Here is a 57,671-nt window from a genome sequence, read left to right on the forward strand (position 1 = left end):
TTAATAATTCTAATAACCTAAAAAACGTTTATAGAAACATATTGAATTAGTTGGAAAAATTATCATCTCTCAGCCGGCAAATTAGCCTCTGTTGGCCAATATGGATTCTGATAAAGTGTTGAGTTAGCAACATCCTTAGATATTCTGTTTGAATCTGGAGTTGTAGCCATGGTTCTTTTAAGTATTATTGGCAAGAACTTTAGATTAAATGTAGATATTAAAAAGTAAGTTTTTTATGCAAAAAAAAAGAGCTTCCTCAATTGAAGAAGCCCTCTTTATTGGCACTCAAATATATCAGTCGTCCGACTTCTTATCAAAGTCTATATCATTATCGTCATTTTCAGAATTATTATTTATATAATTCATTGGTGACAGTCCATAAAGCTCTTTGAATGCTCTTGAGAATATAGTTATATTGCTGAAACCGGTCATCAAAGCAACCTCAGAGACATTATATTGTTTACTCTCCAGTAACGAAACAGCCTGTTTCAGACGTGTGTTCCTTATAAGGTCTCTTGTGGTCTGATTGGTAAGTTCCTTTAGTTTACGGTGCAGATGTACTCGGCTTATTCCTACCTCGGATGCAATCATATTAACGCTTAGCTCAGGATTACTTATGTTCTTATTTATCACATTCATAATTCTGTCAAGAAGCTTGTTGTCTGTATTCTTAATCTCAAACTTAGGTTGTCTCTCCTCCTGTTCTTGACTTCCAGTGAAGCAGTTTTTCAATACTTCGCGGTTCTTCAGCAGGTTGTCTATGGTATTATGCAATACATCAATGTTGAATGGTTTGGTAATATAAGCATCAGCACCAGCATTAAGTCCTTCTATATTATCTTCATCTCTGCATTTTGCAGTGAGCAATATAACAGGAATATAGTTTATGTTTACATTAAGTTTAATCTTCTTGCATAGTGTAATACCATCCATGTCAGGCATCATCACATCCGAAATGACAAGATCAGGTCTCTTACTAAGAATTAGTGCCAGTGCTTCCTTACCATTACAGCTCTCAATTATATGGTAGTCCTTTGAGAACTCGTTACTGATATAGTTTCTAATATTCTCATCATCTTCAACAATCATTATTCTATAGTGACTCTTAGATCTGTTAAGCTCCTTTTCTGTAATATCCTCATCATCTATGTCTTCTGTATCGGCATCAAAGATTATCTGCTTAGACTCATTCTCTATCACCTCTGGATCATCATGCGCTATTTCGTCACTATTAAGGTGTTTGCATCCATAAGGAATCTCAACAATAAACTGGCATCCACCCTCTTCATTATTCTCAACTCTGATTGACCCGTGATGAAGATTAACAAGCATATTAGTAATATGTAATCCGATTCCAGTTCCCATGCTTGTTGAGTTTATTCTGCTTGATGATTGATAGAATCGTTCGAAGATTTTTTCCATATCCTCTTTCTTTATGCTTTCTCCATTATCCCAGACTATTATCCTGATAACTTCTTCATCATTGTCCTTGGTTATCTTCTCTAAAGAAATATCTATAGCTCCATTATATGGAGTGTATTTAAAGGCATTAGACAATAAGTTGAATATTATCTTATCGAAATTCTTTGGGTCAACCCATACGTTAAGCTTTTCATCTTTATGTAAGAATCTGAATTGAATCTCCTTGCTTACTGCTTTATACTGGAAGAACTTATATATATCATCAATAAACTCTATAATTTCTGTTTCGACAAAATGCATAGGCATCTGACCTTTGTCAATCTTTCTAAGGTCCATCAACTGATTAATAAGTTGAAGTATTCGTCTAGAGTTATTATATATAAGTTTATAAGATTTTTGTCTCTCAACATCTTTATCACTGCTTATCAACTTCTGTAGAGGTCCTATGATAAGCGACATAGGTGTTCTGATCTCGTGAGATATATTTATAAAGAACTGTAGTTTGGTCTCATCTATCTCCTTAGCATGTACGTGCTTAAGTATCTCCTGCTGTACCTTATAATAATGTTTTACCTCATATATTATGAACATTATTATTCCAATAAAAAATAGTGCATACAACACTTTTGCAAAATTAGATAGATACCATGCCGGATGGATGATTATCTTAATACTCTTTATCTCGGAATAGTTATCGTAGTTCTTTGCTCTATATCTTACATCATATTCTCCGGCAGGAATGCCACTGAATGATACTGAGTTTACTCCAGTTTGCAGGCTTACCCAATCTTCATTGTTGACAGAATATTGGTAGCAAATATGCTCATTACTATTAAAATCAAGACTGGAGAATTCTATAGTGAATGAGTTATCATCGTAGTCAAGATTTACCTCGTCTTCATCACTTATTGCCTTGTCAATAATGTCATATCTTCCCGATTTCATGCCTTTCCTTATTGGCTTGTTCTGAAGATATATATCCGATATAAAAGCTTTAACACTGTGTACTGATGTAGTTATATCTCTAGGATTAAAATAGCTAATTCCATTAATACCTCCGAAATAGAGATTTCCCTTATCGTCTTTAGTTGAGGCTGTTCTATTGAACTCATTGCCTTGAAGTCCATTGCTCGAATAGAAGTTTATGAAAGTGTTATTCTTTGTATTGAATTTGTTCAATCCATAATTTGTACTTAACCATAGATTACCATCATTGTCAACTTCAATTCTACTAACTACACTATTTGACAGTCCATCTTCTACATCATAATGGCCTATCAACTTTCTATCTTTACTTAACTTCATTAATCCGATAGAGGTTCCTAGCCACATAGTATTTTGTTTATCTTCGTAAATAGAAAATACAATGATATGAGGAAACTGTTTTTTTATGGAGTTCAACGGCTCATACTCTAATGTTCTCAAATTGAAACACTCAATTCCATCACAAGTGCCTATATATAATTTATTGTCATTGGATGTAAATACTACGTTAATCCATCTGTTTTCAAGTTGGCTTTTGCCGTTTTTACCAATATTGATATTCTTAACGATACCATCTTTTAAATTCAGATAAAAAAGTCCATCTCCTTTTGTTCCTATCCAAAGACGTCCATCGTGATCCTGAGAGAAACTAAATGCTTTCTGAATAAGATTACTGGTATTATCCTTATACTCATTAATCTGTTTGAATGAGTAGTTGGCTGAGCTCATCTTAAATATACCAGACATTAAAGTACCAATCCATATATCGTTATTGCTGTCCTTGAAAGTACTTATTACAGTCGTAGGTGATTGTCCTACTTTATCAAAGCTCTTTATATGTTTTACTTGTTTGTTGTTTGATATTACATATAACCCATCATTATCAGTGCCAACCCATAGTCTGCCATTTTTGTCATGATATATTGAAGATAGGCTGTTCGTTCCTATAATATTCATATTGTTGGAACGAGGGCCGATATACTTGAATTTATTAACTGTATTTGGTACCATCATAAGACCTCTTTGGAAGAAACCAATCCATAAGTTGCCTGCGTGGTCTTTTATCATAGTGTGAACCTTAGAATTATCAAGATAGAAAGATGGTACTTTAATATTACCCTCTTTAATTTTTTTGCTTTCTACATCTAGAATCTTTAGTCCATATCCATTAGTTCCAATATAGATACTCTTTTTATCATATGGGTAGAGTGTCATTACAGTTAGGTTGGGATTACTATATTCGATGGATTCAAAGCTATCCTTTTTTTTGTCATATATGAATATACCTCTTCCCTGAGTACCTATGTAGAGATTCTTCTTACTATCCTCGCACATTGAGGATATGGTGTATAATGTACTCTCGGCGTTAGTGAAGTATCTTTTTATTATTTTGAAGTTTCTAGTCTTCAATAGTTCTCCGTTCTCTGTTGATATCCATAAGTTTTTGTCATGGTCTTCATAGAAATCACCAATGGATTTATTCTTCAAGTCAATATTCTTTATGGCATGGGCCTCAAATTTCCCTTTCCCTTTCTCTTCAATACGATACATACCATCGAATCCGGATGTACCCACTAATATTGATCCATCAGATATTATAGCTATTTTTCTTACACTAGGTTCATGCTTCTGATTGTTCTTTCCGTAAATAGGGACTGGAAAGAATTTGTCGGTTGCGTGATCGAAAAGTTGTATACCTTTACTCGTACCAAAGAAAAGATTTCTCTTTGCATCTTCGCAGATACAGTGTACGCTGTTAGCCATTATGGAAAACTCATCTTTTGATGAATTTTTATAAATAGAGAATTTTGCTCCGTCATATCTATTTAATCCGTCTTCAGTAGCAATCCAGATATTTCCTAACTTATCCTGAAAATTGTTATGAATCAAACTGCTTGATAGTTCTCTGTCAACAGTATAGAACCTTATAGATTGTGAGTAAACCTGAATATTAAGTACACATAAAAAGATGTACAGTAGGTGCTTGTATTTTATCATAGTATGACCTTTGTTAACCACACAAAAGTACTTAAAAAGAGATATTTATCAAATAATAGTAGGATTATTACAATTTAAATTTACATTATGAAAAAAAAATAAAAAAAACTTGTTGCTGTATTAAACATTATTTTATAAAACGATGGGTTAATTATAAAAAATGTTATATTTGCCTAGGTATTTATTAAGTATTAGTTATGAGGTTGAAGTCTGTCGCAAAATTGGGTGTTATCGTATCCCTTAGTCTGTTCTGCATTGCTGCAGGGCTGTACATGCTGTGGGGCTTAAACAACAATAAAGAGACCCAAGAAATTAACTTATACTCACTAGTACCTGAAGATGCAATATGTGTTCTCGAAAGCGATAATATCAATTACTACTTTAATGAAATTTCACATCTCAGCTGTGCAGAGAAATTTGATTCTATTGAAACTTTAGATTTAGCAAAATATGTACTTGGGACTTTGAATGACTACTCTTCTCAAGTAGGGCATGGGCTGAATAGCTATATGGGACATATATTGATAAGTGTTCATGATACTGATACCATAGATAATCAGGTGCTGTATATATATTCCGATGAGAATGGCTCAAATGAGATGGATAATATGCTAAATGAGATCTTTGGTGCAGCTCAGAGTCCTAATATGGAGAAATATAAAGGTAAGAAGATATATCAATATAAGATTAATGCCACAAGGGCTCTGTCAATGTATAAAGATGATGGCTTTAGAATTGTTAGTTTCAATATCAATCTGATAAAGGATGTAATAAAAGGGCAGAAGGAGAGTAAGTCACTTTGGAACAATGAACAGTTTAAAAAGACAAGGGAGAAGAACATTACTCATAACTTCCTTACTCTCTATTGCAAAGAGTCATTGATGAGCTATTTAGATAGCCACAAGGAGGTATGGAGTGCATATAACTTTAAGATAAATAGTGATGTGATATATCTTACCGGCAATACTTCATTCACTGAAGCAGGCTTAGAGTCTAACGATATAGAAAGTAAATTAGTTAATGTGCCTGAAGTAGATCAAGATAGCATAATATTGACATCAAATATTAAATCTATGCGAGATAATATAGATGAGATATATGCTAAGAGGAGTAGAGGTGAAAATACTCTATTTGATGAGTGTGTGGCTAATGTCTCTCAAGATGCCTCTTTCATGATGGTTGTTGATGGAGAAAAACTTAAAACAATAAAGAATGAGTGTAAGCCATATATAATACCTTTCATCCTGAATAATAAAGAAGATTTTTCGGACTTTATTTTATCTGCTCAATTATCTCTTTCACAAGACAATCTTATGCATGTCATAATCCTTACATACAAAGGATGATATTTTAAACGCTGTTATTTGGTGAATAAGATTTTCATTATTATATTCCTAATGACATCCCTTGACGACATAAAGTGTACAGAAGTAGCCTATTATTGGTTGATTAGAATTATTTAGGTTAAAAAAGGAGAAGGTAATCACCTTCTCCTTTTTATATATATGTAATATAATTAATTAGCAGCTTCAAATTCCTTTAGGAATCTTGTGTCATTTTCTGAGAATAGACGAAGGTCGTTAACACGATACTTCAAGTTTGTTATTCTCTCGATACCCATACCAAGTGCATAACCAGAATATACTTTACTATCTATTCCGTTTAGCTCAAGAACATTAGGGTCAACCATACCACAACCTAGAATTTCTACCCATCCTGTACCTTTACAGAAAGGACAACCTTTACCACCACAGATGTTGCAGCTGATATCCATCTCTGCACTAGGCTCTGTAAATGGGAAATATGAAGGACGAAGTCTTATTTTTGTATCAGGGCCGAACATCTCTTTAGCAAAAAGAAGAAGAACTTGTTTAAGGTCTGTGAATGATACATTCTTATCAACGTAAAGAGCTTCTACCTGATGGAAGAAAGCATGAGCACGATAGCTTATAGCCTCATTTCTATAAACACGTCCCGGACAGATAACACGGATAGGTGGTTGGCTAACCTCCATAACGCGGCTCTGTACAGATGATGTATGTGTACGTAATATAATATCAGGATGTGCTTCTATGAAGAATGTATCTTGCATATCACGTGCAGGATGGTCTTCAGCGAAGTTCATAGATGAGAATACATGCCAGTCATCTTCAACCTCTGGTCCGTCTGCGATAGAAAAACCTAAACGATGAAAGATATCTATAATTTCATTTTTTACAATACTCAATGGATGTCTTGTACCTAGCGGAATAGGATATGGAGTACGAGAAAGATCAATCTCGCTAGTTCCGTTGTCTTGAGTTTCAAAAGATTCTTTTAGTGTGGAAATTTTATCTTGTGCTATACTCTTAAGCTCATTTAATTTCATTCCCACTTCCTTCTTCTGATCAGCAGCAACATTACGGAAGTCTGCCATCAGCTCGTTTATTGCTCCTTTTTTGCTTAAGTACTTAATACGTAGCGCTTCAAGTTCCTCTAAATTTGAGGCAGAAATATTGTTAATATCTTGAAGCAACTTTTCTATTTTAGCTAACATACTTTCTTCTTAATTTTTATTGCATGCAAATTTAAGTAATTAAACTGAATTTTTTGTTCAAAAGTAAAAAAACTCTATTTTTGCAACAACTTTTTCCATATAATAAATGAGAAAACTAGTTTATGTAGTTTTTATGCTCCTCTTAGTAAGTGGATGCACCGGTAACAAACAGAAGATGGGTTCTTCTGACGAGTTATCAAAGCAGACAGATTCATTAGACTCTGCTAAGGATTCTATCGTAGATTCAACTGAAATTGCTGAAGGTGATATTATTCCACCATCAGCAGATGAGAGTTTTGCCGACTTCTTTTATAATTTCGCAATTGACAAGAAGTTACAGAAATCTCGTATCGTTTTTCCTCTTGCTTATTACAAGGAGAATAAAAAAGAGAGTATTCAGGAAAAGCAGTGGAAACATGACCCTATGATGAGTAGATTAGCGTCTTATACTGTATTCTATGATGAAGCATCTCAGATGGAGATGGAGAAGGACACATCAATAAACTCTGTGAAAATTGAATGGCGTTTCTTGAAAAATAATAAGATAAAGACATATTATTTTCAAAGAGTAAAAGGGGTATGGAAATTGGAAGCTATAGACTTGAGAAATATGGCTAAGACAGATGATGATAAAGAAGATTTCTATGACTTCTACAAGAAATTTGCTGCTGACTCTCTTTTCCAGGAAGAAAGACTTGCTTCTCCTCTTAAATTTGTAACTGTAGATCCTGATGATGAGTTCCAGATTCTAGAGACTACTTTGGAGCAAGGACAGTGGTTTGCTTTTAAACCGCAATTGCCAACAAATTATCTTACTAATGTCATTTATGGACAATCACTGTCGAATAAGTCCAATAGCCGTGTTATGGAGTTGAAAGGATTTGGAAACGGATTCAATAATACCCTATATTTTGAAAGAAGAAATGGTAAGTGGAAATTGACACAGTTTGAAGACTTAAGTGATTAACAATGATAGTATACGATAACTACTCTTTATTATCTAGAAATACATTTGGAATAGATGTAAAAGCGGACAAGTTCGTGGAATATGAATCTGTAGATGAACTTACGTCTATACTTCAGGAAATAAAAAAAGATAACAATCCATTCTTACATATTGGGGAGGGTAGTAATTTACTCTTTTCTCAGGACTTCCATGGAACTATACTTCATTCACTCATAAAGGATATCACAATAACAGAAGAATCTGATTGTAGTGTCGATTTAAAGGTGGGAGCTGGTGCTAACTGGGATGATTTTGTTCAATATTCCGTATCAAAAGGACTGTATGGTGCTGAAAACCTCTCGTATATTCCAGGAGAAGTTGGTGCTTCGGCTGTGCAGAATATTGGTGCATATGGCAGAGAGGCAAAAGACATCATTTTAAATGTTGAGGCTATAGATGTGTTGAGTGGTGAGAAGCGTATCTTCTCTAATCAGGAGTGCAACTATTCATACAGACACAGCATCTTTAAGAAGGAATTAAAAAACAGATATATTATAACCTATGTAACATATAGGTTGAGTAAGATAGCTGCTTTCGATCTTGATTATGGAAACGTCCGTAGGGAGTTGGACATTGCAGGATGTGATGTTACTCTTGAGAATGTAAGGAATACAATCATTAAGATAAGAAGGGAGAAATTGCCGGATCCAAAGGAACTTGGAAATGCCGGAAGTTTCTTTATGAACCCTGTAGTCGGTAATAATAAGTTCAACGAGCTTATTGAAAAATACCCTTCAATGCCATATTATAAAATGGGAGAAGATGGTATGAAGATTCCAGCTGCATGGCTTATTGACCAGTGTGGGTTCAAGGGATATAAGACAGGTAATGTTGGTGTACATCATATCCAGCCACTTGTTTTAGTGAACTTGGGAGGAGCAGATAGCAGAGAGGTTATGGCTTTGGCTGAGAAAATTGTAGAATCTGTATTCGATAAGTTCGGTATTAAGATAGTACCTGAAGTGAATTATATATAGGAAATGGTAATCAATATTTTAGGAAGCGGAACTTCTACGGGAGTTCCAGAAGTAGGATGTCGTTGTGAGGTATGTACAAGTAGTGATAAGCGTGATGACAGATTGCGCTGTTCGGGACTTGTAGATGTTGATGGTGTTAGAATTCTTCTTGATTGTGGTCCAGATTTCCGCCAGCAGATGATACGTATTGATGATTTCAAGGCTATTGATGGTGTTCTTGTCTCTCATGAACATTATGATCATGTTGGAGGCCTTGATGATTTACGACCATATTGCCGCTTCCGTGATGTACCTGTCTATACTGAGGAGAGTACAGCAAACAGAATACAGAAGAGAATACCATACTGCTTTGCTGAGAACTTATATCCTGGGGTACCAAAGCTGAAACTTATAAAGATTGAAACTGACAGAACCTTTGTTGTATCAAACAATGAAGGTCAAAGTGTTGAAGTTCTCCCTATAAGAGTGATACATGGCAAACTGCCTATATTGGGATATAGAATAGGAAATATGGCTTGGATAACAGATATGTTGACCATGCCTGAAGAGGAAATTGAAAAACTGAAAGGACTTGATTGCCTAATTATGAATGCTCTTAGGATTATGCCACACAACACTCATCAGAACCTTGAACAAGCTATTGAGAGCGCAAAAAGGATAGGAGCAAAACAGACTTACTTTGTACATATGAGCCATCAGATGGGACTTCACTCAGTAATTGATGCTGCTCTACCAGAGGGTATTAACCTTGCTTACGATGGTTTGGTGATTAATATTTAGAAGATATCTACTTCCTTTCCCACTATTTTATCTTAGGCTTAAGTGAAAACTTGCATAGCCCGTTAAGACCGCACTCGCTGCACTTAGGTGAACGTGCTATACAGACATATCTTCCATGTAATATGAGCCAGTGATGTGCTTTCGAGAGAATCTCCTCAGGCATATACTTCATTAGATATTTTTCAGTGGCAAGAGGTGTTGTGCATGAATCAGGTACTAGGCCTATTCGATGACTTACTCTGAATACGTGAGTGTCGACAGCCATGGCTGCTTTATTGAAAGCAACACTCTGCATCACATTGGCAGTTTTTCTACCTACTCCAGGTAGCTTTACAAGTTGTTCAAGTGTATCAGGGACTTCACCGTTAAAATCTTTAATAAGCATCTTTGCCATGCCTACAAGGTGCTTTGCCTTATTGTTAGGATAACTAACAGTCTTTATATATTCAAAAATAATCTCGGGTGTTGCATTTGCCATAGCCTCAGCAGTAGGGTAGTGGGCAAGCAGGATAGGTGTGATCATGTTCACTCTCTTGTCGGTGCATTGCGCACTGAGTATTACAGCTACAAGTAGTTCGAAAGGAGTGTTGTATTGCAGTTCTGTTTCTGCAATGGGCATTGTGGTTTCAAAATAATCTATTACTTTGGAATATATCTCTTTCTTTCTCATCTTCTATTTTGTGATATTAGTACAAATATATAGAGAAATAATCTTTTGGATAATATTATATAAACATTATTATAATTCCTGCGTAATTATCAATGTGATGTTTTATTACTTATTTATATACAATTAAGCTCCATCTGAATCACTCTATAGATGCAATTAGTGAACAGATGGAGCTATAATTTTTTTATCGGATACGATATAAGTAATTATAGATTATTATAATTTCAATCGAATAGATATTATACTTTGAGCGGAGATTGGAACATAGAATTTACTTTCACTCCCTTCTGTTGTAACACTCTTCATGTCTCTCTTTTCGGTTGTCTCCTCTGCTGTTACTGACTTCACACCTGGATAATCTATAGAAAGCATATTTGATTCATTGCCAAAGTTTAATGCTACTATTGTTATTTTGTCACCACTCTTATTGATATAAGCAGTAGCTTTGATATTTGTATCTGAAGTCTGAGCATCAATACGTGTTGTGTTAGCTGCATATTTGGCATAATGAGAAAGAACATAACCATTCTTTGTTATTAAACCTTCAGATACAGGAGAACGGCTGTCATTATCGCCCATCAAACCATAGAAACGCTTAAGATACCAATATACATAGGCACTGCAGTTTCCCTCCATTGTCATATGAATTTCTTTTGCCAGATGGGTTAATACATAATTCCATTTTTGGAATAGCCATTTTGAAGAATCACTCTCTTTTTCGCCGTCATTGAATAGATGTTCTGTCATCCACCATGTCTTTCCTGACAGACGGCTATAAAGAGAGCAAATATAGTCATGGCGGTTCTTAACATAGCTGTAATCTAAATCTATAAATCCTTGGTATATATGTCCCGCTATTATATCTGTCTGAGCCATCGCCTCAGCATCATTTATTATAGGATCTGTATATTGAGGTTGTGTGCCGCATGCTTCCGGTGACATCAAAAGGACTCCGGTATTACGTATTCTTTGACCTTCTGCTTTGACAAAATCAACCACTTCATTAGGATACCAGAATGTAAAATCCATATCAGGCTCGTTTTGTACAGATATGGCATGTAAGTTCACTCCTTGTCCTTTCATGTAGTTAATATAGCGTATCAGGTGGTCGGCATAAGCTGTATAGTTCTCTTTCTTTAGATGTTTTACATCACGACCATTTACACTTATCGTCTCAGCCAGTGCTGTAGTACAATCCCATGGACAGGCAAAAACAATTCCTCCCATTTGCTGAACCGCTTTTGCTGCTTCAACATCAGCACTCCAATCAGCTTCGTTTGGATAAATCATCAGTCTTAGAATATTATATCCTAGTCCATCTTTGCCATACATACTCTGAAGTTGAGAAAGATTTATAAGGTTGTTCCCACACCAAATTTTTGGGTTGTACATACCTCCAAATCCAACTACAGACTGATGTTTTTGAGAAGTGTTAATTGATAAGTTCACTATGCTCATAGCAGCTTCCTGTCTAATTGTAATTTTTGTGGTAGTATTGTTTACTTCATCTGTCAGTATTATTGTTTGTGTACGCTCATTTAATCCGGTATTGGCATTACAAGCCACCTTTATAGTAACAGTTTGTGGCTTGCCATCCAACATACCACCTGTTGTTGGAGTTATGGTTTTTATAATATCACCATCACCTTTGGTGATACTCCATTTGCTATATGCCCAGTCAATAGCTAGTGAATATTCACTAGCACCTGCAGTCGCACTCATCTCAGTTTTCTCGAAATAGGCATAAGCTTTCTTTTTATTACCTGTGTTGTTGGCAATGTCATCTCCTCCTGAGCATGATGAAAGCATTACAATTAAACATATTAGGTAAAATGATAAAAGGTTTTTCTTCATAGTAATAAATTACAAAGTGTTATTAGAAATATTAGTAGTTAAATTTTTGAACAAAGGCTCATGAAAATATTATATAAAAAAGCTTTTAGTGTCATAAAATCTAAATTAATAGATGAATGCATTTTTATATTTATTGAGCAAATGTAAATAAAAATTTATAGAAATAATATTTGTCGCTGCAACTCTTTTATTAATAGTAGTTGAGCTATTTATGATTATTCAATAAATATACTTATATTTGCAGCCGAAATAATAGACATCTGATGCCGTGAATAGCGGTCGTGTATTCTAGATTAACCACGTAAAAAACAAGAAAATGAGTAAAAGTAACAACACTGTTTCTGTATCTTTCATGATACTTGGCATACTATTCTGTGTATGCTTAGTCGCTGCAAACCTCTTAGAGTCTAAAGTGGTCCAGATAGGGCAACTTACCGTAACAGCAGGTCTTGTGGTCTTCCCAATTTCTTATATTATTAATGACTGTATAGCCGAAGTATGGGGCTTTAAGAAGGCACGTCTTATCATATGGATGGGTTTCCTGATGAACTTCCTTGTAGTTTTACTTGGACAGATAGCAATAATTCTTCCTGCTGCTCCTTTCTGGAAAGGTGAGGAGGGTTTCAATTTTGTCTTTGGCATGGCCCCAAGAATAGCAGCTGCAAGTCTGTTGGCTTTCCTTGTTGGCTCATTCCTTAATGCTTTCGTTATGAGTAAGATGAAAAAAGCCAGCAATGGTAAACATTTCTCTATTCGTGCTATTGCCTCTACTCTTGTTGGTGAGAGTGCAGATTCTTTAATCTTCTTCCCGATAGCCTTTGGTGGCCTTATTCCTATGGATGAACTTTTAAAGATGATGCTTATCCAAGCTATTCTAAAGACTCTTTATGAGGTGATTATTCTTCCTGTAACCATAAAAGTGGTGAATTATATCAAGAAGGTTGATGGAAGTGATGTATTCGATGATAATATATCATACAATGTATTGAAAGTAAAGGAGATTTAATTTCATGAAAAATAGTGATGCGCTGGTCGTTTTCAGCGGAGGGCAGGATTCAACAACCTGTCTGTTCTGGGCCAAGAGAAGATTCAGAAAAGTATATGCTATAAGCTTTATCTATGGGCAGAAACATATCAGAGAGATTGAACTGGCAAAAACAATAGCCGATAAGGCCGGTGTAGATTTCCATGTCATCGATCTCTCTTTCATAGGAAACTTAGGAAAGAACTCTCTCACCGATACATCAATAAAGATGGATGAAGAGAAGCCTGATGACACGTTCCCAAATACTTTTGTACCGGGACGTAATCTATTCTTTCTTAGTGCAGCAGCAGTATATGCTCGTGAAAAGGGAGTTAAGCATATAGTAACAGGAGTCTCTCAGACAGATTTCAGTGGATATCCTGATTGCAGAGATAACTTTATAAAGTCGCTGAACGTAACACTCAATCTTGCTATGGACGATCAGTTCGTTATTCATACACCATTAATGTGGATTGATAAAGCTCAGACATGGGCACTCGCTGATAAATTGGGAGTTATTGACCTTGTTCACAAGGAGACGCTGACATGCTATAATGGGATAGAAGGTGACGGATGTGGACATTGCCCTGCATGCAGGTTGCGTAGAGAGGGACTGGAAAGATATCTTGATAATAGAGAAGAGTATTTAAAAGAATATTATACAGAGTAATAATTTATTTATGGAAAGAAGTGAAGAATTGACAATATTGGGTCGCAAGAGTGATTACAAGCAGGATTATGCACCCGAGGTATTGGAAGCTTTTGTTAATAAACATCAGGAAAATGATTATTGGGTAAGATTCAATTGCCCTGAGTTTACTAGTCTTTGCCCTATTACAGGACAGCCTGACTTTGCAGAGATCCGTATCAGTTACCTTCCTGATGTTAAGATGGTTGAGAGCAAGAGTCTCAAACTATATCTTTTCAGCTTCCGTAACCATGGAGACTTTCATGAAGATTGTATAAACATAATTATGAAAGATCTTATAAAACTTATGGATCCAAAATATATTGAGGTGACAGGAATATTCACCCCTCGTGGAGGTATATCAATCTATCCATATAGTAATTATGGCCGTCCAGGTACAAAGTATGAAGAACTGGCCATATATAGATTAAAAAATCACGATCTTTAAGAGAGCTCAAGGCCGAATGCCTCTTTCATCTTAAGAAGGCTAGGGTTCTTTTGGCTCATAAGTTGGAAACGTTCTTTGTGGGAGTATGCACGGATAATCTCTTTATTCTCGCTTACTCTCACTTTCATTGTTATATAGCGGTTATGAAGTTTCTCACAGAGATGTTTCTCTATCAAAGGACGTAGTTCATTCATATACTTCTCAACCATCTCATTGTCTACAACAACTTCGAACAGGGTATCATCAAGAAGTTTAGGAGATATGTTCATCATTCTTGAGGCATTGGCTTTCTCTTCATCAGGAAGAGAGGTAGCAAAGTCTCTCCAATAGTAACTCAAATCTTTCTCGTTGAATATATAGTCTTTATAATCTTCTTCAACGACATTATCCTTCAAGGTCTCTTCGTTATCTTTCTCTGTGCTCTTAAGCAAACTCCTTTTTAAAGAGAAACGGATGTCGCTCTCCTTCATAACAGGAATATTGCTCTTTGCCTCTTTCTTAGGCAGTGGAGATTTTGGTATATTTAGAGACTTTTTGTCTCTATTTTCAGATACAGTGGAAGAGGAAGAGGTTGATTCTGATTTATCGTTATCTACCTCTCTCTCCTGAGCAGAGCCGTTGTTCTTAACAGCAGCTTGCTTAAATATTGGTTTTAATATATGCTTAGGGCGACGCCCATGACCTATGCCATCCTCATCAGGCAAGGTTGCCTGGGCACACTCTATCAGAGTAAGCTCAACAAGAAGGCGTTTATTTTTACTTGTCTTATAATTGATGTCGCAGTTATTGCATAGCTTCATCGTCTTATATAGGAACTTTGTATCACATCTTGAAGCTTGCTCTGTATATTTCCCTTTTACAGAGTCGCTCACCTCAAGCAGCTCGACAGTTGCTTTGTCCTTACTCACAAGCAGATCACGTAGGTGAGATGCTAAGCCGTTGATGAAATTATTACCATCAAATCCTTTATTGACGATCTCATTCATGAGAAGCATGGCAGCTGTAACGTCATTTTTTAGGAATATATCTACTAGTCGGAAGTAGTAATCGTAATCTAAAACATTGAGATTCTCGATGACACTCTTATAAGTAACATTTGCATTAGTAAAACTTACAATCTGATCGAATATTGAGAGTGCATCACGCATACCACCATCAGCCTTCTGAGCAATAACCATTAACGCTTCCAGTTCAACTACTATACTCTCTTTCGAAGCTACATACTTAAGATGCTCAACAGTCTCGTTTATTCCTATTCTGTTGAAATCATAGATCTGACAGCGGCTAAGTATGGTAGGAAGTATCTTATGTTTCTCGGTAGTGGCGAGAATAAAAATAGCATGATGAGGTGGCTCTTCCAATGTCTTTAGGAAAGCATTGAAAGCAGAGCTTGATAGCATATGAACCTCATCAATTATATATACTTTATATTTACCTATCTGAGGCGGTATTCGAACCTGTTCAATCAATGTCCTTATATCATCAACTGAGTTGTTTGATGCAGCATCAAGTTCATGTATGTTGTATGATCGCTGCTCGTTGAAAGCTTTGCAGGACTCGCATTCGTTACATGCCTCGCCATCTGCAAGAGGATTCAAACAATTTATTGTTTTTGCAAAAATACGTGCACAGGTAGTTTTTCCTACTCCTCTGGGACCACAAAAAAGATATGCATGCGCCAGCTTGTTGTTGGCTATAGCATTTTTCAGAGTAGTTGTCAAAGACTTTTGGCCAACTACTGAGTCGAATGTTGTGGGACGGTATTTACGCGCTGATACTATATAATTTTCCATAACTTGGAGAAAACAAATAATGAGTTATGCAAATGTAATACAAAATATCCTCTTTTCAGAGATAGCCGTGAATGAAATATTCTTATATTTGCAAATAAACATTGATATAAATGGGCGTTAACAGATTGCTTAAAGTTTGGAACTATATAAGGAAACATAAGTACATGTTTACTTTTGTTGTTTTTATCATTATTATCGGTTTTATTGATGAAAACAGTCTAGTTCGTCGTGTGCAACACCAACGTGAAATTATCAATCTTAATTCTCAGATAGAAACCTACCGCAAGCAGTATGAGGAGGATTCAAAAATGTTGAAGGAGATAACATCCAATCCTCAGACTATTGAGAAGGTAGCTCGTGAGAAATACTATATGAAGAAACCTAACGAGGATATCTATATAATTCAGAATAATGAATAAACTTTATGATATAATAGGCTATGCCGGAGCCACGATGATTCTTGCCGGTGCAGTATTAGAGATTCTCAAGCTCTCTTTTTCACCATACATATTCTCTATAGGAGCAGTCTTTTTTGCTTATGTACAGATTGTTCATAATACATACAATGGCTCAAACTATATAGTGAAACGTCTTCGTCGTCAGCAGATTCTTGGTGCTTTTCTACTTATTGTTGCCGGATTTATGATGATATTGCTGAAGAATAATGAGTGGATACTCTGTATGACTATTGCTGCGGTGTTTGAACTATACTCTGCTTTCCGAATTCCTTACGAGATAGAAAAGGAGAAGAAATAATCGGAATAAAGATGATGTTACTGAAACAGAGATAATAATCTCTTTTTATATTTGTAGCCAAAACAGATAAAAATGGAACAAGAACATCATCACCATCACCATAATCATGGAAATGCAGAGAAAAATATTTCCATAGCATTTTACCTGAATGCATTCTTTGTATTAGTTGAGATAGTAGGAGGATTATTGACCAATAGTATTGCTATCCTTACCGATGCTTTACATGACTTTGGCGATTGTCTCTCTCTTGCTACAGCATGGGCTCTTCAGAAAAAGTCGACTAAAGGCCGTGACAGTAACTACTCCTATGGATACAAACGTTTCTCTCTTCTTGGATCAGTTTTCCTCTCAGGAGTTTTGACTATAAGTTCCATATTTGTTCTTGTAGCTGCAGTAAGGCGTGTACTATCTCCAGAGGAGGTGAGCGCACAAGGTATGTTATGGATGGCTATAATTGGTATAATTATTAATGGTTCTGCAGCTTTTAGTGTTAAGAAAGGATCGTCTCTAAATGAGAGAGCTGTATATCTTCATATAATGGAGGATGTGCTTGGTTGGGTAGGAGTGTTGGTTGTCAGTGTTGTTATGATGTTTACTGACTTACCTATACTCGATCCTATTTTGTCAATAGTAATAAGTTTATGGGTATTGAGCAATATCTACAAAAACTTGAAGAGTGTATTCAAAATATTACTTCAGGCTGTCCCTTATGATGTTCCTATTGATGAACTTACTTCTAAAATAACAGATATATCTGGAGTGGAATCAATACACGACCTTCACATATGGAGTCTTGATGGAGAGAGCCATGTTATGACACTCCATGTTGTTACTGATGTTGCTGATCACTTCTCAATAAAGAATAATATTCTAGACATAGTTTCTCAATATCATATAGTTCATGTGACAATAGAGTTTGAACCAATAGATTCTATCTGCACTACAGACTGTGACTGCTTATAGATACAAGAAAGAGCCCCGAATATTCAATGGAATATTCGGGGCTCTTTCTATTGTTTAATATGTTTATTGCACGATTGTCATCTCATCAACGAGGTTTTTACAACCACCAAGTTTATCTAATATAAATAGTACATAACGTATATCAACAGCAATGCATCTTTGTAAATCATTGTCGAAGTTGATGTCACCACTCAATGATTCCCAGTTGCCATCGAATGCTATACCAATAAGCTCTCCTTTACCATTTATAACAGGTGACCCTGAATTTCCTCCTGTTATATCATTTGTAGTAAGGAAGCAAGTAGGCATCTCCCCACTCTTCATAGCATAGCGTCCGAAATCTTTATTGCTGTAAAGCTCTTTTAGCTTTGTCGGTACGACAAATTCAGGATTTGTTGGGTCTTCTTTTTCCATAACTCCTTTTAAAGTAGTGTAGTAGTTATAGTGAACACCATCCTTTGGATCGTAAGATTTAATGTTTCCATAAGTCATACGTATTGTGAAGTTAGCATCAGGTGCTTTTGGAGTAGGCTGATACATCTCACAAAGTCCACGAACATATGTCTTGTGAAGAAGTTCAAGTTTATCCGCATCTTTCGCAGTCAAAGCTATTGCTTTATTGTATATAGAAAACTTGCCACGTACGAAGCCTGTCATAGGGTCATTATCAATAGCTTTTATAGTAGGCTTGCTGATGAACTTGTTGAAGTTTTTGTCATTAGAGAATATTGAGTTGTCGTAAAGGTTGTCAATATAAGCATCGAAATTACCTTTCCATTTCTTCTCTACCTCTTGGAATAGAGGCAGCAAAAATTCCTTACTAGCATTTCTACCATAAATAGGAATTAATCTCTTCATAACTTTTCTGTCAACTTCATGATCATAGTCTTTGTTGTGTATATAATTATATACATCTTTCAGTTGAGCAATATATTTCTCAATCTTTGTTTTGTCTTTCTGCTGAACAGCAACTTTAAGGCTATCCATTACAACATATGGAGATCCAAACTCAATTGCGTTCTGGAAAACTTCAGAGAAATATGTAAGGTTGGTAATTAGATCAGTTTTTTCTTTTATGATATTATCAATTTGTGATACCACATCCATGTACTCCTTATTGTTATTCTCTTTGGCGAACTGAGCAAATCTAATCTCCTGTTCATTTTTTGTCTCAAGTACTTTGTTGTCAACAATAGCTTTGTTCATACCGATAGAGTTCTTCCAGTAGTTGCTGCTTCTAGCATATTTGCTTGCATACTGAATTCTTGTCTTGTCGCTTTTTGACATTACATCTTTCAGTACATTCAGGTATGCAGTACGTACATCTATTCTTGGCTTATTTGATGCATTCATACGCATTTCAACTTCTTGTTTTGTCAGATAGCGGCTTGTGCTTCCAGGAAATCCCATTATCATTGCGTAATCTCCATTTTCGAAACCTTTTAGAGAAATAGCAAAATGTTTCTTCACTTTAAGTGGAACATTATCTTTGCTATATTCTGCAGGTTCTCCGTTTTTATCAGCATAGATACGGAAAATTGAGAAGTCGCAAGTATGACGTGGCCACATCCAGTTGTCTGTCTCCCCACCGAATTTGCCTATAGAAGATGGAGGAGCTGCAACCATACGTACGTCAGTATAGTTCTTGAGATACATCATGTAGAATTTGTTGCCTGCATAGAATGGAAGAGCCATAGCAATAATTCCTGGTTTACCATTCAGATCGCTATTCTTTAACTGATCCTGAGCAAACTTATTAAGGAACTCTCTTCCCATAGCATCATATTCGTTAACCTTGCCCTCTTTTATCAAGGCATTGATAGAGTCGGTAATATCTACTATTCTCTCGACGAATTTGAAAGCTAGCCCCGGAGTAGGTAACTCTTCACTCCTGTTCTTAGCCCAAAAGCCATCTGTTAGGTAGTCGTGTTCAACAGAACTATGTTTTTGTATTGCCCCATAACCACAATGATGATTAGTCAGAATCAGTCCGTCAGTAGATACAATCTCACCGGTACATCCACCTCCGAATATACCAACTGCATCTTTCAGTGAAACGCTGTTAGGACTATATAGCTCTTTACCGTCTATCATCAGTCCCTGAGTCTTCATCTTATCCAAAAGATTTTGCTCCTGCATAAGTTGAAGAAGCCACATTCCTTCATCTGCATGTAACTGTCCGAAGAGATTACACGAGAGTAAGATTAGGAGTAGTTTTATTTTCTTCATATAGTTTTAAATATTTATGTAATATTAATGCGAAAGTATAAAAAATAGTTGATTATTGCTATTTCATGAAAATGTTAACCAATAATGCTATATTAAGTTTTAAATATTAATAAAAAATTTTTATTGATAGATTAAAGATTATATTTTTGCTACTACGAAATAGTAAGAGGTATTTTTAATGAAAATGAATAAACTTTTTTTCTCTGTTATCTCAATCTTAGCTTTTACATCATGTGCTAGCGAATATAAGATAGAAGGTAGTTCTTCTGTTTCAAGGCTGGATGGAAAAATGTTATTTGTAAAAGTTCCTATGGGTGAATCTATGGTAAACATAGACTCATCAGAGGTTATTCATGGAATGTTTAAGATGGAGGGTGTTGCAGATTCTTCTATCTTCGCCTCACTATATATGGATGATGAAAGCATAATGCCTTTTGTCATTGAAAAGGGCCATATCTCTATAAGCATTGACAACGCACGTATTCTTGTGAGTGGAACTCCACTTAATGATAAACTCTATTCATTTATTGCAAAGAAGAATTCGATAGATGATATGGCTTATGAACTTAGTAGGTTGGAGAGCCGTATGATTATGGATGGAAGTGATCCGGAGGATATTTCTCGTGAGTTGAGCATACGTCAGGAGAAGTTGGTTCATGATATGGATAAGCTTACTAAAGAATTTATTCAGAGTAACTATAATAATATCCTTGGTCCTGCTGTATTTATTATGATATGCAACAACTATCAGTATCCGGTTATTACTCCTTACGTGGAGGAGATACTTAAAGATGCTCCGGATAGTTTCAAGAATGTACCATATGTTAAGGAGTACATCTCTGCTGCAAATATGAATATGGAGAAACTCAGAAATGAACGGTAAAATTTATTGATCCGGATTATCCACTATGCCCTGATACTCTTCAGGTAAAGATTTATCAATAATTTCGTAAGATTCTTTCATTGTCTTTCTTACATTCTCCATGCCTTGTGATTCAGGAAATATAGGAGTATGTATAGTTAAGGTCATAGGATGCCAACTAATAAATCCTCCTGTTCGTGGAAGTACATTGAATGAGCCTGATATGGTAAGTGGTACAACAGGTAGTTGTATATCATCGGCAAGTTGGAAAGCCCCTTTCTTAAAATATCCCATATGCCCCGAGAATGTTCTTGCTCCTTCAGGGAATACCACAAGTGATGTTCCTCCTTGCAAAATCTCTCTTGCATGTTCTATCGTTTCTGCAATCTTTTTAGGACCCGATTTATCAACGAAAATGTGATTAGCTGCTGCACAAGCAGGACCGACAAATGGCATCTTGCGGAGTGATTTCTTCATCATCCATTTAAAGTTTCGTCCTAAGAATCCATAAATTAGGAATATATCAAAAGAACCTTGGTGGTTAGCTACAAATACATACGAAGTTGTCTTCGAGATATTCTCTCTACCTTTTACGCGAACCGGCAATAGCAAGAAGAAACAGATAAGTTGTGACCAGATCTTCCCTGGATAGTATCCCCAAAAATGTGCATTCCCTAATGTGGACCCTAATATTGTAGTAATAGATGTCAGTATTGTTATGGCAAGAAGTATAGGAAAAGCAATAAATATTTGATATAAAACATATATGATTTTCATAAGGCTAAGCTTAATTTTACACAAATATAATGCAACTTAAGTGTAGTCCAAAAAAGGGTATTGATTTTTTATCTCTTTAAATAGGTTTATCTTTTTCCCTTACCATCAGATAGTGTTATCACGGTAATCTCAGGCCTGGCTCCAATTCTGAGAGGAAACATAACATATCCTAGACCTATGTTTACAAATAGTTTTCTATCTCCTTGACTATATAAACCATCATATTCATCGTAAACAAACTTAGCCGGAGAGAATCCAAATATAGATGTCTGCATGTTGTGTGTATGTCCTGATAGCATGAGATTAACATCCGACTTTGGAAGAACTTCTCTTCTCCAATGAGTGGGGTCATGGCTAAGCAGAACCTTGAACATCTTACCAGTACCTTTCAAGGCTTTAGGCAAGTTACCATAGTCAGGAAATGGAGGTCTTCCACTGTTCTCTACTCCGATAAGTGCTATGCTGTCATTGCCTTTCCTTAGTTTTACATTCTCATTGTTTAACAATCTCCATCCCATTTGTGCCTCGTAACTCTTAAGTTCGTCCATATTCTCCTTTTTTGCCTTTTCGCTATTCCACTTTACATATGGAGAATAGTCATGGTTGCCAAGTACTGAATAAACTCCGTCTTTTGCCTTAAGTCCTGACAAAATTTTCATGAATGGGGTCACTTCATAAGCAAGGTTATTTACCAGATCCCCGGTAAAAACTATGAGGTCTGGGTTTTGTTTGTTTACAATTCTTACTACTTTACTTAGTGCTTTTCCCTTGTCGGTCCAACTTCCGGAGTGAAGGTCGGATATCTGTACTATCTTATAGCCATTAAATTCTGGTGGCAGTTTCCTAAATGTTGTTGTAACTTCTCTTACCTGGAAGTCTCTTTTACCATAAGTACCTCCATATATTATATACCCTAGAGCTATTATAGCTATTGCACCTCCTATATACTCTCCGTTTATCTTTAATCCTGTAATCTTATGAAAGAGCATCATAAATAGGATCATAAGTGTGAACAGAATCTGTGGAACTGTATAGCAGAGAAAGAAAATTATAAAGTTAGCAAGTACTCTTATTGATCTGGGAGAAGGCTCATATGAAATAAGTATATAAGCCATGACAATAATAATTAATAGGGTAGGAAGCCAGAATAGTAGCTTTACCACTCTATTACTCATCTTAGAAATATATTTTCTATAGATAAAGAATGTTGGAAGTACAAGTATTAAAAGAAAGAATATTAAAAGTCGGATAAGCATGATTCATCTAATTTATATACTATATAACATGTTATCATTGCAAATGTTCAGACTGAAAAACTAAATATTTGCTGCTAAATATTTTTTTGCCTGTTCAATTGATATGCCTCTTCTCTTTGCATAGTCAGCCAACTGAATTTCATCTATCTCTCCTATAGAGAAATATTGTGCTTTTGGGTGAGCAAACATAAGTCCGCTTACAGATGCATGGGGAATCATCATGCCGTTTTCAGTTAGTGTAATGCCTATTGATGATAAGTTTATCAGATCATTAATGACAAAGTTAATTGACTGGTCGGGTAGTGAAGGGTATCCCACAGCCGGACGAATACCCTGATATCTCTCCATGAACAGATCTTTTGGAGATAGGTTCTCATCCTTAGCATATCCCCAAAGCTCCTTTCTTACATATTCATGTACCTTTTCAGCTGTAGCTTCAGCAAGTCTGTCGCATATTGTCTGTGAGAGCATTCGCATATAGTCATCGTTATCAAAAAGATGTTCCATCTCTTTTTCCACTGTTGATGCAAATACTCCTATTTTGTCTTTTATATTGTGAGATAAAGGTCTTATATAATCACTCAGACAGATGAATACCTCTTTCCCTTTAGACTGTTGACGAAGTAGAGGAAATAGTGTATCTCCAATAATTATATCATCCCCCTGGCTGTTTGCATCAAATAGTTCACAGATAGCATGGGTATGGTACTTCTTATCTAAAGCTTTTAGTAGTTCCTTTGCATCTTTATATAGTTTGCTTGCCTGAATGGCCTTCTCTCTATCCTCTGGAGGAAAACTATCTAACCAACCTGTTTGGCAAGCCACACAGTCGTGTATGTCTGCAACTGTTGCAAACTTGGGAGCAAAGCTCCATGCATGGAAGAAGTATATCCAATTGATATACTCGCTCACTTGATGGATTTTGTAGTCTATTATCATCTTGCAAATGTTAGATGTTCTCCTAAGCTACCTTCTATAATTGTATTATTTGAATATACCAGATTACCATTTACAAATGTTTTCTCTACTTTAGAGCTAAGGGTCTCACCATTTAGAGGACTCCATCCACATTTGCTTAGAATATCCTTTTGCTTGATTTTATGGGCAGAGTTACTGTTTACTATAACAAGGTCTGCCTTATATCCCTTACGTATAAATCCTCTCTTCTCAATGTTATAAAGCTTTGCCGGATTATGACACATCTTTTTTACAATCTCTTCTATTGAAATTATTCCCTCTTTTTCAAGTTTCATCATTGCCAACAGCGAGAATTGTATCATTGGCATTCCCGATGTAGCTTTAAAAGCGCCACCTTCCTTCTCAGACAATAGGTGAGGAGCATGGTCGGTAGCAATGACATCAATTAAATCAGTTGCAATAGCTGCTCGCAAAGCATTTCTGTCATTTATGCTCTTTATAGCCGGGTTACACTTAACAAGTGATCCTAATCTCTTATAATCTTCATCCGAGTAGAGTAGGTGTGCAATACATACTTCAGCAGTAATCTGTTTATCTTCAAGAGCTCTGTTCTCAAGTAGTGATAGCTCTTTTTCTGTTGTGAGATGAAGGATATGTAGTTTCGCATCGGTCTCTCGGGCCAATTCTATAGCTAGTGATGATGATCTATAACATGCCTCTTCACTTCTTATAAGAGGATGATATTTTATGTCGACATCTTCACCGAAATATTTCTTATAGAATGCACTGTTCTTGGATATGATTGACTGCTCCTCACAATGTGCCGCAATAATCATATTGGCATTTTTGAAGATCTTATTCAAAGCATCTCTCCTGTCAACAAGCATGTTCCCCGTACTGGAGCCCATAAAGAGTTTTATACCACATATGTTTCTCTTATCAAGTGAAGGGAGTAAATTGCTGTTATTGTTTGTTGCTCCGAAATAGAATGAGTAGTTTGCAATACTATTCTCCTGTGCTACAAGGAATTTATTCTCGAGTGCCTCAATAGTTGTAGTCTGAGGGTTGGTATTAGGCATGTCCATATAGCTTGTAACGCCACCTGCTACTGCAGCACGACTTTCTGTAGATATATCAGCTTTATAGGTAAGCCCCGGATCACGGAAGTGTACATGATCATCAATTACACCGGGTATCAGAAAATTACCTTTCGCATCAACTATATTATCGAATATATTCTCATCAAATGCACCGTCCTGTAGTATATCGGCGATTTTATCATTTTCGATAACAACAGCACCTGGGAAACTCTTTCCTTCGTTTACGATTATTGCATTCTTGATTAATGTGGATGCCATTATCTTTTCTTTTGAGGATATTTTTTTAATAAACTGTCCAATTTAAGTTGTATAACTCCAAGAACTGCCTCTCCAAATATGGAGCTGTTCATTTTAGATACGCCAAGTTCGCGGTTAACAAATATAACAGGTACCTCAGCTATTTTAAAACCACATTTATAGGTGGTGAACTTCATCTCTATTTGGAACGCATATCCTTTGAATCTGATCTTATCCAGATCTATTGTTTCAAGAACCTCTCTGCGATAGCACTTAAATCCGGCTGTAGTGTCGTGAATCTTAAGACCTGTAATTATACGTACATATTTTGATGCAAAATAGGACATTAGCACTCGTCCCATTGGCCAGTTAACAACGTTTACTCCACTTACATATCTTGATCCGATAGAGAGGTCATATCCATCATTAGAACACTTTTCATATAGTCTTGGTAGGTCATTAGGGTTATGGCTGAAATCAGCGTCCATCTCGAATATGTAGTCATATTTTTGCTCTATAGACCATTTGAATCCGGTAATATATGCTGTACCAAGGCCAAGCTTGCCTTTTCTCTCTATCATAAAAAGTCTGTCTGGAAATTCAGTCTGTAATCTCTTTACGATATCTGCAGTCCCGTCTGGTGAATTGTCTTCAATGATTAATATATCGAAACTCTTTTCTAGATTGAAAACAGCTCTTATAATGCTTTCTATATTCTCTTTTTCGTTGTATGTTGGTATTATAACAATACTGTCAGACTGTGCCATACATGTTCTTTTAATAATTTTTCAATAAGACAAATGTAATTATAATATTAATATGTGTCTCTTAATTTTATTATATTAAATAAAAACGGACTAATAAAAAATGTTATTAGTCCGTTTATATATGATTATGAAATTAATAAGTCAATACCCGCTTAGAAGCGTCTATTACTACATTTGTCTATATTATAATAGAATAGCAGTTCCTGCGCCTTTTAACATGCTTTATTTATCACTTATTTCAAAAAGCTATAGTCTTTCTTTTTGATTGTTTTTGTCTTCTTTTCTTATTTGATTTTAAAACCTATAGGATTGCGAAGAGATATAGATGATTTAAGTTCCGATGTCCCTTGAACATTCACTTTGCTCATGGTGTAATCAGGCATTGTACCTGATGTTATTAAAGAGATTGTATTCTTTAATAGCAATTCATTTATATCACCTAATGGAAGAAGGCTACCTGAATAACTACGTTCACTTATTGCATATGTAGGATTTATGCCCGTTGAGTAATCCCCTGAACCATTTGAATTAAGGACATAAGCGACAACAGGCCATAAAACAAATTTAAGATTATCTGTTGTGAATGGTTCTAATGCAACGTTCTTTCCAACAGTTTTTTCACCAATGATTATTACATTATCATCTCCCATATATGGTTTCAGGCAATTGATAACTGCTTCAGATGCGGAAGCCGTGAACGATGAAGTTAGTATATATATCTTTTTTAGATTCAAGTTGTAAGCGCTTAAATCGTTTATGAAATCATATGATACATTCTGTGGAGTTGTCTTGTCATTATACTTCAAAGTGAGGAATGTCTTCCCAAGTGCAGTTGATGGCGCAAGCATAGAGGCAAGTTCTTGAGCACATGTCAGGTAACCTCCGGTATTATATCTTAAATCAAGAATAAATTCGCTTGGTGCCTCACCCTTGAACTTAGAGAATATCTGTTTCATATTATTCAAGTACTGAGTATCTTTGCTATTGTCGTCTGGGCCTGTGCTGAATTTGTTGTATACAAGATATGCAATCTTCTTTCCGCCTACGGTGTAAGTTGTATCTACAAAGAATGGGTTGTTCTCGACCTTGCGTGATGCCTGAATTTCTATTTTTCTCTCATTTATCCATGCCGGTTCTCCATCAACAGAGGTAATATCTCTTACTGTAAATTCTTTGGCATAACCATCCATTAGGTAGGCATAGTTGTCGTTGGTAACACGTTCTCCCATCACTTCGGAAATCCAGTCACCTCTTTTCAATCCTGCTTCGTAAGCAGGTGAATTAGGAAGTACATAGAGTACTCTGGCGAGTGTGTGGGCTGTTGTTTGAGTAGGGTCTTTTATAAGTTCAAAGTCAAAGCCGTAAGTAGATTTATTTTTTATGTAATTTCCGGAATTGATTATTGAGCTATCTTTAACTACAACATATGAGTATTGGTCAGCTTTTTCTGATGTGCTCCCTTTGAACATTATTGTTTGTAGAAACTCATCAGCAGTTGCAAAATAGTCATCGAATGAGGTCTCAGACATATTATCATACCATAGGTAATGTTCTTGCATTATTCCTTCTATCCACTTGTCATCATTTGTCATTTCTTCGAATTCGTAAGTCCTGTCAACTCCACACGAGTAGATAAGGGTGGTAGAGAAAATATATAATATTAGTCTGGAGATTTTCATATGCAAAAAATTTGCGACAAAGTTAGATTTTTTTTAGAGAAGTCAGTGCTTTATTTTCTTTTTATATGATTCTGCAGCTTCGAGAACATTGATTACAAAGTTGTATGTGTCTTTGCCACGGAAATAACCACTTTTGCATACAGGGTCATTATAGTACTCTTCATTACTCTTCAAGAGAATAAATTCTGCAACATTATTATCCCATTTGTATCCGTTCTTGCCATATTTCTTTGCTAAAGCCATGGCATCTATAACATGTCCAGCTCCGGCATTGTAGGCAGCAAGTATAAATTTAACTCTCTCTTTAGGGTCTTTTATCTTACTGAACTTCCTGTCAGTAATTTTTATATATTTTGTAGCAGCCTTTATGCTCTCTTCAGCATCGTGCTCTTTTCCTGGTAGAATACCCATTTTTCTAGCAGTGCTAGGCATAAGCTGCATCATGCCTTGGGCTCCTGCCCAGGAAACAGCTCCTGTATTGAAGTTTGATTCAATGTATGCCAGAGCAGCTAGCAATCTCCAGTCCCATCCAATACCTTTGGCGTATTTTTTAAACAACTTATCAAAATGAGAAATTTTTCCATCTTTCAGTGATAGTATAGAACCATGTTGATATGTCTTACTCTGCTCAAAATAACGTGATAAAAGATTAGTGTAGAAGCTTGCGTCTACAATCTTTTGGTGCCATTCGTTTGCCGCTTTTTCAAGTAGTGGGGTATTCTTCCTTACTGCCCATGATGCTCTTTGGTCGAAACTTACCGGAACATCAATTAAAATATTGGGATAGTATGTCTTGTTGAACTTGGCTAGGTTGTCGTCACTGATAGCAAAATCGATCTTTCCACTTGATACCTGCATTATCAGATCCTCCTCTGTAACAGAGTCATTATCTACCCTATGAATCTTAATACCGCCACCAAGCTCTTTATCAAGGTTTACTAATCTATCATAATGCTTTCCGGGTTTCACATAAATCTCTTTACCGATAAGCTCGGTGACATTTTTTACCTCATTTTCATTATCTTTCCTTTGAACCAAGACCTGATGTGATATAACCTCCTCTCCACAGAAGTTTATTGAGTCTTTGTACTCTTTTGTAACAGGGAAGTTGTATGCTATAATATCGCCCTTGCCACTCTTTAGCATTTTAAACATCTCATCATTACTCTTAGCCACCTTGATGTCAAGTTTTACCCCTAGTGACTTGGCGAACTCTTTGGCCAGTTCATACTGGAAACCCATCTCTTCGCCACGATATCTGAAATATGATAAGGAACTGTTTAATGTAAGTACTGTAATTTTCCCCCTCTTCTTTATCTGCGGCAGATCATACTGCATATTTTTATCTGCCTGTTTATCTTTTTTAGAACAACCTAAAGTAAAGAGAGATAGGCAAGTAACCAAGCATAGTATAATCCACTTATTTATCATTTACCAAGAATCTTCTCAATATATAGTTTAATAATCTCTATAGCCTTCTGGTTATGCCCTCCTTGAGGAATTATAAGATCAGCGTAGCGTTTACATGGCTCAATAAATTCCAGATGCATAGGTTTAAGTACTTTCATGTACCTTTCCATAACAGCTTCCGCAGTACGGCCTCTTTCGAGCACATCTCTTTGAATAACTCTTATAAGTCGTTCATCAGGGTCGGCATCCACAAAAAACTTAAGGTCCATAAGGTTTCTCAGTCTCTTGTCACTTAATGCCATGATACCTTCAATAATAATAACCTCTTTAGGCTCTACATGTATTGTCTCTCTTTGACGAGTACAGGTCAGATATGAATAAATCGGTTGCTCTATAGATTCTCCTTTTTTCAGCATTGCAATATGTTTTGAAAGCAAATCCCAGTCGAAAGCATTTGGGTGATCAAAGTTTATATTTTGTCTCTCTTCAACAGGAACATTACTACTATCCTTATAGTATGAATCTTGAGGAATGAGTGCTACCTCATCTTTGGGGAGAGAGTCAATAATTCTTTTTACCACTGTTGTCTTTCCCGATCCAGTTCCGCCGGCAATACCGATTATTATCATTTTATTGAATGCAGTTATAAGAAATTTATTAAATTTGCAACAGGTCAGAATCATTCTTCTGACCTATTATATAATACAAAAATAGAAGAATAAATTTACATAATCAAGTATGGTTAAACATATTGTAATGTTCAAGTTGAAAGAAACTCTTTCACAAGACGAGAAAAATGACTTAATGGTAGCTTTTAAAAGAGCTATAGAGGTATTACCTGAAACTATAACTTTCATACGTCGAATCTATGTTGGTTTCAATATTAACAGTGCTGAGAAATGGGATATTTGTCTTGAAAGTGAATTTGATAACTTGGACGATGTGAAGAAATATGCAGTTCATCCTTCTCATGTGGCAGCAGGGGCTATCCTAAAAGATGCCAAAGAGGATAGAGCATGTGTAGATTTTGAATATTAATAGTTTTGTTGACTAGACTTATATTTTTCAAATAGCGTTTCGCTTATAAACTGAGAGAATATGAAGAAAATTATAAATCCTTGGAAGGGGATGGACAAATATAATTGCTTTGGATGTTGTCCTACAAACGAGAGTGGAGTAAAGATGGAATTCTTTGAAGATGGTGACGAGATTATAAGTTTCTGGAAACCCGAACCACAGTTTCAAGGATGGATAAATACACTTCATGGGGGCATACATGCAGTATTACTCGATGAGATAAGCGGATGGACTGTTTTCAGAAAGATGCAGACTGGTGGCGTTACCTCCAGGATGGAGATAAAATACCTTAAACCGGTAGATACAACACAGAGTCATCTTATTTTGAAAGCTCGTATAAAAGGTGTTGTCAGGAATCTTGTTACAGTCGAAGCAGAGTTATATAGTGCCGATGACGAGTTATGTTCTAAGGCTCTTTGCACATATTATACCTTCTCTAAAGAAAAGGCAGAGAAGGATATGAATTTTAGAGGTTGCGATGTAGAGCCTGAAGAGTTCATTCCTTTAATTTGATAGAAAACAGTATAAAAAAATGATATTTGTTTGCTATTTATAAATATATACTTTACTTTTGTCGCATAAAACAGAAAATAATGGTAATTATAACTACACATCATCATCATTATCCTAACGATTAATCGGTGGGCTGTGATGCTATTGTAGAAAAATATATAGAGGCTTGCCGTAAGGTGAGCCTCTTTTTTTGTTTTTAATCGAATAACAACTAAATAAATAAATCTTTTATGCTAAGAATTGCAGTACAATCAAAAGGCCGTCTATTTGAAGAGACAATGGCTTTGCTTGAAGAGTCAGATATAAAGATCCCATCTTCAAAAAGAATACTTCTTGTTCAGTCTACAAACTTTCCTGTAGAGATACTTTTCCTTAGAGATGACGATATCCCTCAGTCTGTTGCCTGCGGTGTTGCCGATGTTGGTATAGTAGGTGAGAATGAGTTTGTTGAACGTAATGAGGATGCTGTTATCATAAAGAGACTTGGTTTTAGTAAATGCCGTCTCTCTCTTGCTATTCCTAAAGATATTGAATATGCCGGATTAGAGTGGTTCGAAGGCAAGAAGATTGCTACCTCTTATCCTGGAATCCTGAAAAGATTCATGGCCAAGAATAACATAAAATCAGATGTCCATGTCATAACAGGATCTGTAGAAATCGCTCCTGGAATACAATTGGCTGATGCTATTTTTGATATTGTAAGCTCTGGCTCAACACTTGTAAGCAACAGACTGAAAGAGGTTGAGGTGGTTATGAAGAGCGAGGCTGTTCTTATTGGTAACAAAGAGTTGTCACAGGAAAAGAGAGACATACTCGATGAGATTCTTTTTCGTGTAGATGCTGTTCAGGCTGCCGAGGATAAGAAATATGTCCTTATGAATGCTCCTACAGATAAACTTAAAGAAATTATTGAAGCTCTTCCAGGTATCAAGAGTCCTACAGTGATGCCTTTGGCTCAGGATGGATGGAGTTCAATACATACAGTGTTGGATGAGAAATGTTTCTGGGAGATTATCGGTAAACTGAAATCTCTAGGTGCACAAGGTATTTTGGTCTTGCCTATCGAAAAAATGATTATCTGATATGGAAAAAATATACTATCCAAATAGAAAAGAGTGGAAGGATATACTTTCTCGTCCTACTATTGATGTTACAACTCTGTACAATGTGGTAAGAGAGGTGGCTGAGAAGATAGAAAAGGATGGCGACTCTGCCGTAAGAGAGTATGAAGAGCGCTTCGACAAGGTGAAGTTAGGTTCACTTGCTGCCTCAAAAGAGGAGATGGATGAAGCGGGTTCTCTTATCAGCAGTGAGCTTAAAGAGTCTATCGTAGCTGCTTATAATAATATTAAGAAGTTCCACGAAGCTCAGAAGTTCCAGGGAAAGAAAATTGAGACTATGCCGGGTGTAGAGTGTTGGCAAAAGAGCGTTGGTATAGAGAAAGTGGGATTATATATTCCTGGGGGTAGTGCACCTTTATTCTCAACGGTTCTTATGCTTGCTATACCTGCCAAGATAGCCGGATGTAAAGAGATTGTTCTTTGCTCTCCTCCAAATAGAGAGGGCAAGATAAATCCTGCTATACTTTTTGCTGCACATACTGCCGGAGTTGACAAGATATTCAAGATAGGAGGTATACAAGCTATTACCGCTATGGCCTATGGTACAGAGTCTGTTCCACAGGTTTATAAGATATTTGGTCCTGGTAATCAGTATGTGATGGCTGCAAAACAGTTTGTTTCTCTTAACAAGGTGGCTATTGATATGCCTGCAGGTCCTTCGGAAGTCGAGGTGCTGGCAGATGAAAATGCTAATCCTGTGTTTATAGCATCCGATCTGCTCTCTCAAGCAGAACACGGTCCCGACAGCCAGGCTATACTAGTCACAACATCCGAAGAACTTCTTCTTAAGGTGGAGAAGGAGGTTGAGAGACAGTTGGCACTGCTTCCTCGCATTGATATTGCAACAAAATCTATAAAGAACAGTAAGTTGATTCTGATAAAAGATATGGATGAGGCTATTGAAATGTCAAATATGTACGCTCCGGAACACCTTATCATGCATGTTGAAAGGTGGGAAGAGTTGTCGGATAAGGTTGTAAATGCAGGTTCGGTATTCCTTGGTCAATACTCTCCTGAAAGTGCAGGAGATTATGCTTCGGGTACTAACCACACACTGCCAACTAACGGCTATGCAAAAGCATATAGTGGTGTGAGCCTTGACAGCTTTATAAAGAAGATTACTTTCCAACATATCTCACGTCAAGGAATTGAGAATATAGGAGGTATTATTCAGGTTATGGCTGAGAACGAACAGTTATTCGCTCATAAAAATGCCGTAACAGTAAGGTTGGAATCAAAAGAGTAATTATTATGAAAGATTTAAAAGAACTTGTAAGACCAAATATATGGAGTCTTAAACCATACTCATCTGCAAGAGATGAGTATAAGGGATTTGAGGCATCAGTTTTCCTCGATGCCAACGAAAGTCCTTTCAACAACCCAAATAACAGATATCCTGATCCTCTTCAGATAGATCTTAAGAAGATGATATCTCCTATAAAAGGTGTGCCGGCAGATAACATATTTCTTGGCAATGGTAGCGATGAGGCTATTGATATTATATATCGTATATTCTGTACTCCGTCTGTTGACAATGTAGTAGCAATTGAACCAACTTATGGAATGTATAAGGTTTGCGCAGATGTGAATGATGTGGAGTATAGAAAGGTGCTTCTTGATGACTCTTTCCAGTTCTCTGCTGACCGTTTACTTGAAGCTTGCGACGAGAAGACAAAGGTTATATTCCTCTGCTCTCCAAACAATCCTACAGGTAATGATCTTGATGCGAAAGAGATAAAGAAACTTATAGAGACTTTCCAAGGTATAGTAATTGTGGATGAGGCATATTCTGACTTCTCATCTTCTGAATCGCTGCTGAAGAAACTTGATAATTATCCTAATTTGATTGTTCTTCAGACATTCTCAAAGGCTTGGGGCTCTGCTGCAATACGTCTTGGTATGGCATTTGCATCTGCTGAGATTATATCTATATTCTCAAAGGTGAAGTATCCTTACAACATAAATAGACTTACTCAGAAGGAGGCTAGAGAGATACTTAGTAGGAACTCAGATGTCGAGAGTTGGGTTAAGACAATCATCGAAGAGCGCAGCGTATTAATAGATAAGTTCTCCAAACTTGATTGCTGCATTAAGGTTTATCCTACAGATGCAAACTTTTTCCTTGCTAAGGTGAGCAATGCCACTAAGATTTATAGCTATCTTGTAAACAATGGTATCATTGTTCGTAACCGAAACAATATAACTCTTTGCAATGACTGCTTAAGAGTTACTATAGGCTCTCGTCAGGAGAATGATGCACTTATAGAATCACTTAGTAAATATAAATAATATAATTTATGAAGAAGGTATTGTTTATAGATAGAGATGGTACTCTGGTTATTGAACCACCGGTAGATTATCAGTTGGACTCATTCGAGAAACTTGAATTCTATCCTAAAGTATTCAAAAATCTCAACTTTATTGCTGATAAACTTGATTTCGAACTTGCCATGGTGACAAATCAGGATGGACTTGGTACATCATCTTTTCCTGAAGAGACATTCTGGCCTGTTCATAACCTCCTCTTAAATACATTGAAAGGTGAGGGGATAGAGTTTGATGAAATTTTTATCGACAAGAGTATGCCTGAAGATAATCTGCCTACAAGAAAGCCGGGACTTGGAATGCTTGGTAAGTATATTGATAATCCCGAGTATGACCTAGCAGGCAGCTTCGTGATAGGCGACAGATATACTGATGTTCAGATGGCTAAGAATCTTGGATGTAAGGCTATTCTTCTTCAGAAGAGTATGGACTCTCTAAGTGATGAGCTGAGAGATACATGCGCTCTTGCAACCGACGATTGGGATAAGATAACTGAGTTTCTTTTTGCGGGAGAGAGAAGTTCTGAGGTGCGTCGTACGACAAAGGAGACTGATATATATGTATCTTTATCACTCGATGGAAGCGGTAAGTGTGATATCTCTACAGGACTAGGTTTCTTTGACCATATGCTTGAACAGATAGGTAAACATGGAGGTTTGGACCTTACCATAAAGGTGAAAGGCGACCTGTATGTTGATGAACATCACACTATTGAGGATACTGCAATAGCTCTTGGAGAGTGTATTTACAGTGCTCTGGGCAATAAAAGAGGTATAGAGAGATATGGTTACTCTCTTCCTATGGATGACTGCCTATGTCAGGTGGCACTCGACTTTGGAGGTCGCCCATGGCTTGTTTGGGATGCTCAGTTCAAGAGAGAGAAGATAGGAGAGATGCCTACAGAGATGTTCCTCCACTTCTTCAAATCACTCAGTGATGCAGCAAAGATGAATCTGAATATAAAGGCAGAAGGTGAGAATGAACATCACAAGATAGAGGGCATTTTCAAAGCTCTTGCGCGCTCTATAAAGATGGCTGTAAAGAGAGACATATATAGATATGAAGTTCCTTCAAGTAAGGGATGTTTATAATAATTACATATACAACTGAACTAAAAAAGGACTTGATTTCTCAAGCCCTTTTTAGTTATATGTTATGCATATTAAAGTTTGCTGCATTCATTCAACCATAATGTTGCCGAAGCATCACTAGGCATTCTCCAGTCTCCTCTTGGGCTTAGAGAAACAGAACCAACTTTAGGTCCGTCTGGAAGGCATGAGCGTTTGAATTGCTGCTGGAAGAAACGGCGGTAGAAAGTAGTGAGCCATTTCTTTATAGTCTCTCTGTCGTATTCACCTTCGAATGCAATATTTGCAAGGAAGAATACTTTGGCAGGTGAGAATCCGAAACGAATTATGTTATATAGGAAGAAGTCGTGTAGTTCGTATGGACCTACTAAATCTTCCGTCTTCTGTTTTATGTTTCCATTCTCATCGGCAGGTATAAGTTCCGGACTGATTGGTGTATCAACAATATCAAGAAGAGTTGTCTTTGACTTCTCATCTACTATGTTCACAGCAACCCAGTTTACAAGATACTTGACAAGTGTCTTAGGAATACTAGCATTGACCCCATACATTGACATATGGTCACCATTATAGGTAGCCCATCCAAGTGCCAATTCAGAAAGGTCACCTGTACCAATTACAAGTCCGCCAATCTTGTTGGCATAATCCATAAGAATCTGTGTTCTCTCTCTTGCCTGAGAATTTTCATAAGTCACATCGTGCTGGTTGATGTCGTGCTCTATATCATTAAAGTGTTGTATGCACGCATCCTTTATGCTAATCTCCTTTATCGATACTCCAAGTGACTCCATGATGGAGATGGAATTGTTGTAAGTTCTGTCGGTAGTACCAAATCCCGGCATTGTAATGCCAGTGATACCTTCTCTTGGCAGACCTAGCTTATCGAATGTACGTACGCATACCAAAAGAGCAAGTGTAGAGTCCAGTCCTCCGGATATTCCCACAACTACACTCTTTGCGTTTGTATGTACTAATCGTTTTGCAAGTCCTGCTGTCTGTATCTCGAATATCTCCTCGCAACGTAGATCCAGCTCTTTACCTTTTGGCACAAACGGGTGTTTCTCGATAAAGCGTGTCAGCTTGATTTCTGAAGTCTCATCAGTTGCCTGATCAATGTTTACAGTAGTAAAGCTCTGATCTTTTATATTACTAACAGATATAGCAAATGATGTATTAACTTTTCTCTCATTTCTGAGGCGTTCAATATCGATATCACCAATAACTAACTGTTCATCAAGAGAGAATCTTTCCGATTTAGCTATAAGTGTACCATTCTCGTATATTATTGCGTTGCCTCCAAATACAATGTCAGTGGTTGACTCACCAAAGCCACATGAAGAGTATACATATCCTGAACTACACCTTGCCGACTGTTGCTCTAGAATAGAGCAAAGATACTTATGTTTGCCAATCACATCATTGCTTGCTGAGAGGTTGAATATAACATCTGCACCAGCCAAGGTTAGTGTTGAACTAGGAGGTATAGTAGCCCATACGTCTTCGCAAATCTCAATTCCGAAATTCATTGCTGGTGTATGGAAAATAATGTTTCTTCCTAATGGAACTCTTTGGCCGAACAGCTCTATTGTAGTATCTGCATGAACTAAAGAGGAAGCAAACCATCTCTGCTCATAGAACTCTTTATAATTTGGTATATATGTCTTTGGTACTATACCTATTATATTACCTTTATGTAGAACAGCAGCACAGTTTAATAGAGTGTTATTGTGCTCTAACGGGAAGCCTACAATGGATATTATATCAAGGTTAGAAGTACTGCTCATCAATCTCTCCAAGGAATTCAGTGATTCTTTGATAAGCATAGATTGTGCAAAAAGGTCACCACAGCTATATCCTGTTATAGATAGTTCTGGGAAAACAACTATTCCGGCACCTTTCTTTGCAGCTTCATTGATAAGCTTTTCTATATTTTCTGAATTAAATTGGCAATCGGCTACTCTTGTTGAAGGTATTGCCGATGCTACTTTTACAAAACCGTAATTCATAATATACTAATATTGAAACCATACAAAAGTAAGCATAATTAACGATTATATTTTGTAAACGAACTTTTTTTAAAAAAAATAGAATAATTATTTGCATGTATTTATATTCTTTATATATTTGCAATCACAATAAAGTTGTAATGATTACAAACTTATAATTATTAAAGGAGATGAAAACATACGATTATCTTTTGGAGCATGGGATAAAACCTTCAATGCAACGAATTGCAATTATGGATTATCTTATATCTCGCAAAGATCATCCTTCAATAGATGCTATACATATGGCTTTGAATAAAAAGTTACCGACTCTCTCAAAGACTACAGTGTATAATACACTAAAATTATTTGTTGAGAACAGAGCAGCTTTGATGCTTACTATTGAGGAGAAGAATACATGTTTTGACGGTGATACATCACTCCATTCGCATTTCTTATGTAAAAAGTGCGGAAAGATATTAGACATGCCTTTTTATGGAGATAAAATAGAGAATCCTACTTATGTAAATGGTTTCTTGATAGATGAGATTCACCATTATTATAAAGGAATTTGCCCTTCTTGTGAGGGAAAAAAGATATAAAAAATTAATTAACAAATTAAAAAAGAAATTATGAAAAAGTTTATTTGCAAAGTTTGCGGTTATGTTCATGAAGGTGAAACAGCTCCTGATTTTTGTCCAATCTGTAAAGCTCCAGCTTCAAAATTCGAAGAGTTAGTTGAAAGTACAAACGGTCTTCAATTTGTTGACGAGCACGTAATTGGTATTGCAAAAGATACTGATGATGAGATGAAGAAGGATTTGAATGCACACTTTATGGGTGAGTGCTCAGAGGTTGGTATGTATCTTGCAATGAGCCGTCAGGCTGATCGTGAAGGCTATCCTGAAGTAGCTGAAGCTTTCAAACGTTACGCTTGGGAAGAGGCAGAGCACGCATCAAAATTCGCTGAACTTTTAGGTGACTGCGTATGGGATACTAAGACAAATCTTGAGAAGAGAATGGTTGCTGAGGCTGGTGCTAACGCTGACAAGAAGCGTATTGCTACTCGTGCAAAAGCTCTTAACCTTGATGCAATTCATGATACTGTTCATGAGATGTGTAAAGATGAAGCTCGTCATGGTAAAGGTTTCGAAGGACTTTACAACCGCTACTTCAAAAAATAATTAATTAGTAATCTATTACTAATAATAAAATGCCCTCTCACAAACAAGTGAAAGGGCATTTTTTGTTATTTATTATATCTCCGAAAGCATTATAAACAGGGGTCTCTCGGCTATTAATCTTCATTTGCCGTCGTCAGCCATATGGCTGTCGTCGTCGTCTGATGAGTTGACGCCGTCAACTGATAGGCTGTCGTCGTCGAATAAATAATATATCACTATCTGTTTAGGAAAGTATATAAAAGAACCAAGTCACCAGGTTAAATAAAACAACTCTTTACTAAAAATGGAATGTAGGTGAGAGCCAAATCTATAAAACCGGTAACTTGGCATATTCTATAACCATTTTAATTATTATTCAGAAGCACCTCTTTTACTGCATTATTGAAAACTTTTTTACTCGTTGCACCAATAATAGCCTGTGGTTGTCCCTCCATAGGAATGAACAGTATAGTAGGCAGTGACTGTATTCCCATAGCTCTTGCAAGCTCTTTCTGTTGATCTGTATCTATTTTATAGACATAGATTTCTCCATTATAATCCTCTGCTAAAGATTTCATTATAGGCGAAACCATCTTGCATGGTACACACCAAGTGGCATAAAAATCAATAATGGCAGGTTTATTACCATTATATTTCCACCCATCTTTATCATTTTTATAATCGAATACTTTATCAATAAACATCTGATTATCCATCTGTATTACCGATGTCTCGTTGTTCTTTGCCTCTTTGTTATTGCTCTGTTGGCCATATGATAGAAGTGCAAATAGAGAAAGAAAAAGCGAAAGTGTTGTTACTCTTTTCATATCTGTTTAGTTATTCGTATTGAGATAATAAGTTGCTTAACTCTTTGGCTTGCATCACTCCGCTCTGTCTCCATAGAAGACTTCCATTCTTGAAAATCATCAATGTGGGAACTGCTTGAATTTGATATTCATTTGCAATCTGATTTTGAGCGTCAACATCTATTTTTACTATTCGCACACTATCTCCTTTTATTTTCTTCACCTCTTCAAGGATAGGTATCATCATTTTACAAGGGCCACACCATGTTGCATAGAAGTCAACAAGAACAGGTATGGGAGATTTTATTAGTTCATTAAATTTTTCCATATCATCTGTGTTTAATTATAAAATAACATTGCTAATAGTCTGATTATTTGGTGTGAATATACGAAAATAAAAAAAGCCACTCTACATTTAAGTAGAATGGCTTAATATTTTAATTATAATTATATTATTTTTTTGCTGATGTAGTATATCTGGCATTAAGTCCATCTATAATCTCGTTTGTGATATTGTATGCAGGATTAGCATATAACAGATTATCGAATCCACTGTTGCTGATAATCAAATCATAACCTTTGTCTTTGTTGTATACCTTAAGGAAAGAGTTGATAGAGTCGCGTAGCTGAAGGCTGTTCTTCTGGTTCTCTGCGGCAAGTTCGTCGCTTAATTTCTGCTGAAGAGCCTGTAGCTCCTGCTGTTTCTTATAAAGACGCATCTGTTCCTGTTCTGCACGTTCGCGAGAAGCAAAGCCATTGTTTTCTAATTTACGTTGGAATTCTTTAGCATCAACATCTAGAGCTTTTGCTCTTTCGTTCAGAGTAGTACGGATGTTCTCCTCTTTCTGAATCATCAACTCATTAAGGTCATTCCAAAAATTATATTTTGTCAAAAGAGAATCTATTTCAACATAAGCAATTTTCATATTTGTAGAGCCCTGTACTCCGGAATTAACAGTCGGTTTATTAGCCTCTTTGTTTCCTTTATCGCTGCATTGTGCAAACGTAAGTCCGATAGCAAGGACTAAGCATCCTTTGAGGACGATACTTGTTTTTTTCATAATCTTATCCACGTATAGTTTTTATTAATATTATTTCTCTTATTCTTATTTCTCAACTTCTTTAACAGCTTTACTGTTATTAACTCTTGCCTCTCTGTCCTGAGATTGTATGCAGTGAATTCCCTTTTTTCTAAGAAATTTATTGCCACTGACATGTGTGTTGGGGAATTTACCTTTTATAATAATTCCGACTGATAATAAAGCAATGCAAATTGCAACAATTAACACTGTTATAAATATAGTATCAACCATTTCTATTAAATTTGTACTGCAAATATATGTTTTTGAACTGATTTCCCTTTCTCTTTTCAAATAAAAAAGAGTAACAAGGTGATTAATGATATTAATTTAACGATTTTTTACACATAAGACGATTATTGCTTTTAAAAAAGTACATCTATGGATATAAATGATTTAAAACCTGCTTCACTTTTTCACTATTTTGGTGAGGTATGTAAGGTTCCTAGACCTTCAAAACATGAAGAGAAAATAAGAAAATTCCTTATAGAATTTGCCCGTGAACATAGCCTGGAGGCAAAAGAGGACGAAATAGGCAACATCCTTATTAAGAAAAATGCTTATCCTGGAATGGAAGATCGCGAGACTGTGATTCTTCAATCGCATATGGATATGGTATGTGAGAAGAATAGTGATGTTACTCATGATTTTCTTGTAGACCCTATAGAAACTTATGTTGATGGAGAGTGGTTGAAGGCAAAAGGAACGACTCTTGGTGCCGATAATGGTATTGGTATTGCATCTGAATTAGCAGTACTTGCTGATGACTCTATAAAGCACGGACCTTTAGAGTGTCTTTTCACTGTTGACGAGGAGACAGGACTTACCGGCGCTTTTGCTTTGAAAGAGGGATTCATGGATGGTGACATCCTTATAAACCTCGATTCAGAGGATGAAGGAGAGATGTTCATCGGTTGTGCCGGCGGTGCTAACTCAACTGCAGAGTTTGCATATAATGAGGTAGATATTCCTAAGAACTATTTCTTCTTTAGTGTTGCTATAAAGGGACTTGTTGGTGGACACTCTGGTGATGATATCAATAAGAACAGAGCAAATGCAAACAAGTTGCTGAACAGATATCTCTCTTTGCTCGACTCTAAATATGATCTCTATATTTGCAATATTGATGGTGGTAACCTTCATAATGCAATTCCTCGTGAGGCCAGTGCTCTTTGTGCTGTAGAGATGAAAGATAAGGAGAATGTAAGAGTAGATTTGAACATATTCCTTGCAGAAGTAGAGGATGAGTTCTCTGTAACTGAACCAAATATTAGAATGGAATTATCTTCAGAGAACCCTGTTGATAAGGCTATTGACAGAGAGACAACAAAGAATTTATTAAAGTCGGTATATGCTGTATTCAATGGTGTTTTTGCTATGAGTCAGGATATTCCTAATTTTGTTGAGACATCCTCAAACCTTGCTTCAATTAAGCAGAAGGATGGTAAGATAGTTATTGTAACAAGCCAGAGAAGCTCTATTCTATCTGCCAGAAAGAATGTATCAAAGGTGGTCAGATCGGCTTTCGAACTTGGTGGTGCTAAAGTATGTACAGCTGAGGGATATCCTGGATGGAAACCTAATGCAGATTCAGAGGTGCTTAAGGTTGCGGTAGATAGTTACAAACGTCTCTTTGGTGAAGAGCCGAAGGTAAAAGCTATCCATGCAGGACTGGAGTGTGGACTATTCCTTGAAAAATATCCAAGATTGGATATGGTATCATTTGGACCAACTTTGAGAGGTGTTCACTCGCCAGATGAGAGAATGCTTATTCCTACTGTAGAAAAATTCTGGAATCACCTTTTGGATGTTCTTGCTAATATTCCTGTAAAAAAATAAATATGAAAAAAAGATATCTTGCCATTGCTCTTCTTTTCTCTGCGCTAGCATTGAATGCTGCCGAGCCATTTAGAATAATGTTCTATAATGTTGAAAATCTCTTTGATTGCCAGCATGACACTCTGAAGAACGATAACGAGTTTCTTCCTACTTCAGTAATGAAATGGGACGAAGCAAAATACAATGACAAACTTTCTAAAATATCGAAGGTTATTATCGCTACTTCAAACAAGAATGTACCTGACCTGGTAGGTCTTTGTGAGGTGGAGAATGATAATTGCCTTACCGATCTTACAAAACATTCACCTCTTCGTGAGGCCGGATATAAGTATTTGATGACTGAGTCGCCCGACCAAAGAGGTATTGATGTTGCTCTGCTTTATCAGAGAGCTACATTCAGACCTATTTCAAAGGATTGTATAAGAATACCAAATAAGGAGATAGATAGAAATCCTACAAGAGACATACTTCATGTAACAGGACAGATAGCCTCAGGCGACAGTCTGGATGTATTTGTATGTCATATGCCATCAAGATCAGGAGGTGAGGAGCAGAGCGAACCATACAGACTCTTTACCGCACAGATTCTTAAGCTATATGCAGACTCAGTAATGTCAGTACGCAAGAATCCTAATGTTATTATCATGGGCGATTTCAATGACTATCCTACAAATAACTCCATAGCAAAAGTACTTGGTGCTACAGCTCCTTCGGAAAAAATAAGGTTGAGACTAGAAAACTTTACAACCTTATGGATGGAAGATCAGATGGTACATATAGGTATAAGGGAGAGTGGAATATACTCGATCAGATGATTGTTTCGGGCAATCTGCTTAATGGAGGGAATAATGTTTCTACATCATATGATAAAGCTCAAATATTAAAATATCCATTTCTTCTGGAAGAGGATGACAGATATGGAGGTGATACACCATCCAGAACATACTGGGGCAACAGATTTCACGGCGGTTACAGTGACCACCTTCCAATCGCTCTTGATCTTATGATTAATAATTAGAAATTGCTGTCCCTGTCATTCATGATGATAGGGACTGTTGTTTAATATGGAGAATGCTCTGTATAGTTGTTCAACAAAGATAAGCCTTATCATCTGATGCGAAAAGGTCATCTTCGAGAGAGAAATCTTTTCACTTGCTATGTCGTAAATCCTCTGTGAGAATCCATAAGGCCCACCAATAATAAATACTGCGCGCTTATTTACAACATTCATCTTTTTCTCTATCCATTGTGAGAATTCAATGGAGCGGAACTCTTTTCCATGTTCATCCAACAGTACAACAGTGTCGCCTGGTTGAACAGCTTTCAGAATCAAATCAGCCTCTTTCTCTTTCTGCACCTCATTACTAAGACTTTTAGTGTTTTTCAACTCCGGAATAACCTCCATATCAAAAGAGGTGTAATGTTTCAATCTGCCTATGTAATCTTCAATCAGTGATATATAGTTACTGTCGACGGTACGTCCTACTACTAAAAGTGTAAATCTCATCTGTGCTATAATTATTTTTGCAAAAATAGAGAAAATCTCTACCTTTGCTCATTAATTTATTGAAAATAGATATTAAAATGGATAGTACTGTTGTTAAAGATTTGATAGACAGACTTATAGATTTGTCGTTTGCAGAAGATATAGGTGATGGCGACCATACAACTCTTTCTTGTATTCCGGCCGATGCCATGGGTAAGTCAAAACTTCTTATAAAAGAAGAGGGAATATTGGCTGGTATAGAGATCGCGAAGGAGGTTTTCGGACGCTTTGATCCAACAATGAAGGTTGAGGTGTTTATCAACGACGGTGCTCATGTAAAACCGGGTGATGTTGCAATGGTTGTTGAAGGTAAAATTCAGTCTTTGCTTCAGACAGAGCGTCTTATGCTTAATATAATGCAGAGAATGAGTGGTATTGCAACTATGACAAACAAATATGTCAAGAAGTTGGAAGGAACAAAAACACATGTACTAGATACTCGTAAGACCACTCCCGGAATGCGTATTCTTGAGAAGATGGCTGTTAATATCGGTGGTGGTGTAAACCATAGAATAGGTCTTTTCGATATGATTCTTCTTAAAGATAACCATGTTGATTTTGCCGGTGGCATAGATAAGGCTATCCTTCGTGCTAAAGAGTATTGTAAGGCAAAGGGTAAGGATCTTAAGATTGAAATTGAGGTACGTAACTTTGATGAACTTCAGCAGGTGCTTGATCTTGGTGGTGTAGACAGAATCATGCTCGACAATTTCTCAACAGAGAATACAAAGAAGGCAGTCGACATCATTGGCGGTCGTTATGAGACTGAGTCATCAGGAGGTATCACTTATGATACATTAAGAGATTATGCTGAGTGCGGTGTGGATTTCATTTCAGTTGGAGCACTTACTCATTCTGTTAAAGGTCTTGATATGAGCTTTAAAGCTTGTTGATAATATTAAATAACTTACATAATCGTCATTGTTGTATTTTACATCAATGACGATTTTTTTATCTTTATGCCAACTTAATTAATACTATCGAATTAATTGTTTTATATGCTTAGCGGCTATAAAATATAAACATTGAAATAAACTGTGATGAAAAGATTCATATTGTCATCGGCAATGCTTCTTGCCTGTTCTGCATTTTATGCTCAACAGGTTTACACTTTGGATGAGCCTTCTGAGCGAGATAAGATTGTCGAAGGAGCTCTGAAGATGGGAGGCAAATCTCCTTCCGGAGGTAGTATCTCTGTAAATAACTACTATATGAGTATTGACGGTGTGCCGTCTATCCCTGTGATGGGAGAATTTCATTATTCGCGCTATCCTGTTGCACAATGGGAAGAGGAGATAATGAAGATAAAGGCTGGAGGTGTAAATGTTATACCTAGTTATATATTCTGGTCACTTCATGAACAGAAAGAGGGCGAATTCAGCTGGAGCGGAAATAGAGATCTCAGACATTTCATAGAGCTGTGCAGGAAACATGATATGTATGTTATCGTTCGTATTGGCCCTTTCGGACATGGAGAGATCAGAAATGGCGGAATACCCGACTGGATATTTGCCAAACCTTTGGAGATAAGGTGTAACAACTCTTTGTATCTATCGTATGTCAGGAAATTCTATAAGCAGATAGCAAGACAGCTCGAAGGACTCTACTACAAAGATGGTGGCCCTATCATTGGATGCCAGATAGAGAATGAACTGCAACATTCGGCTGCTCCTTGGGGAATAAATTACCCGAGTGAGCCAAAAGATATGACAGTAGCAACTATGGATGTAGCTACAACAAAGATTGGAGTTAGTGTCCAGGATAAGAGAAGTTTGCATCAGAAAGAGGGAGAGGAGCATATGCTTACCCTCAAGTACATGGCGGAGGAAGAGGGAATAGTTACCCCTCTGTATACTGCTACAGGTTGGGGAAATGCAGCTGTCATAGGTAATGAGCACTTCCTGTAACGGCGGCTTATACTTATCCTTTCTGGGCGGAACCTAAGATGTCGCCATTCTGCTTGTTCAAAGATATTCGCAGAAATCCCGATTATGCCCCTGTGCGTTATGATGTAAATGCATTCCCCTCTTTTTGCGCAGAGATGGGAGTGGGCATACAGATGATATACAGCAGAAGACCTATTGTCTCCGGAAAAGCGGCAGAGGCTCTTATGGTACGAACATTAGGTTCCGGAAGTAATGGAATAGGTTATTATATGTACCATGGAGGATCCACTCCTTTGCGTAGTGACAGCATAGGCTCTTACAATGACGAACCAATGGGTATGCCAAAGATTTCATACGACTTTCAGGCACCTATTGGTGAATTCGGACTGGAGCATGAGAGTTACCGTTATCTTCGTCTTCTGCACACTTTCCTTGATGATTTTGGTTCCCAACTGGCTCCTATGCAGAGTGTACTTCCAAAAGATTATGATAAGATTGTGCCATCCGACCGCGAGACTTTGCGCTATGCTGCCCGTATGAGCGATGGATCAGGTTTTCTCTTTATGGTCAACTTCCAGGATCATGATGAGCAGAGACATGACCAGTCTTCACTTCAGATTAAACTCAACCTCTTGGGTGAGTCTATAACAATACCGTCATCAGGCAGTTTTACCCTTCCTAAAGATGAGAGCCTTATACTGCCATTCAACTTTAAGTTGTATGATGCCACACTGAAGTATGCCACAGCACAGCTTCTTATGAAGATTGATGACAGAGGTGTGGACCATTATTTCTTCTTTGCTCCCGATGGAGCCGATGCAGAGTATCTCTTCTCAGGCATAAAGGGTAAGAATCTTATACTACCAAAAATTGGTGTCGACGGTACCTTCACTGTTACTACGAAAGCTGGAAAGAAGATAAAGATAACAACTCTTACCCGCAGCCAAGCACTAAATTCATGCAAGGTAAATGGTAAGATACTTATCACTGATGCCACAGTATTGCCATCAACAGAAGGTGTCAGCCTGCTCTCACTTGGAAAAAACAGCGTTGACTATATACTATATCCATCCAAATACTCATTCAAGATGCAGAGAGCCGAAGTGAAGGCTGTATCTCCACAATTCTCATGGCAGATGGTAGGGGGAAGAAGAATGACTATTCATTTTAACGATTCCATTAAGACCCCTCAGGTCAATGAGTATTTCTTGAAAGTAGATTACAGAGCTGATGTAGCCATGGCTTTTATTAATGGTATATTAGCTCAGGATGAGTTCTATCATGGCGCTCCTTGGATGATTGGTCTGAAACGTTATCGTGAGAAGATGAGCAGAGAAGATATGGTGTTCTATTTCCGTCCATTAACGAGTAAAGCCCCTTATCTTAAAGATCTGCCAAAGGATAAAATACCCGATTTTTCAAAAGTCAGTACTCGAGGTGAACGATGTAGCTATCATTCCTCAGTATAAGATAGATTTAGGGAAAATATAATATAATAAATAAGCTACACATTTCGGCAGATTATAAATACTGCCTAATGTGTAGCTTATTAACATAGATATATTCTTCTCTCTTATTCTTTATCTTTTAGTGCTTCGAAAATTAGAGCTTCAAGTTCTTCTGCAAGTTCAGGATTATCTTTCATAACCTGTTTAGATGCATCGCGTCCTTGACCTATTTTGGTATCATTATAGCTGTACCATGAACCGCTCTTCTTTATTACTCCAAGTTCAGCACCAAGGTCTATAATCTCTCCGGATTTGGATATACCCTCGCCAAACATTATATCGAATTCAGCTTTTCTGAAAGGAGGAGCCACTTTGTTCTTAACCACTTTAACTCTCACCTGATTACCAATAACCTCATCACCATCTTTAAGCTGAGAGACACGGCGTATGTCCAGACGAACTGAAGCGTAGAACTTAAGTGCGTTACCACCGGTAGTTGTTTCAGGGTTACCGAACATAACACCAATCTTCTCGCGGAGCTGATTGATGAATATACATGTAGTATTGGTCTTGTTGATAGCTGAAGTAAGTTTTCTAAGAGCTTGTGACATCAGTCTTGCTTGAAGACCTACCTTGTTTTCGCCCATCTCTCCTTCGATTTCAGCCTTAGGAGTCAGAGCAGCAACAGAGTCGATAACAATTATATCGATAGCCGAAGAACGGATAAGTTGCTCTGTAATTTCAAGAGCCTGCTCACCATTATCTGGTTGAGATATGATAAGCTCATCAACATTCACTCCAAGTTTAGCAGCATAGAAGCGGTCGAAAGCATGCTCAGCATCAATGAATGCAGCTATGCCACCATTTTTTTGAGCCTCTGCAATAGCATGTATTGCAAGAGTAGTTTTACCTGATGACTCAGGGCCATATATTTCAACGATTCTTCCTTTTGGATAACCACCCACACCAAGAGCCGCGTTAAGTGCAATAGAACCAGATGGTATAACCTCAACTTCCTGAATATTCTCAGAACCGAGTTTCATAATAGAACCTTTTCCAAAGTTTTTCTCTATTTTGTCCATTGCAGCCTGCAGTGCTTTCAGTTTCTCGCTGTTGCTTGAACCTGAACTGGCAAAATCCAATTCTTCGTTTTCTTTTTTAGCCATTTTAATTTTGATTTATAGAATTTGTTTGGCATGATCGCTTGTCTTTATCTCTTTAGGTGAGATAATTCTCTCGACTATACCATCCTCATTAATGATAAATGTGGTTCTGAAAGTACCCATATATTTTCTTCCGTACATACTTTTCTCACCCCATACTCCAAACTCTTCAACGAGTTTCTTGTCAGTGTCGGCAATTAGATTGAATGGAAGTCCGTTCTTAGAGATAAATTTCTGGTGAGACGTAGCATCATCAACGCTTACTCCAAGAACTTCGTATCCAGCTTTTCTAAGCTCACTGTAGTTGTCACGAAGATTGCAAGCCTCGGCTGTGCAACCTGAAGTGCTGTCCTTAGGATAAAAATAGAGGACAAGTTTCTTTCCTTTGAAATCACTTGCTTTAATCTCTTTTCCATTTTCATCGAGTCCCAATATTCCGGGAATTCTATCTCCTACGTTCATAATTTATTTTATTAAAAGATTACAGTTCAAGATCTTTATCATGTTCTTCATGCCACGGTAAGCCCTGTTTGTTGAGTTGTTCCATAAATGGATCTGGATTGAATTCCTCAACATTCCATACACCCGGACGTTTCCATAAGCCCTTCATGAACATCATAGCCCCGATCATTGCAGGAACACCTGTTGTGTAGCTTACACCCTGCATACCTGTTTCAACAAAAGCTTCATGATGACTGCAGTTGTTGTATACATAGTATGTACGCTCTTTGCCATCTTTCTTACCTCTTATTCTACAACCTATAGATGTCTCACCTTCATAGTTCTCGCCAAGATCCTGAGGATTAGGAAGAACAGCTTTAAGGAACTGAAGTGGAACAATCTCCATGCCGTTGTAATTGATAGGCTTAATGCTTGCCATACCGATATTCTCAATAACACGCAGGTGAGTAAGATACTCCTGACCGAATGTCATCCAGAATCTGGCACGTTTGATTGTTGGGAAGTTCTTTACAAGAGACTCCAACTCTTCATGATAAAGCAGATATGAATCGCGAGGACCTATGTTTGGATATGTAAGGTCTTTATGAATTTCAAGAGGTTTTGTAGTTACCCAATCTCCTTCATGAAAGTAACGTCCGTTCTGAGTAATCTCACGGATGTTGATTTCAGGATTGAAGTTTGTAGCGAATGCCTTGTGGTGGTTACCTGCATTGCAGTCAACTATATCAAGATACTCTATTTCGTCGAAATGGTGCTTTGCTGCATATGCAGTGAAGATACCACTCACTCCCGGGTCAAATCCGCATCCAAGAATAGCAGTAAGTCCTGCCTCTTCGAAACGCTTTTTGTAAGCCCACTGCCAACTATATTCAAAATGAGCAACATCTTTAGGCTCATAGTTAGCTGTATCAAGATAATTAACTCCTGCCTTAAGACAAGCCTCCATAATAGTAAGGTCTTGATAAGGAAGAGCGACATTAATAACGATTTCAGGTTTGAAACTGTTGAATAGCTCTACAAGTTCATCTACATTATCTGCATCAACTTGTGCAGTCTTTATAGTAGTATCACCTATTGCCTTTACAATAGCATCACATTTTGATTTTGTTCGGCTTGCTATCATGACATCAGTAAATACATCACGATTTTTAGCTACTTTATGTGCAACGACAGTTCCTACACCGCCCGCACCGATAATTAATACTTTCCCCATTTGCTATTTAAAATTAAAAGAACAAGTAGTACGGCCAATATGCCGTTTAGTATACAAAGATAACAAAATATTTATTCGATGTAACTTGTGCACAATTTTCTGTTTTACGTATGGTTGTTTTTAGATTAATAATGATCTAATAATAATTAGACTTGTGAGGCTTTTTGGGAGGTTAAACAGGGTATGTCGTCATATTTCCACTTTTTTCAACTTAATTATGTCATATTTTTCGAGCCATTTTGGCAGTCTAAGGTGATAAAATATTTTTTGGCACAACCTTTGTTCCTGATGAAGTGTGATTGATTGACAGGTCAAACAAGACAGATGAGTCAATCATAAATTAATGTTTTAATAAAGAATAAATATAAAGAATATACAATTATGGGAAAAATTATTGGAATTGACTTAGGAACTACAAACTCATGCGTTTCTGTATTTGAAGGAAACGAACCTGTAGTAATTACAAATAGTGAAGGTAAACGTACAACACCTTCTGTTGTGGCATTTATTGATGGTGGAGAACGTAAGGTTGGTGATCCTGCAAAACGTCAGGCTATCACAAACCCTAAACGTACAGTTTTCTCAATCAAACGTTTCATGGGTGAGAACTGGGACCAGGTTCAGAAAGAGATTGCACGTGTACCTTACCATGTAGCTAAGGGTGAAAACAACACTCCACGTGTTGATATCGACGGACGTTTGTACACTCCTCAGGAAATTTCAGCTATGATACTTCAGAAGATGAAGAAGACTGCTGAGGATTATCTTGGTCAGGAAGTTACAGAGGCTGTCATCACAGTACCTGCATATTTCTCGGACTCTCAGCGTCAGGCTACAAAAGAGGCTGGTCAGATTGCCGGTCTTGAGGTTAAGCGTATTGTAAACGAGCCAACTGCCGCAGCACTTGCTTACGGTCTTGATAAGGCTCATAAAGATATGAAGATTGCTGTATTCGACCTTGGTGGTGGTACATTCGATATCTCTATCCTTGAATTTGGTGGTGGTGTATTCGAAGTTCTTTCTACTAACGGTGATACACACCTTGGTGGTGATGACTTTGACCAGGTAATCATTGAATGGTTGGTTGAAGAGTTCAAGAAAGATACAGGTGCAGATCTTAAAAAAGATCCAATGGCAATGCAACGTTTAAAAGAGGCTGCAGAAAAGGCAAAGATAGAGTTGTCGTCTTCTACAACAACAGAGATCAACCTTCCTTATATCATGCCTGTTGACGGACGTCCTGAACACTTGGTTAAGAGTTTGAGTCGTGCTAAATTCGAATCATTGGCTCACAGCTTGATTCAGGCTTGTCTTGAACCATGTAAGAAGGCTATGAATGATGCAGGTCTTTCTAACGCAGATATCGATGAAGTAATCCTTGTAGGTGGTTCTTCACGTATACCATCAGTTCAGAAACTTGTTGAAGATTTCTTTGGTAAAGTTCCATCTAAGGGTGTAAATCCTGATGAGGTTGTAGCAGTAGGTGCAGCAGTACAGGGTGCTGTTCTTACAGATGAGATTAAGGGTGTTGTTCTTCTTGACGTTACTCCATTGTCAATGGGTATCGAGACTATGGGTGGTGTGATGACTAAGCTTATTGATGCAAATACAACTATTCCATGTAAGAAGAGCGAAGTATTCTCTACTGCAGCCGACAACCAGACAGAAGTTACAATACATGTTCTTCAAGGTGAGCGTCCAATGGCATCACAGAACAAGTCTATCGGTCAGTTCAACTTGACAGGTATTGCTCCTGCTCGTCGTGGAGTTCCTCAGATTGAAGTAACATTCGATATCGATGCTAACGGTATCTTGAAGGTATCTGCAAAAGATAAGGCAACAGGAAAAGAACAGGCAATCCGTATTGAAGCATCTTCCGGCTTGAGCAAAGAGGAGATTGATAAGATGAAAGCTGAGGCTGAAGCTAATGCAGAGGCAGATAAGAAAGAGCGTGAGAAAGTTGACAAGTTAAATCAGGCTGACTCAATGATATTCCAGACAGAAAATCAGTTGAAAGAGTTGGGTGATAAGCTGCCAGCCGATAAGAAGGCTCCAATTGAAGCAGCTCTTCAGAAACTTAAAGATGCTCACAAGGCTCAGGATATTGCAGCAATCGATGCAGCTATGGCAGAGGTTAACACTGCATTCCAGGCAGCAAGCGCTGATATGTATGCTCAGTCAGGTGCTCAAGGCCAGCAGGCTGGTCCAGGTGCAGGAGAGCAGCAACAGCAGCAACAAGGTTCTGCAAACAATGGTGAAGATATTCAGGATGCAGACTTTGAAGAAGTGAAATAAGTTTGATAAACAAACAATAATTAAATATAATAATCCCGTGTAATACAATAAATTACACGGGATTTATTTTTTATTAGAATCAATTGTTTTTGATTTGTTTCCGGATGCTTGTCGTATATTTGTTTCAAATCGTTGACTTGACAAAATAGTCGGTGAAGTAAAACAAAATATTTCTAAGTATTTAAATAGCAATAAATATGGCAAAGGCAAAATATGAAATGCGAAGGAAATGTCCTATTTGTAATTCTGTTTTTCAAATTCGTTCAATCGATTCTGTGTATTGTTCAAAGCAATGCTCTGACATAGCATATAAACGTAAGAAAGACTGTTTGATTCATGAATAGAAAATGGCATCAGAAAAAGTAAGTAGTTCTCCATTATATATGATTCTACGGAAGTCACTGATTACTTGTTCTGTGTAGAATGAATTCTCCAAATCAATGGATGACCAAAGTGTGGACACAATAATATCCGTATATGCAATGGATACAATGCCGTTGTAATAACTATGAATATTCTTTCTAATCTCAAGACTATAGCCCTCTTTTAGCGTAGCTATGTCATCGTATTTATAGAACTCGTGATTGCCCATACAGACAATCACTTGCTGATAGTTATCTGATGCCCAGTCCCAAAACAGATGTTTGGAATAGTTGTCACCGCCGAGATAACCTATATCTCCTGCCAAGACCAATATGTCACCAGAAACCTCTAGAGGATGTTCTTTAAGATATCGCCAGTTCTCAGCAAATTCTAAATGAAGGTCTGATGCGATTTGTATCTTCATACCCAGTACTATTTAATGATGAATGCATCTCTGAGTATCTCTAGATAGCCACGAATAACATTCGAATTACGTTCCAGTGCTGCCTCTAACAATTGAGGTTCGCTTTCAAGTAACTCTTCTATTCTATGAATATATGCCAAAATGCATTCGTGTATCTTCGAAGAAACATGTGTAGGTGAATCAAACGCAGTAGTGGCAACGAGTTTCAATACATCGTTTCTGTGCTTTTTGATATCTTTCGTATTAACAGTTCTGCCTTTAGCTTTTTCTTCAATCAAATTGAGAAAAGCCTTTGCTTTGAGGCAAATAAGTGCAATAGAAGATGCAAAACGTAATCCATTATTTATAAAACTGTTTTGAATGGTTATGTTGTAATAATCTTCGTCCATCATAATGGCTGATAGACTAGAAACATCTTCACCTGTAGGTATTGGTTCTATATGGAAGCCCGATGGTTCTCCTAGAAGATCAGAATGTCTTGATAATAATTCAATTTTTATTGGAAAATCCTCTTTCCCATCATCAAAACGATAGAGTTCATATACTGGAGTTTTGTCTTCACCACGTTTTCGCTTACCATTCCTGTATTCGCCATCTTTGATGAACTTCCAAAACGCTTGTGCAAATTCGGTACTCATATTCTCAACTACCAATATCATATCAATATCGTCTGTGGCACGAGGACGCATTAATGTGCCGCTGAGTATGGCATCACAGGCTGTACCTCCAATAATCACATAATTATCTGCGTAGACTTCAAAAGCCTCTTTAAATTTTTCTATTCCTCTTACCATAATGATTTAATCATTGTTTCTAATTCTTTTTGTACTCTTGGGTCGTGATCGTATTTAAGTGTCAGATACAGTGATAACTTATCTACGATATTTCCGATATATAGGATGGGTGGATATTTCCAAACTTCGATTCTAGTTAAGCCTTCCACTTTATTAAGACGTAAATCTGTATTATCTCGTATTTTATTGAAATCTTTATCGTAGAATACAACTGTTCTCTGGTAGTCAGGATTAAGGTGTGAATAAGCCGATAAAGCATCAATTCCCCCTAATGTAGCTTCATTGATATTATCATCTGCATACCATATAGCCTTTATAGGGTTTTGCATAAGTGGTTCTGTCTTTTTCCATAGTTCCTGATTGGGTAATGAAAAGGAAATTTCCTTTATGCCAGAATCCAGTGTGTTTACGTCCACCAATTGCATAGCTTCTAATTGTCTGACAGCTCTACTGATTGCAAGATAATTATAAGGTATCTTGTTAGATAAATCGCTGAGTGTAGCATTTTGTATTTGTTCCTTTTGAAGATGGTATAACAGCAAGTATTGACTGGCTGGTTGCATACGGTCTTTTGATATTTCTACACTATCTTTAGCGTTGATAAGCAAAAAAGGGAGAAAAACATATTTTCCACTTACAACAAAGAATACTCCACGTTCAATAAGTCTGTTTCTTTCATAGGTTGCCAGACTATTAAATAAGAATACACAAGGTTTTTTTAATACAGAAGCGAGTTGCTCTGCTAACTTCTTATATTGTAATGGGGCAAGTTTTCTTTCATCTTTAGATTGGAGCAATACAAATTCATTACCTTGAAATAGCACGTCATAGAATGTATATCCTAATAAGGCATCGGTAAAAACTCCTTTTAGTTCAGAACGCTCCATTAGTCTTGTCTGAAGCATCATTCCTGCAATCACTATATTTTCCATACTGCTAATATTTGATATTATCAATAATTTTGCTCTATTATCATAGCTAATGATAATGATGCAAAAATAGTGATAATACTTGAGTGCTAGTCTTCTCTTGGCAAAAATATTTTCATATAAAAGGCAAAAATATTTTGGAAAGTGAGGGCAGCCTTAAAAATGTATTTAGTTTTGTTATGATACAATCTAATACTAGCCGAGGTTATATTTATGGATGTTTGTTTTTTGTTTGGCTTTAATGTGTATAAAACATAATCAAAAGGTTAACGCGTACTTGTAATTGATTAATATTCAGTTGTGATTAGATTTGAAGAAGAGGTGAATTATTTTTAGTAAATCGATATATCTCTATTGATTATTCTCGATATTAGGCTTATATCTGCTACATATTTGCGACGCAATTTAAATAGCGAGACGGAATTTACAACTCTATTATAGACAAATCAAAACCTAAATGAGTACACAATATGTAGTATGCCATCTACAACGTCTAAGTGGTAATGATGCAGGAATGTCATGCCACATAGAAATAAAAACAGCAGATTTTTTGCTTTATTTAATAAAGGTGATTTAGCTAAAGCCAAGAGTTCAATATCAGAGAAAGATAAGGAAATAGTATTACTCAAAAATATAATAGCAGAACTGCAAAAAGAGAAAGATATGCTATGCCAACAACATAGACAGGATGTATCAAAACTTCATAATGGCTATAAGCAAGAGATAACGAAAGCCATTAAGGAATTAGAAAAGCTGAGAGGTACAATTGAAAGTAAAGATGCTCAGATAGCAAAGCAGAATCAACAGATAGATAGACTTGATAGAAAAGCAAATCCGCATAGATATAATTTATTATCAGGAGCAATATTGACAAATCTATTTGTGCCAAACTATTTGCATCCATCTCTTCATATCTGGACAAAGGTAGGAGAGGAGGAATATGAAGCAATAAAATATGATATAGATTACCAAACAGCCAAAGCGCATAGCAATGGAGAGATTACCGACCATGAATTTGTGAATGCTATATTTGAACCTTGGGAGCAGGTGAATGAGGTGCAAGCTCAGATGTTAGGAGCAGCTTTTACACTTGCATGTGGTGGACCCGCACAAGCTCATGTTGGAACTGGAGGAGGCGGTTCACAATCGGATATGCCATGGGGAGAGAAAGATAAAAGACGTAAGGATGGCATGAGACGTTAGCTGTCTATTTTTTAGCAATCAAAGGGTATACTTTAAAAGTATGCCCTTGCTGTACTTGATAGATGAACTATGGATTCATTATACATAAGTCTCTGAAATACAAGGGGGCTTCTGATTAAGGGACCCATACCTTGAGATTTGTGATTATCAAGTTTAGGGGGTGAACGATTTGTGCACCCCTTTTTTTTGAGCCTTTATAAGGGAGTGATTTCAAATCACCACCTTTTTTTTACTAAATTGTCATTTGCAAAAACCATTCCATTGAGATGGAATGGTGAAAAAATCAAATTTATAAAATTAAAGAAATATATTATATTATACGCTATATAGATAATATTGTTGTATATTGCATTTAAATAATGATAACATGACTAAAAAACTCAATAGAATAAAAGTAGTTCTTGTCGAAAAAGGTGTATCTCAGACAGAATTAGCTGAAGTGATAGGTAAAAGCTTTAGTACAATTAATGCTTATTGTGCTAACAGACAGCAACCATCTTTGGAGGTATTGGCAGATATTGCAAAGTTCCTTTCGGTTGGTATTAAGGATTTGATTACTGATGAATATTAAAGAGAATAGTATTTTTGATAATTAAAGAGAGAATAAAACATGAGCAGTAGTTTTATAACAAATAAAGATAAGTTCCTTTCGGATATTATAAACGGTATTCTTCCTAAAACTGACGCTGTTGATATATTAGTAGGCTACTTCTATTATTCCGGATATGTTGAGCTATCAGAAAATCTTATAAACAAGAATATAAGAATACTTGTCGGACTTGATGTTGACTTACAGATAACTAAACATATTCGTGAAGTTGAGAATTTTAGGCAAGCATTACCGTCGCGTAGTAATATTAAAGAAGAGTACTACAAGCAATTTGTAAAAATATTCAATGACACCGATTTCTTGGACACAGTAGATAAACTGGAACAGTTCAAGATATTCTATTCAAAGATTGTAGATGGCACATTGGAAATAAGAAAAACTCTTGAGCCATGCCATTCCAAAATGTATCTGTTTGCATATAATGATATGATGAATGAGGGAGGTGAATTGCCTGGTGTAGTGATTACAGGTTCCAGTAACCTTTCCTATCAAGGGCTTACAGGTCGTTTGGAATTGAATGCTCGTTTTGATGGAAAGCCTGATTATGAAGAAGGTGCTAAAATATTCCAAGAACTATGGGATAGTTCTGTTGTGATTGCCAACAAAGATAATGTTGATGAATGGAATAATAAGGTGATGTCTAGAATTTGGTATGATCAAATCTACTCTCCATATCTGATGTTTATCCGAGTACTCAAGGAATATTTTTCTATTCCAACTAAGGAGAATCTGCTTACTCCTTACGATATAACAGATGGCAAGTATTCTAATTTGAAATATCAGACAGATGCCGTACAAATGGCTTTGAATGCCTTGGATAATCATAATGGTGCAATTGTTGCCGATGTGGTTGGTTTAGGTAAGAGTATTGTTGCTTCTGCTATTGCTCGTAATTTAAAATTGCGAACCATAGTTATTTGCCCTCCTCACTTATATAAACAATGGGAAGGCTATCGTGATGAATTTGGCTTTACAGCATCTGTGTATAGTGCAGGAAAGATAGAGAATGCACTATTACATTTTGAGGAATTGAGAAAGGATGATGAACAATTTTTGATTATCATTGATGAAGCTCACCGTTTTAGAAATGAATATACACAAGATTATGCGCTGCTGCATAACCTTTGTTCAGGTAATAAAGTGTTACTACTCACTGCAACGCCATTCAATAATCAACCAGCCGATATCTATTCTTTGGTTAAATT

The 57,671-nt window shown here is 36.7% G+C and carries 51 protein-coding genes and 2 pseudogenes (1 of these 53 running past the window's edge); 27 read left to right on the forward strand and 26 right to left on the reverse strand.

The features are described 5' to 3' along the window. Positions 1-294: 294 nt before the first annotated feature. On the reverse strand, positions 295-4,404 hold the full coding sequence (locus JCM15092_RS07060; protein ID WP_034541707.1) for a hybrid sensor histidine kinase/response regulator transcription factor: 4,110 nt from the start codon (positions 4,402-4,404) through the stop codon (positions 295-297). Between the two features lie 197 nt (positions 4,405-4,601). Here JCM15092_RS07060 and JCM15092_RS07065 point away from each other — a divergent pair, with 197 nt between their 5' ends. Then, complete coding sequence (locus tag JCM15092_RS07065; RefSeq protein WP_024994048.1) at positions 4,602-5,750, forward strand: hypothetical protein; 1,149 nt, start codon at positions 4,602-4,604, stop codon at positions 5,748-5,750. Between the two features lie 170 nt (positions 5,751-5,920). On the opposite strand, the gene pheS is transcribed toward JCM15092_RS07065, so the two are convergent. Continuing rightward, complete coding sequence (pheS, locus tag JCM15092_RS07070; protein ID WP_024994049.1) at positions 5,921-6,940, reverse strand: phenylalanine--tRNA ligase subunit alpha; 1,020 nt, start codon at positions 6,938-6,940, stop codon at positions 5,921-5,923. Positions 6,941-7,046: 106 nt separating this feature from the next. Between pheS and JCM15092_RS07075 the strand changes: the two genes are divergently transcribed. The 3 genes from JCM15092_RS07075 to JCM15092_RS07085 are packed head-to-tail and all read left to right on the forward strand — an operon-like array spanning position 7,047 to position 9,703. Further along, positions 7,047-7,907, forward strand: a complete 861-nt coding sequence (locus tag JCM15092_RS07075) for a DUF4348 domain-containing protein (protein ID WP_024994050.1) — start codon at positions 7,047-7,049, stop codon at positions 7,905-7,907. A gap of 2 nt (positions 7,908-7,909) precedes the next feature. Next, positions 7,910-8,923 carry a UDP-N-acetylmuramate dehydrogenase gene (gene murB / locus JCM15092_RS07080; protein ID WP_024994051.1) on the forward strand — a complete coding sequence of 338 codons (1,014 nt, stop codon included), beginning with the start codon at positions 7,910-7,912 and terminating at the stop codon, positions 8,921-8,923. A 3-nt stretch (positions 8,924-8,926) separates the two neighbouring features. Beyond that, positions 8,927-9,703, forward strand: coding sequence for an MBL fold metallo-hydrolase (locus JCM15092_RS07085; RefSeq protein ID WP_024994052.1), 777 nt, complete (start codon positions 8,927-8,929; stop codon positions 9,701-9,703). 22 nt (positions 9,704-9,725) lie between these two features. Here JCM15092_RS07085 and nth read toward each other — a convergent pair whose 3' ends face one another. After that, entirely contained in the window at positions 9,726-10,373 is a 648-nt protein-coding gene (gene nth, locus JCM15092_RS07090) for an endonuclease III (protein WP_024994053.1), read from the reverse strand. Positions 10,374-10,589: 216 nt separating this feature from the next. Continuing rightward, positions 10,590-12,227: a glycoside hydrolase family 30 beta sandwich domain-containing protein gene (locus tag JCM15092_RS07095; RefSeq protein WP_024994054.1), complete on the reverse strand. Its 1,638-nt coding sequence runs from the start codon at positions 12,225-12,227 to the stop codon at positions 10,590-10,592. Positions 12,228-12,543: 316 nt separating this feature from the next. On the opposite strand from JCM15092_RS07095, the gene JCM15092_RS07100 reads away from it, so the two are divergent. Genes JCM15092_RS07100 through queF form a run of 3 tightly spaced genes read left to right on the forward strand, consistent with a single transcriptional unit; the run spans position 12,544 to position 14,387 of the window. After that, positions 12,544-13,233: a queuosine precursor transporter gene (locus JCM15092_RS07100; RefSeq protein ID WP_024994055.1), complete on the forward strand. Its 690-nt coding sequence runs from the start codon at positions 12,544-12,546 to the stop codon at positions 13,231-13,233. Positions 13,234-13,237: 4 nt separating this feature from the next. Beyond that, positions 13,238-13,921 carry a 7-cyano-7-deazaguanine synthase QueC gene (gene queC, locus JCM15092_RS07105; protein WP_024994056.1) on the forward strand — a complete coding sequence of 228 codons (684 nt, stop codon included), beginning with the start codon at positions 13,238-13,240 and terminating at the stop codon, positions 13,919-13,921. Positions 13,922-13,931: 10 nt separating this feature from the next. After that, positions 13,932-14,387, forward strand: a complete 456-nt coding sequence (gene queF / locus JCM15092_RS07110; protein WP_024994057.1) for a preQ(1) synthase — start codon at positions 13,932-13,934, stop codon at positions 14,385-14,387. Here the strand turns inward: queF and JCM15092_RS07115 are convergent. Then, on the reverse strand, positions 14,384-16,180 hold the full coding sequence (locus tag JCM15092_RS07115; protein ID WP_024994058.1) for a DNA polymerase III subunit gamma/tau: 1,797 nt from the start codon (positions 16,178-16,180) through the stop codon (positions 14,384-14,386). The genes queF and JCM15092_RS07115 overlap by 4 nt on opposite strands. Before the next feature lie 110 nt (positions 16,181-16,290). On the opposite strand from JCM15092_RS07115, the gene JCM15092_RS07120 reads away from it, so the two are divergent. From JCM15092_RS07120 to JCM15092_RS07130, 3 genes are all read left to right on the forward strand, one after another. Continuing rightward, the gene (locus tag JCM15092_RS07120) at positions 16,291-16,599 is read left to right on the forward strand and encodes an FtsB family cell division protein (protein ID WP_024994059.1); all 309 of its coding nucleotides are present in this window, start codon (positions 16,291-16,293) and stop codon (positions 16,597-16,599) included. Then, positions 16,592-16,936 carry a hypothetical protein gene (locus JCM15092_RS07125; RefSeq protein WP_024994060.1) on the forward strand — a complete coding sequence of 115 codons (345 nt, stop codon included), beginning with the start codon at positions 16,592-16,594 and terminating at the stop codon, positions 16,934-16,936. The genes JCM15092_RS07120 and JCM15092_RS07125 overlap by 8 nt, the downstream gene beginning before the upstream one ends. 72 nt (positions 16,937-17,008) lie before the next feature. Continuing rightward, complete coding sequence (locus JCM15092_RS07130; RefSeq protein WP_034541709.1) at positions 17,009-17,899, forward strand: cation diffusion facilitator family transporter; 891 nt, start codon at positions 17,009-17,011, stop codon at positions 17,897-17,899. Between the two features lie 63 nt (positions 17,900-17,962). Here JCM15092_RS07130 and JCM15092_RS07135 read toward each other — a convergent pair whose 3' ends face one another. Next, positions 17,963-20,128 (reverse strand): S46 family peptidase, encoded by a 2,166-nt coding sequence (locus JCM15092_RS07135; RefSeq protein WP_024994062.1) that lies wholly within the window; start codon positions 20,126-20,128, stop codon positions 17,963-17,965. Positions 20,129-20,312: 184 nt separating this feature from the next. Between JCM15092_RS07135 and JCM15092_RS07140 the strand changes: the two genes are divergently transcribed. Beyond that, the gene (locus tag JCM15092_RS07140) at positions 20,313-21,011 is read left to right on the forward strand and encodes a DUF4369 domain-containing protein (protein WP_024994063.1); all 699 of its coding nucleotides are present in this window, start codon (positions 20,313-20,315) and stop codon (positions 21,009-21,011) included. 3 nt (positions 21,012-21,014) lie between these two features. Here the strand turns inward: JCM15092_RS07140 and JCM15092_RS07145 are convergent, their stop codons facing one another. The 8 genes from JCM15092_RS07145 to udk form a co-directional block, all read right to left on the reverse strand. Further along, positions 21,015-21,767 carry a lysophospholipid acyltransferase family protein gene (locus JCM15092_RS07145; protein WP_024994064.1) on the reverse strand — a complete coding sequence of 251 codons (753 nt, stop codon included), beginning with the start codon at positions 21,765-21,767 and terminating at the stop codon, positions 21,015-21,017. An 86-nt stretch (positions 21,768-21,853) separates the two neighbouring features. Beyond that, a complete protein-coding gene (locus JCM15092_RS07150; RefSeq protein WP_024994065.1) occupies positions 21,854-23,026 on the reverse strand; it encodes a metallophosphoesterase in 1,173 nt (390 codons plus the stop codon). Positions 23,027-23,083: 57 nt separating this feature from the next. Continuing rightward, the gene (locus JCM15092_RS07155) at positions 23,084-23,962 is read right to left on the reverse strand and encodes a vitamin B12 dependent-methionine synthase activation domain-containing protein (protein ID WP_024994066.1); all 879 of its coding nucleotides are present in this window, start codon (positions 23,960-23,962) and stop codon (positions 23,084-23,086) included. Continuing rightward, on the reverse strand, positions 23,959-25,299 hold the full coding sequence (locus JCM15092_RS07160) for a dihydroorotase (RefSeq protein ID WP_024994067.1): 1,341 nt from the start codon (positions 25,297-25,299) through the stop codon (positions 23,959-23,961). Before JCM15092_RS07160 ends, JCM15092_RS07155 begins: the two co-directional genes overlap by 4 nt. Continuing rightward, positions 25,299-26,045: a polyprenol monophosphomannose synthase gene (locus tag JCM15092_RS07165; RefSeq protein WP_024994068.1), complete on the reverse strand. Its 747-nt coding sequence runs from the start codon at positions 26,043-26,045 to the stop codon at positions 25,299-25,301. Before JCM15092_RS07165 ends, JCM15092_RS07160 begins: the two co-directional genes overlap by 1 nt. Positions 26,046-26,329: 284 nt before the next feature. Continuing rightward, positions 26,330-27,724 carry a S41 family peptidase gene (locus JCM15092_RS07170; protein ID WP_024994069.1) on the reverse strand — a complete coding sequence of 465 codons (1,395 nt, stop codon included), beginning with the start codon at positions 27,722-27,724 and terminating at the stop codon, positions 26,330-26,332. A 42-nt stretch (positions 27,725-27,766) separates the two neighbouring features. Beyond that, complete coding sequence (locus JCM15092_RS07175) at positions 27,767-29,155, reverse strand: MltF family protein (protein WP_024994070.1); 1,389 nt, start codon at positions 29,153-29,155, stop codon at positions 27,767-27,769. Beyond that, the gene (udk, locus tag JCM15092_RS07180; protein ID WP_024994071.1) at positions 29,152-29,763 is read right to left on the reverse strand and encodes a uridine kinase; all 612 of its coding nucleotides are present in this window, start codon (positions 29,761-29,763) and stop codon (positions 29,152-29,154) included. Before udk ends, JCM15092_RS07175 begins: the two co-directional genes overlap by 4 nt. Before the next feature lie 109 nt (positions 29,764-29,872). Between udk and JCM15092_RS07185 the strand changes: the two genes are divergently transcribed. The 6 genes from JCM15092_RS07185 to hisB all read left to right on the forward strand — a co-directional run bounded on the left by JCM15092_RS07185 (position 29,873) and on the right by hisB (position 35,261). Beyond that, entirely contained in the window at positions 29,873-30,172 is a 300-nt protein-coding gene (locus JCM15092_RS07185; protein ID WP_024994072.1) for a Dabb family protein, read from the forward strand. Positions 30,173-30,232: 60 nt separating this feature from the next. Beyond that, on the forward strand, positions 30,233-30,724 hold the full coding sequence (locus JCM15092_RS07190) for a PaaI family thioesterase (RefSeq protein WP_024994073.1): 492 nt from the start codon (positions 30,233-30,235) through the stop codon (positions 30,722-30,724). Positions 30,725-30,954: 230 nt separating this feature from the next. Further along, entirely contained in the window at positions 30,955-31,806 is an 852-nt protein-coding gene (hisG, locus tag JCM15092_RS07195; protein WP_024994074.1) for an ATP phosphoribosyltransferase, read from the forward strand. A gap of 1 nt (position 31,807) precedes the next feature. Next, entirely contained in the window at positions 31,808-33,091 is a 1,284-nt protein-coding gene (hisD, locus tag JCM15092_RS07200; protein WP_024994075.1) for a histidinol dehydrogenase, read from the forward strand. 5 nt (positions 33,092-33,096) lie between these two features. Then, positions 33,097-34,134 carry a histidinol-phosphate transaminase gene (gene hisC, locus JCM15092_RS07205; RefSeq protein WP_024994076.1) on the forward strand — a complete coding sequence of 346 codons (1,038 nt, stop codon included), beginning with the start codon at positions 33,097-33,099 and terminating at the stop codon, positions 34,132-34,134. An 8-nt stretch (positions 34,135-34,142) separates the two neighbouring features. Beyond that, positions 34,143-35,261, forward strand: a complete 1,119-nt coding sequence (gene hisB, locus JCM15092_RS07210; RefSeq protein WP_024994077.1) for a bifunctional histidinol-phosphatase/imidazoleglycerol-phosphate dehydratase HisB — start codon at positions 34,143-34,145, stop codon at positions 35,259-35,261. A 71-nt stretch (positions 35,262-35,332) separates the two neighbouring features. Here hisB and JCM15092_RS07215 read toward each other — a convergent pair whose 3' ends face one another. Further along, complete coding sequence (locus JCM15092_RS07215; RefSeq protein WP_024994078.1) at positions 35,333-37,264, reverse strand: NAD(+) synthase; 1,932 nt, start codon at positions 37,262-37,264, stop codon at positions 35,333-35,335. Positions 37,265-37,434: 170 nt separating this feature from the next. Here JCM15092_RS07215 and JCM15092_RS07220 point away from each other — a divergent pair, with 170 nt between their 5' ends. Next, positions 37,435-37,845 carry a Fur family transcriptional regulator gene (locus JCM15092_RS07220; protein ID WP_024994079.1) on the forward strand — a complete coding sequence of 137 codons (411 nt, stop codon included), beginning with the start codon at positions 37,435-37,437 and terminating at the stop codon, positions 37,843-37,845. Between the two features lie 30 nt (positions 37,846-37,875). Continuing rightward, positions 37,876-38,427 (forward strand): NADH peroxidase, encoded by a 552-nt coding sequence (locus JCM15092_RS07225; protein WP_024994080.1) that lies wholly within the window; start codon positions 37,876-37,878, stop codon positions 38,425-38,427. Positions 38,428-38,771: 344 nt separating this feature from the next. On the opposite strand, the gene trxA (JCM15092_RS07230) is transcribed toward JCM15092_RS07225, so the two are convergent. The 4 genes from trxA (JCM15092_RS07230) to JCM15092_RS15310 form a co-directional block, all read right to left on the reverse strand. Next, complete coding sequence (gene trxA, locus JCM15092_RS07230; RefSeq protein WP_024994081.1) at positions 38,772-39,233, reverse strand: thioredoxin; 462 nt, start codon at positions 39,231-39,233, stop codon at positions 38,772-38,774. 10 nt (positions 39,234-39,243) lie between these two features. Then, positions 39,244-39,540, reverse strand: coding sequence for a thioredoxin (gene trxA, locus JCM15092_RS07235; protein WP_024994082.1), 297 nt, complete (start codon positions 39,538-39,540; stop codon positions 39,244-39,246). A 124-nt stretch (positions 39,541-39,664) separates the two neighbouring features. Beyond that, the gene (locus JCM15092_RS07240) at positions 39,665-40,273 is read right to left on the reverse strand and encodes an OmpH family outer membrane protein (protein ID WP_024994083.1); all 609 of its coding nucleotides are present in this window, start codon (positions 40,271-40,273) and stop codon (positions 39,665-39,667) included. A gap of 45 nt (positions 40,274-40,318) precedes the next feature. Further along, positions 40,319-40,525 carry a hypothetical protein gene (locus JCM15092_RS15310; RefSeq protein ID WP_034541712.1) on the reverse strand — a complete coding sequence of 69 codons (207 nt, stop codon included), beginning with the start codon at positions 40,523-40,525 and terminating at the stop codon, positions 40,319-40,321. A 147-nt stretch (positions 40,526-40,672) separates the two neighbouring features. Here JCM15092_RS15310 and JCM15092_RS07250 point away from each other — a divergent pair, with 147 nt between their 5' ends. Beyond that, a complete protein-coding gene (locus tag JCM15092_RS07250; RefSeq protein WP_024994084.1) occupies positions 40,673-42,130 on the forward strand; it encodes an aminoacyl-histidine dipeptidase in 1,458 nt (485 codons plus the stop codon). A 2-nt stretch (positions 42,131-42,132) separates the two neighbouring features. Continuing rightward, positions 42,133-43,148 (forward strand): annotated as a pseudogene (locus JCM15092_RS15315) (endonuclease/exonuclease/phosphatase family protein). Positions 43,149-43,163: 15 nt separating this feature from the next. Here JCM15092_RS15315 and rlmH read toward each other — a convergent pair. Further along, entirely contained in the window at positions 43,164-43,637 is a 474-nt protein-coding gene (gene rlmH, locus JCM15092_RS07260; protein ID WP_024994085.1) for a 23S rRNA (pseudouridine(1915)-N(3))-methyltransferase RlmH, read from the reverse strand. A 77-nt stretch (positions 43,638-43,714) separates the two neighbouring features. Here rlmH and nadC point away from each other — a divergent pair, with 77 nt between their 5' ends. After that, complete coding sequence (nadC, locus tag JCM15092_RS07265) at positions 43,715-44,569, forward strand: carboxylating nicotinate-nucleotide diphosphorylase (RefSeq protein ID WP_024994086.1); 855 nt, start codon at positions 43,715-43,717, stop codon at positions 44,567-44,569. A gap of 147 nt (positions 44,570-44,716) precedes the next feature. Beyond that, positions 44,717-47,053 (forward strand): annotated as a pseudogene (locus tag JCM15092_RS15320) (beta-galactosidase). Positions 47,054-47,135: 82 nt separating this feature from the next. On the opposite strand, the gene recA reads toward JCM15092_RS15320, so the two are convergent. The 3 genes from recA to JCM15092_RS07285 are packed head-to-tail and all read right to left on the reverse strand — an operon-like array spanning position 47,136 to position 49,848. Further along, positions 47,136-48,176, reverse strand: a complete 1,041-nt coding sequence (gene recA / locus JCM15092_RS07275; protein ID WP_024994087.1) for a recombinase RecA — start codon at positions 48,174-48,176, stop codon at positions 47,136-47,138. Positions 48,177-48,188: 12 nt separating this feature from the next. Then, positions 48,189-48,635 (reverse strand): thioredoxin-dependent thiol peroxidase, encoded by a 447-nt coding sequence (gene bcp / locus JCM15092_RS07280; RefSeq protein WP_024994088.1) that lies wholly within the window; start codon positions 48,633-48,635, stop codon positions 48,189-48,191. Positions 48,636-48,654: 19 nt separating this feature from the next. Beyond that, positions 48,655-49,848 carry a saccharopine dehydrogenase family protein gene (locus tag JCM15092_RS07285; RefSeq protein ID WP_024994089.1) on the reverse strand — a complete coding sequence of 398 codons (1,194 nt, stop codon included), beginning with the start codon at positions 49,846-49,848 and terminating at the stop codon, positions 48,655-48,657. 381 nt (positions 49,849-50,229) lie between these two features. Here JCM15092_RS07285 and dnaK point away from each other — a divergent pair, with 381 nt between their 5' ends. Continuing rightward, positions 50,230-52,143: a molecular chaperone DnaK gene (dnaK, locus tag JCM15092_RS07290; RefSeq protein WP_024994090.1), complete on the forward strand. Its 1,914-nt coding sequence runs from the start codon at positions 50,230-50,232 to the stop codon at positions 52,141-52,143. Positions 52,144-52,477: 334 nt separating this feature from the next. On the opposite strand, the gene JCM15092_RS07295 is transcribed toward dnaK, so the two are convergent. Genes JCM15092_RS07295 through JCM15092_RS07305 form a run of 3 tightly spaced genes read right to left on the reverse strand, consistent with a single transcriptional unit; the run spans position 52,478 to position 54,656 of the window. Further along, positions 52,478-52,930 (reverse strand): metallophosphoesterase, encoded by a 453-nt coding sequence (locus JCM15092_RS07295; protein ID WP_024994091.1) that lies wholly within the window; start codon positions 52,928-52,930, stop codon positions 52,478-52,480. A gap of 8 nt (positions 52,931-52,938) precedes the next feature. Further along, positions 52,939-53,724, reverse strand: coding sequence for a hypothetical protein (locus JCM15092_RS07300; protein ID WP_024994092.1), 786 nt, complete (start codon positions 53,722-53,724; stop codon positions 52,939-52,941). Next, entirely contained in the window at positions 53,718-54,656 is a 939-nt protein-coding gene (locus JCM15092_RS07305) for a hypothetical protein (protein ID WP_024994093.1), read from the reverse strand. The genes JCM15092_RS07300 and JCM15092_RS07305 overlap by 7 nt, the downstream gene beginning before the upstream one ends. A 516-nt stretch (positions 54,657-55,172) precedes the next feature. Between JCM15092_RS07305 and JCM15092_RS07310 the strand changes: the two genes are divergently transcribed. The 3 genes from JCM15092_RS07310 to JCM15092_RS07320 all read left to right on the forward strand — a co-directional run. Further along, the gene (locus JCM15092_RS07310) at positions 55,173-55,856 is read left to right on the forward strand and encodes a kinetochore Spc7 family protein (RefSeq protein ID WP_024994094.1); all 684 of its coding nucleotides are present in this window, start codon (positions 55,173-55,175) and stop codon (positions 55,854-55,856) included. A gap of 367 nt (positions 55,857-56,223) precedes the next feature. Beyond that, a complete protein-coding gene (locus JCM15092_RS15325) occupies positions 56,224-56,427 on the forward strand; it encodes a helix-turn-helix transcriptional regulator (RefSeq protein ID WP_034541715.1) in 204 nt (67 codons plus the stop codon). 39 nt (positions 56,428-56,466) lie between these two features. Beyond that, positions 56,467-57,671 carry the 5' portion of a helicase-related protein gene (locus JCM15092_RS07320; RefSeq protein ID WP_024994095.1) on the forward strand. 2,047 nt of this gene lie beyond the right edge of the window, so 1,205 of the gene's 3,252 nt are visible here — the first part of the coding sequence; it begins with the start codon at positions 56,467-56,469; its stop codon lies beyond the right edge, outside the window.

Source organism: Phocaeicola paurosaccharolyticus JCM 15092 (genome assembly GCF_000613805.1).
GTDB classification, from domain to species: Bacteria; Bacteroidota; Bacteroidia; order Bacteroidales; family Bacteroidaceae; genus Phocaeicola; species Phocaeicola paurosaccharolyticus.

Bases quoted from the DNA above. Each gene is read 5' to 3' on its own strand.
- udk (WP_024994071.1), bottom strand. From the start codon at position 29,763: ATGATAATAATCGGTATTGCCGGCGGAACTGGATCGGGAAAGACAACA.
- bcp (WP_024994088.1), bottom strand. From the start codon at position 48,635: ATGAACGTAGGAGATAGAATTCCCGGAATATTGGGACTCGATGAAAAT.
- recA (WP_024994087.1), bottom strand. From the start codon at position 48,176: ATGGCTAAAAAAGAAAACGAAGAATTGGATTTTGCCAGTTCAGGTTCA.
- queC (WP_024994056.1), top strand. From the start codon at position 13,238: ATGAAAAATAGTGATGCGCTGGTCGTTTTCAGCGGAGGGCAGGATTCA.
- JCM15092_RS07060 (WP_034541707.1), bottom strand. From the start codon at position 4,404: ATGATAAAATACAAGCACCTACTGTACATCTTTTTATGTGTACTTAAT.
- trxA (WP_024994082.1), bottom strand. From the start codon at position 39,540: ATGGAAAAATTTAATGAACTAATAAAATCTCCCATACCTGTTCTTGTT.
- JCM15092_RS07165 (WP_024994068.1), bottom strand. From the start codon at position 26,045: ATGGCACAGTCTGACAGTATTGTTATAATACCAACATACAACGAAAAA.
- hisC (WP_024994076.1), top strand. From the start codon at position 33,097: ATGAAAGATTTAAAAGAACTTGTAAGACCAAATATATGGAGTCTTAAA.
- JCM15092_RS07175 (WP_024994070.1), bottom strand. From the start codon at position 29,155: ATGATAAATAAGTGGATTATACTATGCTTGGTTACTTGCCTATCTCTC.
- pheS (WP_024994049.1), bottom strand. From the start codon at position 6,940: ATGTTAGCTAAAATAGAAAAGTTGCTTCAAGATATTAACAATATTTCT.
- JCM15092_RS07170 (WP_024994069.1), bottom strand. From the start codon at position 27,724: ATGAAAATCTCCAGACTAATATTATATATTTTCTCTACCACCCTTATC.
- trxA (WP_024994081.1), bottom strand. From the start codon at position 39,233: ATGAAAAGAGTAACAACACTTTCGCTTTTTCTTTCTCTATTTGCACTT.
- JCM15092_RS07310 (WP_024994094.1), top strand. From the start codon at position 55,173: ATGCCACATAGAAATAAAAACAGCAGATTTTTTGCTTTATTTAATAAA.
- JCM15092_RS07160 (WP_024994067.1), bottom strand. From the start codon at position 25,299: ATGGCATCCACATTAATCAAGAATGCAATAATCGTAAACGAAGGAAAG.
- JCM15092_RS07065 (WP_024994048.1), top strand. From the start codon at position 4,602: ATGAGGTTGAAGTCTGTCGCAAAATTGGGTGTTATCGTATCCCTTAGT.
- JCM15092_RS07100 (WP_024994055.1), top strand. From the start codon at position 12,544: ATGAGTAAAAGTAACAACACTGTTTCTGTATCTTTCATGATACTTGGC.
- hisB (WP_024994077.1), top strand. From the start codon at position 34,143: ATGAAGAAGGTATTGTTTATAGATAGAGATGGTACTCTGGTTATTGAA.
- JCM15092_RS07130 (WP_034541709.1), top strand. From the start codon at position 17,009: ATGGAACAAGAACATCATCACCATCACCATAATCATGGAAATGCAGAG.
- JCM15092_RS07125 (WP_024994060.1), top strand. From the start codon at position 16,592: ATGAATAAACTTTATGATATAATAGGCTATGCCGGAGCCACGATGATT.
- JCM15092_RS07305 (WP_024994093.1), bottom strand. From the start codon at position 54,656: ATGGAAAATATAGTGATTGCAGGAATGATGCTTCAGACAAGACTAATG.
- JCM15092_RS07300 (WP_024994092.1), bottom strand. From the start codon at position 53,724: ATGGTAAGAGGAATAGAAAAATTTAAAGAGGCTTTTGAAGTCTACGCA.
- JCM15092_RS07225 (WP_024994080.1), top strand. From the start codon at position 37,876: ATGAAAAAGTTTATTTGCAAAGTTTGCGGTTATGTTCATGAAGGTGAA.
- JCM15092_RS07095 (WP_024994054.1), bottom strand. From the start codon at position 12,227: ATGAAGAAAAACCTTTTATCATTTTACCTAATATGTTTAATTGTAATG.
- JCM15092_RS15325 (WP_034541715.1), top strand. From the start codon at position 56,224: ATGACTAAAAAACTCAATAGAATAAAAGTAGTTCTTGTCGAAAAAGGT.
- JCM15092_RS07120 (WP_024994059.1), top strand. From the start codon at position 16,291: ATGGGCGTTAACAGATTGCTTAAAGTTTGGAACTATATAAGGAAACAT.
- rlmH (WP_024994085.1), bottom strand. From the start codon at position 43,637: ATGAGATTTACACTTTTAGTAGTAGGACGTACCGTCGACAGTAACTAT.
- JCM15092_RS07220 (WP_024994079.1), top strand. From the start codon at position 37,435: ATGAAAACATACGATTATCTTTTGGAGCATGGGATAAAACCTTCAATG.
- JCM15092_RS07250 (WP_024994084.1), top strand. From the start codon at position 40,673: ATGGATATAAATGATTTAAAACCTGCTTCACTTTTTCACTATTTTGGT.
- JCM15092_RS07240 (WP_024994083.1), bottom strand. From the start codon at position 40,273: ATGAAAAAAACAAGTATCGTCCTCAAAGGATGCTTAGTCCTTGCTATC.
- JCM15092_RS07085 (WP_024994052.1), top strand. From the start codon at position 8,927: ATGGTAATCAATATTTTAGGAAGCGGAACTTCTACGGGAGTTCCAGAA.
- JCM15092_RS07155 (WP_024994066.1), bottom strand. From the start codon at position 23,962: ATGATAATAGACTACAAAATCCATCAAGTGAGCGAGTATATCAATTGG.
- hisG (WP_024994074.1), top strand. From the start codon at position 30,955: ATGCTAAGAATTGCAGTACAATCAAAAGGCCGTCTATTTGAAGAGACA.
- dnaK (WP_024994090.1), top strand. From the start codon at position 50,230: ATGGGAAAAATTATTGGAATTGACTTAGGAACTACAAACTCATGCGTT.
- nadC (WP_024994086.1), top strand. From the start codon at position 43,715: ATGGATAGTACTGTTGTTAAAGATTTGATAGACAGACTTATAGATTTG.
- JCM15092_RS15310 (WP_034541712.1), bottom strand. From the start codon at position 40,525: ATGGTTGATACTATATTTATAACAGTGTTAATTGTTGCAATTTGCATT.
- JCM15092_RS07185 (WP_024994072.1), top strand. From the start codon at position 29,873: ATGGTTAAACATATTGTAATGTTCAAGTTGAAAGAAACTCTTTCACAA.
- JCM15092_RS07075 (WP_024994050.1), top strand. From the start codon at position 7,047: ATGAGAAAACTAGTTTATGTAGTTTTTATGCTCCTCTTAGTAAGTGGA.
- JCM15092_RS07215 (WP_024994078.1), bottom strand. From the start codon at position 37,264: ATGAATTACGGTTTTGTAAAAGTAGCATCGGCAATACCTTCAACAAGA.
- JCM15092_RS07145 (WP_024994064.1), bottom strand. From the start codon at position 21,767: ATGAAAATCATATATGTTTTATATCAAATATTTATTGCTTTTCCTATA.
- JCM15092_RS07295 (WP_024994091.1), bottom strand. From the start codon at position 52,930: ATGAAGATACAAATCGCATCAGACCTTCATTTAGAATTTGCTGAGAAC.
- queF (WP_024994057.1), top strand. From the start codon at position 13,932: ATGGAAAGAAGTGAAGAATTGACAATATTGGGTCGCAAGAGTGATTAC.
- JCM15092_RS07135 (WP_024994062.1), bottom strand. From the start codon at position 20,128: ATGAAGAAAATAAAACTACTCCTAATCTTACTCTCGTGTAATCTCTTC.
- murB (WP_024994051.1), top strand. From the start codon at position 7,910: ATGATAGTATACGATAACTACTCTTTATTATCTAGAAATACATTTGGA.
- JCM15092_RS07115 (WP_024994058.1), bottom strand. From the start codon at position 16,180: ATGGAAAATTATATAGTATCAGCGCGTAAATACCGTCCCACAACATTC.
- nth (WP_024994053.1), bottom strand. From the start codon at position 10,373: ATGAGAAAGAAAGAGATATATTCCAAAGTAATAGATTATTTTGAAACC.
- JCM15092_RS07285 (WP_024994089.1), bottom strand. From the start codon at position 49,848: ATGGGGAAAGTATTAATTATCGGTGCGGGCGGTGTAGGAACTGTCGTT.
- hisD (WP_024994075.1), top strand. From the start codon at position 31,808: ATGGAAAAAATATACTATCCAAATAGAAAAGAGTGGAAGGATATACTT.
- JCM15092_RS07190 (WP_024994073.1), top strand. From the start codon at position 30,233: ATGAAGAAAATTATAAATCCTTGGAAGGGGATGGACAAATATAATTGC.
- JCM15092_RS07140 (WP_024994063.1), top strand. From the start codon at position 20,313: ATGAATAAACTTTTTTTCTCTGTTATCTCAATCTTAGCTTTTACATCA.